The sequence below is a fragment of the Polaromonas sp. P3_B1 genome, assembly GCF_056402935.1.
This window is the reverse complement of record NZ_JBFUGK010000042.1, coordinates 1-52,045: the sequence shown is the minus strand read 5'-3', so window position 1 is coordinate 52,045 and position 52,045 is coordinate 1. Positions and strand designations below refer to the sequence as shown.

The 52,045-nt window shown below is 63.9% G+C and carries 43 protein-coding genes and 1 pseudogene; 22 read left to right on the top strand and 22 right to left on the bottom strand.

The window, feature by feature from the left end; genetic code table 11:
* Positions 1-502, top strand: a pseudogene (locus AC1DXS_RS20865) (tetratricopeptide repeat protein); the annotation flags it as partial.
* Positions 503-525: 23 nt separating this feature from the next.
* Here the strand turns inward: AC1DXS_RS20865 and AC1DXS_RS20860 are convergent.
* The 10 genes from AC1DXS_RS20860 to sucC form a co-directional block, all read right to left on the bottom strand.
* Positions 526-1,206: a class I SAM-dependent methyltransferase gene (locus AC1DXS_RS20860; RefSeq protein ID WP_477739369.1), complete on the bottom strand. Its 681-nt coding sequence runs from the start codon at positions 1,204-1,206 to the stop codon at positions 526-528.
* An 80-nt stretch (positions 1,207-1,286) separates the two neighbouring features.
* Positions 1,287-3,692, bottom strand: coding sequence for a GspE/PulE family protein (locus AC1DXS_RS20855; protein ID WP_477739368.1), 2,406 nt, complete (start codon positions 3,690-3,692; stop codon positions 1,287-1,289).
* Positions 3,689-4,480, bottom strand: coding sequence for a 3',5'-cyclic-nucleotide phosphodiesterase (locus AC1DXS_RS20850; RefSeq protein ID WP_477739367.1), 792 nt, complete (start codon positions 4,478-4,480; stop codon positions 3,689-3,691). The genes AC1DXS_RS20855 and AC1DXS_RS20850 overlap by 4 nt, the downstream gene beginning before the upstream one ends.
* 34 nt (positions 4,481-4,514) lie before the next feature.
* Positions 4,515-6,764: a CHASE2 domain-containing protein gene (locus AC1DXS_RS20845; protein WP_477739366.1), complete on the bottom strand. Its 2,250-nt coding sequence runs from the start codon at positions 6,762-6,764 to the stop codon at positions 4,515-4,517.
* Positions 6,765-6,825: 61 nt separating this feature from the next.
* On the bottom strand, positions 6,826-7,485 hold the full coding sequence (locus tag AC1DXS_RS20840) for an FHA domain-containing protein (protein ID WP_477739365.1): 660 nt from the start codon (positions 7,483-7,485) through the stop codon (positions 6,826-6,828).
* Positions 7,486-7,523: 38 nt separating this feature from the next.
* Entirely contained in the window at positions 7,524-8,309 is a 786-nt protein-coding gene (locus tag AC1DXS_RS20835; RefSeq protein WP_477739364.1) for a Stp1/IreP family PP2C-type Ser/Thr phosphatase, read from the bottom strand.
* A gap of 13 nt (positions 8,310-8,322) precedes the next feature.
* Entirely contained in the window at positions 8,323-11,079 is a 2,757-nt protein-coding gene (locus AC1DXS_RS20830) for a CHASE2 domain-containing serine/threonine-protein kinase (protein WP_477739363.1), read from the bottom strand.
* A 330-nt stretch (positions 11,080-11,409) separates the two neighbouring features.
* Positions 11,410-12,111 carry a TerC family protein gene (locus AC1DXS_RS20825; RefSeq protein ID WP_477739362.1) on the bottom strand — a complete coding sequence of 234 codons (702 nt, stop codon included), beginning with the start codon at positions 12,109-12,111 and terminating at the stop codon, positions 11,410-11,412.
* 107 nt (positions 12,112-12,218) lie between these two features.
* On the bottom strand, positions 12,219-13,112 hold the full coding sequence (sucD, locus tag AC1DXS_RS20820) for a succinate--CoA ligase subunit alpha (protein WP_477739361.1): 894 nt from the start codon (positions 13,110-13,112) through the stop codon (positions 12,219-12,221).
* Positions 13,113-13,130: 18 nt separating this feature from the next.
* Entirely contained in the window at positions 13,131-14,291 is a 1,161-nt protein-coding gene (gene sucC / locus AC1DXS_RS20815) for an ADP-forming succinate--CoA ligase subunit beta (RefSeq protein ID WP_477739360.1), read from the bottom strand.
* 286 nt (positions 14,292-14,577) lie between these two features.
* On the opposite strand from sucC, the gene argC reads away from it, so the two are divergent.
* The gene (argC, locus tag AC1DXS_RS20810) at positions 14,578-15,489 is read left to right on the top strand and encodes an N-acetyl-gamma-glutamyl-phosphate reductase (RefSeq protein WP_477739359.1); all 912 of its coding nucleotides are present in this window, start codon (positions 14,578-14,580) and stop codon (positions 15,487-15,489) included.
* A 2-nt stretch (positions 15,490-15,491) separates the two neighbouring features.
* On the opposite strand, the gene recX is transcribed toward argC, so the two are convergent.
* Complete coding sequence (gene recX, locus AC1DXS_RS20805) at positions 15,492-15,983, bottom strand: recombination regulator RecX (RefSeq protein WP_477739358.1); 492 nt, start codon at positions 15,981-15,983, stop codon at positions 15,492-15,494.
* Positions 15,984-16,072: 89 nt separating this feature from the next.
* Positions 16,073-17,215 (bottom strand): recombinase RecA, encoded by a 1,143-nt coding sequence (gene recA, locus AC1DXS_RS20800; RefSeq protein WP_477739357.1) that lies wholly within the window; start codon positions 17,213-17,215, stop codon positions 16,073-16,075.
* Positions 17,216-17,407: 192 nt separating this feature from the next.
* Between recA and AC1DXS_RS20795 the strand changes: the two genes are divergently transcribed.
* The 3 genes from AC1DXS_RS20795 to AC1DXS_RS20785 all read left to right on the top strand — a co-directional run bounded on the left by AC1DXS_RS20795 (position 17,408) and on the right by AC1DXS_RS20785 (position 20,307).
* Positions 17,408-17,890: a MarR family winged helix-turn-helix transcriptional regulator gene (locus AC1DXS_RS20795; RefSeq protein WP_477739373.1), complete on the top strand. Its 483-nt coding sequence runs from the start codon at positions 17,408-17,410 to the stop codon at positions 17,888-17,890.
* 110 nt (positions 17,891-18,000) lie between these two features.
* Positions 18,001-18,675, top strand: coding sequence for a response regulator (locus AC1DXS_RS20790; RefSeq protein ID WP_007870259.1), 675 nt, complete (start codon positions 18,001-18,003; stop codon positions 18,673-18,675).
* A gap of 171 nt (positions 18,676-18,846) precedes the next feature.
* Positions 18,847-20,307: a sensor histidine kinase gene (locus AC1DXS_RS20785; RefSeq protein ID WP_477739372.1), complete on the top strand. Its 1,461-nt coding sequence runs from the start codon at positions 18,847-18,849 to the stop codon at positions 20,305-20,307.
* A gap of 3 nt (positions 20,308-20,310) precedes the next feature.
* On the opposite strand, the gene AC1DXS_RS20780 is transcribed toward AC1DXS_RS20785, so the two are convergent.
* From AC1DXS_RS20780 to AC1DXS_RS20755, 6 genes are all read right to left on the bottom strand, one after another.
* Positions 20,311-22,734: a GcvT family protein gene (locus tag AC1DXS_RS20780; protein ID WP_477739356.1), complete on the bottom strand. Its 2,424-nt coding sequence runs from the start codon at positions 22,732-22,734 to the stop codon at positions 20,311-20,313.
* Between the two features lie 30 nt (positions 22,735-22,764).
* Positions 22,765-23,622 carry an EamA family transporter gene (locus tag AC1DXS_RS20775; protein ID WP_477739355.1) on the bottom strand — a complete coding sequence of 286 codons (858 nt, stop codon included), beginning with the start codon at positions 23,620-23,622 and terminating at the stop codon, positions 22,765-22,767.
* Complete coding sequence (locus AC1DXS_RS20770; RefSeq protein WP_477739354.1) at positions 23,612-24,181, bottom strand: phosphonate degradation HD-domain oxygenase; 570 nt, start codon at positions 24,179-24,181, stop codon at positions 23,612-23,614. The genes AC1DXS_RS20775 and AC1DXS_RS20770 overlap by 11 nt, the downstream gene beginning before the upstream one ends.
* A 16-nt stretch (positions 24,182-24,197) precedes the next feature.
* Positions 24,198-25,619 carry a phosphonoacetaldehyde dehydrogenase gene (gene phnY, locus AC1DXS_RS20765; protein WP_477739371.1) on the bottom strand — a complete coding sequence of 474 codons (1,422 nt, stop codon included), beginning with the start codon at positions 25,617-25,619 and terminating at the stop codon, positions 24,198-24,200.
* Positions 25,620-25,708: 89 nt separating this feature from the next.
* On the bottom strand, positions 25,709-26,950 hold the full coding sequence (phnA, locus tag AC1DXS_RS20760) for a phosphonoacetate hydrolase (RefSeq protein ID WP_477739353.1): 1,242 nt from the start codon (positions 26,948-26,950) through the stop codon (positions 25,709-25,711).
* Complete coding sequence (locus AC1DXS_RS20755; RefSeq protein ID WP_477739352.1) at positions 26,937-27,752, bottom strand: phosphonate utilization associated transcriptional regulator; 816 nt, start codon at positions 27,750-27,752, stop codon at positions 26,937-26,939. Before AC1DXS_RS20755 ends, phnA begins: the two co-directional genes overlap by 14 nt.
* 188 nt (positions 27,753-27,940) lie before the next feature.
* Between AC1DXS_RS20755 and AC1DXS_RS20750 the strand changes: the two genes are divergently transcribed.
* From AC1DXS_RS20750 to AC1DXS_RS20735, 4 genes are all read left to right on the top strand, one after another.
* The gene (locus AC1DXS_RS20750) at positions 27,941-28,990 is read left to right on the top strand and encodes a putative 2-aminoethylphosphonate ABC transporter substrate-binding protein (protein ID WP_477739351.1); all 1,050 of its coding nucleotides are present in this window, start codon (positions 27,941-27,943) and stop codon (positions 28,988-28,990) included.
* A gap of 143 nt (positions 28,991-29,133) precedes the next feature.
* On the top strand, positions 29,134-30,186 hold the full coding sequence (locus AC1DXS_RS20745; protein WP_477739350.1) for a putative 2-aminoethylphosphonate ABC transporter ATP-binding protein: 1,053 nt from the start codon (positions 29,134-29,136) through the stop codon (positions 30,184-30,186).
* Complete coding sequence (locus AC1DXS_RS20740; protein ID WP_477739349.1) at positions 30,186-31,901, top strand: putative 2-aminoethylphosphonate ABC transporter permease subunit; 1,716 nt, start codon at positions 30,186-30,188, stop codon at positions 31,899-31,901. The genes AC1DXS_RS20745 and AC1DXS_RS20740 overlap by 1 nt, the downstream gene beginning before the upstream one ends.
* Positions 31,902-31,945: 44 nt before the next feature.
* On the top strand, positions 31,946-33,064 hold the full coding sequence (locus AC1DXS_RS20735) for a 2-aminoethylphosphonate--pyruvate transaminase (protein ID WP_477739348.1): 1,119 nt from the start codon (positions 31,946-31,948) through the stop codon (positions 33,062-33,064).
* 337 nt (positions 33,065-33,401) lie between these two features.
* Here the strand turns inward: AC1DXS_RS20735 and AC1DXS_RS20730 are convergent, their stop codons facing one another.
* Entirely contained in the window at positions 33,402-34,367 is a 966-nt protein-coding gene (locus tag AC1DXS_RS20730) for a helix-turn-helix domain-containing protein (RefSeq protein ID WP_477739347.1), read from the bottom strand.
* A gap of 194 nt (positions 34,368-34,561) precedes the next feature.
* Here AC1DXS_RS20730 and AC1DXS_RS20725 point away from each other — a divergent pair, with 194 nt between their 5' ends.
* The 8 genes from AC1DXS_RS20725 (at position 34,562) to AC1DXS_RS20690 (ending at position 43,536) form a co-directional block, all read left to right on the top strand.
* On the top strand, positions 34,562-36,052 hold the full coding sequence (locus tag AC1DXS_RS20725; RefSeq protein WP_477739346.1) for an amino acid permease: 1,491 nt from the start codon (positions 34,562-34,564) through the stop codon (positions 36,050-36,052).
* 18 nt (positions 36,053-36,070) lie between these two features.
* Entirely contained in the window at positions 36,071-37,456 is a 1,386-nt protein-coding gene (locus AC1DXS_RS20720; protein ID WP_477739345.1) for a glutamine synthetase family protein, read from the top strand.
* A gap of 21 nt (positions 37,457-37,477) precedes the next feature.
* Positions 37,478-37,987, top strand: coding sequence for a GNAT family N-acetyltransferase (locus tag AC1DXS_RS20715; protein ID WP_477739344.1), 510 nt, complete (start codon positions 37,478-37,480; stop codon positions 37,985-37,987).
* A gap of 40 nt (positions 37,988-38,027) precedes the next feature.
* Entirely contained in the window at positions 38,028-39,161 is a 1,134-nt protein-coding gene (locus AC1DXS_RS20710) for an iron-containing alcohol dehydrogenase (protein WP_477739343.1), read from the top strand.
* Positions 39,158-39,958, top strand: coding sequence for a gamma-glutamyl-gamma-aminobutyrate hydrolase family protein (locus AC1DXS_RS20705; RefSeq protein WP_477739342.1), 801 nt, complete (start codon positions 39,158-39,160; stop codon positions 39,956-39,958). Before AC1DXS_RS20710 ends, AC1DXS_RS20705 begins: the two co-directional genes overlap by 4 nt.
* The gene (locus tag AC1DXS_RS20700) at positions 39,955-41,328 is read left to right on the top strand and encodes an aldehyde dehydrogenase family protein (protein WP_477739341.1); all 1,374 of its coding nucleotides are present in this window, start codon (positions 39,955-39,957) and stop codon (positions 41,326-41,328) included. Before AC1DXS_RS20705 ends, AC1DXS_RS20700 begins: the two co-directional genes overlap by 4 nt.
* A 119-nt stretch (positions 41,329-41,447) precedes the next feature.
* Positions 41,448-42,107 carry an HAD family hydrolase gene (locus AC1DXS_RS20695; protein WP_477739340.1) on the top strand — a complete coding sequence of 220 codons (660 nt, stop codon included), beginning with the start codon at positions 41,448-41,450 and terminating at the stop codon, positions 42,105-42,107.
* Between the two features lie 202 nt (positions 42,108-42,309).
* Positions 42,310-43,536, top strand: coding sequence for an MFS transporter (locus tag AC1DXS_RS20690; protein WP_477739339.1), 1,227 nt, complete (start codon positions 42,310-42,312; stop codon positions 43,534-43,536).
* 183 nt (positions 43,537-43,719) lie between these two features.
* Here AC1DXS_RS20690 and AC1DXS_RS20685 read toward each other — a convergent pair whose 3' ends face one another.
* Together AC1DXS_RS20685 and AC1DXS_RS20680 are read right to left on the bottom strand one after the other, a co-directional pair.
* Positions 43,720-46,683, bottom strand: a complete 2,964-nt coding sequence (locus AC1DXS_RS20685; protein WP_477739338.1) for a DNA topoisomerase III — start codon at positions 46,681-46,683, stop codon at positions 43,720-43,722.
* Positions 46,680-47,201 carry a TlpA family protein disulfide reductase gene (locus AC1DXS_RS20680; RefSeq protein ID WP_477739337.1) on the bottom strand — a complete coding sequence of 174 codons (522 nt, stop codon included), beginning with the start codon at positions 47,199-47,201 and terminating at the stop codon, positions 46,680-46,682. The genes AC1DXS_RS20685 and AC1DXS_RS20680 overlap by 4 nt, the downstream gene beginning before the upstream one ends.
* 96 nt (positions 47,202-47,297) lie before the next feature.
* Here AC1DXS_RS20680 and AC1DXS_RS20675 point away from each other — a divergent pair, with 96 nt between their 5' ends.
* The 3 genes from AC1DXS_RS20675 (at position 47,298) to AC1DXS_RS20665 (ending at position 49,603) form a co-directional block, all read left to right on the top strand.
* Positions 47,298-48,002 (top strand): SET domain-containing protein, encoded by a 705-nt coding sequence (locus tag AC1DXS_RS20675; RefSeq protein ID WP_477739370.1) that lies wholly within the window; start codon positions 47,298-47,300, stop codon positions 48,000-48,002.
* 63 nt (positions 48,003-48,065) lie between these two features.
* A complete protein-coding gene (locus AC1DXS_RS20670) occupies positions 48,066-48,941 on the top strand; it encodes a biotin--[acetyl-CoA-carboxylase] ligase (protein ID WP_477739336.1) in 876 nt (291 codons plus the stop codon).
* The gene (locus AC1DXS_RS20665; protein ID WP_477739335.1) at positions 48,935-49,603 is read left to right on the top strand and encodes an SPOR domain-containing protein; all 669 of its coding nucleotides are present in this window, start codon (positions 48,935-48,937) and stop codon (positions 49,601-49,603) included. Before AC1DXS_RS20670 ends, AC1DXS_RS20665 begins: the two co-directional genes overlap by 7 nt.
* 171 nt (positions 49,604-49,774) lie before the next feature.
* On the opposite strand, the gene ypfH is transcribed toward AC1DXS_RS20665, so the two are convergent.
* Complete coding sequence (ypfH, locus tag AC1DXS_RS20660) at positions 49,775-50,422, bottom strand: esterase (RefSeq protein WP_477739334.1); 648 nt, start codon at positions 50,420-50,422, stop codon at positions 49,775-49,777.
* A 184-nt stretch (positions 50,423-50,606) separates the two neighbouring features.
* Between ypfH and AC1DXS_RS20655 the strand changes: the two genes are divergently transcribed.
* Entirely contained in the window at positions 50,607-51,083 is a 477-nt protein-coding gene (locus AC1DXS_RS20655) for an FKBP-type peptidyl-prolyl cis-trans isomerase (protein WP_477739333.1), read from the top strand.
* Positions 51,084-51,283: 200 nt separating this feature from the next.
* Complete coding sequence (locus AC1DXS_RS20650) at positions 51,284-51,682, top strand: response regulator (RefSeq protein WP_413326417.1); 399 nt, start codon at positions 51,284-51,286, stop codon at positions 51,680-51,682.
* The last annotated feature ends 363 nt before the right edge of the window (positions 51,683-52,045 follow it).

Genomic DNA, 52,045 nt, shown 5'->3' with positions numbered 1-52,045 from the left:
GATATGGCGCCTGCCCCAAACCCGCCTGTGTTTCACGCCGCCTGACGCGCAGGGCGAGGTCGGCGCCTTGCCCGCGCTGGCCAACGGCCACATCACCTTCGGCTGCTTCAACAACCTGAGCAAGATGAACGATGCGGTGGTCGCGTTGTGGGCACGTGGGCTGCGCGCGGGGCCGGGCAGCCGTCTTGTCCTCAGGTGCCGGCAACGGGGCGACGCCTCCGTACGGCAGCGCACGTGTGAGCGCTTCCTGTCGCGACAGGGGGTAGGACTTTTGATGAACGCCGGCCTGCCCGACTGGATTGCCGCCGACGCCGATGACTATGTGGCCCGCGCCGCCGCGCACGCCCGGAACCTGCACGCCCTCGCCGACCTGCGCGCCGGCTTGCGCGCCCAAGTCCTGGCATCCCCCATCTTTGACGCTCCTCGCTTTGCCGCCCACTTTGAGGCAGCCCTGCGCGCCATGTGGGTCACATGGTGCGAAGGCAGGAAGAACCCGGCATAGGCTGGACACCTTTGCTCAATGGCTTAATTCATTGACAAATTCCAGACCGGCGCCAGAAGCGCACGTTGCTCGGCAGTTGGCACGGCTTTAAAGGCGATGGCGTGAACGCCCAGGTGCTCATCGGAATTTAAAAAAACATGCTTGAAGCCGTTTTCCAGCATGAGCCTGGTGAGAGACTTCGGGGTGAATCCTGTTTTGTGGGCGTAGTAATCTTTTCCGCTCTCAATTATTTCGACCTGGTAACCGTAAAGGACATCGTGCGCTGAAATAGGCCCTGCGGCGCTCTGATACAAAACGTCATCCAGCTCAAGCCCTTTTTCAAGCACGGCCTTGATGACTGCCGCAATGTCCGGTACACGAATTTCCGCGAACCCATTCGCGTTCAACATGTGGCTGAAGCCGCTAACGACTGCAGCGGCGTGATGCCGATAGTAGTGCTCAAGATTGTGGGAGCAATACACCGCGTCATACCCCCCGCCGGGAAGAGTCGTCAGTTCACGGGCGTCACATACGAGATCCGGGGCGCCTTTGGGGTCGATATCAAGCAGGTGATGATCCCAGCTTGAAAAGTATGGGGAGATCGGGGTCGCCTTGCTCCCGCCACCCACGTTCAAGACCTTCTTTGTGCCTGTATCGGCCTCATAAACCGGAACCGAATCCGGCTTGACAAATATGTTTTTAACAAGCTCGGTCAAAATTCTCATAGTGATCTAAATCAGAAAAAGTGAAAGTCACGAGGACAGAAAAAGCAATGCGCCTGCGCTAGCTGCGCGAGCCACCGAGGTTATTTGATGCAAACCGAACGGACCATTTTCAAGTCAGTCAGGCCCATCAGCACTTTCTCCATGCCGTCCATCTTCAGCGTGTGCATGCCGCTGCTGACGGCGCTGGCGAACAGTTCCGCGACACGGGCGCGCTCCTGGATCAGTTTTTTCGCGGCGTCATCGGCGATCATGAGTTCGTGCAGGCCGACGCGGCCTTTGTAGCCGGTCTTGCCGCATTTATCGCAGCCCACGGCGCGGTATACGGTGAGCTTGCCGTCCTTGCCGTAGCGCTCCATCCAGTCTTCAAACAGCTTCTGCGACTCGCCACCCTCATCGGCCTTCCAGGCGTCGGTGTGTCGCAGCTCTTCGGAATATTCCTTGATGAAATCCTTGATTTCCTGCGAACTCAAGACATGAGCCTCTTTGCAGTCGCACAATTTTTTGGCCAGGCGCTGCGCCAGGATGCCCAGCAGCGCATCGGCGAAATTGAAGGGGTCCATGCCCATGTCCAGCAGGCGGGTGATGGACTCGGGGGCCGAGTTGGTGTGCAGGGTCGAGAACACCATGTGGCCGGTCAGGGAGGCCTCAACGCCCATGGCCACCGTTTCCTTGTCGCGCGACTCGCCGACCATGATGATGTCAGGGTCGGCCCGCAAGAATGCGCGCATGACCAGCGCAAAGTCGATGCCCGCCTTGCGGTTGATCTGCACCTGGCGCAGGCCCTTCTGGGTGATTTCGACCGGATCCTCGGCGGTCCAGATCTTGGTGTCCGGGGTGTTGAGGAATTTCAGGATGGAGTGCAGTGTCGTTGTCTTGCCTGAGCCGGTGGGGCCGCACACATAAAAAAGCCCATAGGGCTTGGAGACGGTTTTCTCCAGCCGCTCCTTGTTGTGCGCCGTCAGCCCGAGCTTTTCAAGCGGAATCGGCTCACCCGCGGCCAGGATACGCATGACCACGTCCTCCACGCCACCGGCGGAGGGAATCGTTGCCACGCGCAACTCGATGTCGAGCGGGCCGTACTTCTTGAACTTGATCTTGCCGTCCTGCGGTTTACGCTTCTCGGAAATATCCAGGTCGCACATGATCTTGAGCCGGGTGACCATGGCCTGGCGGAACTGGGCCGGCACTTCGATATAAGGCTGCAGAGTGCCGTCCACGCGAAAGCGAATCCCGGTCTTGGCCTTGCCGGGCATGGGCTCGATGTGAATGTCCGAGACTTTCTGGTTGTAGGCGTCGATGATCACCTTGTTGACGAACTTCACCAGTTCGTTGTCGGCGGCTGCGGATTCCAGCGAGGAGTCGTCGGCGGTTTCGCCTTCCAGGGGCGAATCCATGTCCGCCAGCAACTGGTCTATGGAGCTGCTGTCCGCGCCGGCGCCGAACAGCTGGTTCAGCGTCTCCTCAAACTCGGTCTGGGTGGTGACGCGATAAGCGAATTTGGTGATGCGCGGGAACACCTGCGGCACCACGCGCGCGCCGCGCACGGCCTCCGGATCCATGCACATGATCACCAGGCCTTCGGTGGTTTCCTCCAGCGGTATCCATCCTTGCTGCTCAATGAAATCGCGCTTGAGCGGGCCGTGCAGCATTTCGGAGCGTATGCGGCCGGCGTTGAAGGCCTCGTAGCCCACGCCGAAAAATTTCGACAGCGACTGGCCGATCTGGGCCGGGCGGATGCGGTAGTTGGCCATCAGCATGTGCTCAACCGATTTGCCCTCCTCGCGCGCCTGCTGGACACATTGCTGCAGCTCATCCTGCGACAGCACGCCTTCGCCGACCAAACCGTCGTACTTGGTCGCCTTGCGCCGCTGTCCGTCTTCCGCCCTCTGCATGCGCTGGCGTATCGCGATGCCCAGCGTTTTGCAGAGCTGGCGAGCACCGTCCTCTTCGAGCTTTCCAAAAGGCTGGTCGCTGCGGTTGTTGATGACCTGCAGCACGCCGTACAGTGTGTCGCCGTCCATCACGGGCGCCACCAGCATCTGTTTGGTCCTGTAGCCCGAGCGCTTGTCGACCTCCTGCAGGAAGCTCAAGGCCGGGTGGATTTTCTTGAGTGCGTCTTCATCGTAGACATCGGCGATGTTGACCATCTGGCGCGACATGGCCACATAGCCGGCGATGCTTTGCGCGCTGACCGGAAGCTTCAGGTCGCGGCTGGTGTTGAGGCCGGTCTTGACCTTGGACACGATGGAGCTGCGGTCTTCATTGACGGCGTACAGCGTCAGCCGGTCGGCGTTGAAGAGCTTGCAGATGTCCTGGCTCGCCTCCAGCATGATCTGGTCGATGTTTTCCGTCTCATGGATGCGGTTGGTGACCAGTTGCAGCTGCCGGAAGTACAGCGCCTCGAAGGTGACGCCGCGCTCCTGCGGCGGAAGCATCTGCGAGTCGAAAAACTCGTCCTGCGGGTCTCGTTGCAATACGGCGCTCATAGTTCAAACTCCTGGCCTGCCCGCAACCACCGGATGTCGTGCGTCACGTTGGGGCCAAACGGTCGTGTCTGGTCAAAACGCTGTATCTCGGCCATGATGAGGTCGGTCTCGGCGGGCTTGGTGTGGGTAATGTAGATCGGGTAATTTTTTCCGCGCTCTATACAGTCCAGCTCGTTGGCCAGTGCGTGCGGCGACAGGTGCAGGCTACGCTTGGCAAGGTCGCGCTCGCGGTTGCTGAAGGCGGTTTCGATGACCAGCATGGCCACGTTCATCTGGTTGATGCGGGCCCACAATGCCGGGTTCTGTTCAGTGTCGCCGGTGAACACCCAGCAGCCTTTGCCGGTGGCCACGGCGTAGCCCACGGCCGGCACGGTGTGCACCGCGGGCAGTACTTCCACGTGCTTTCCCCCCAGCAGCAAGGTCTGCCCGACGCTCAAGGGGTGAAAGCTGATAAACGGCGCTTGCGGCGTGGGAATCCTGGAGAAGTCCGGCCAGATGGTGTTGTTGAAGATGTGCGCCTTCAGGGCGTCAATCGTGCCTTGAAGGGCGTGTATCTGTATAGGGGTGGTGCGCCGCGCCGCGATAGCGTCCGCCATCAGCGGCAACGCGGCGACATGGTCCAGGTGTGAATGCGTCAACAGTACGTGGTCGATGCCGGTCATTTCATCGAGCGTGAGGTCACCGACGCCCGTGCCCGCATCGACCAGCAAGTCATGGTCCAGCAGAAAAGACGTGGTCCGGCAGTCTTTGGCGATGGCTCCCGAGCAGCCTAGTACACGTACTTTCATGAGTTTTCCGGTTGGCCCCGCGTTGGTCTTTGTACTATTTGGTCTCAAAATTGGTTGCGCCATCCCACTCCGGATCAAACGGCAACAGTCTCATGGAGGCTACACGCTCCGCATACAGCCGGTAAAGGAACTTTTTGCCATTTGCCCGCTGCAAATTTAGTAACTGCACGTCACACTGGTCCCAGTCCTGGGCCCGGTAGGCCTTCAACGCCAAGCCCCAGGTCTTCAGCTCGGCGGCATTGTCCTTGTCGATCCGGTCGGCCGGCGCGAGCGGCCAAAAAATGGCCACAGCCTGATCTTTGCCCTTCACGCGGACTTTGTCCAGTTCCTGCCACGCAAAGTCCCCTGCGAGCTTGCGGGTGGACTCGCTGACCACGATATCGACACCGTAGGATTTGGACAAACCCTCCAGGCGCGAGCCCAGGTTCACGGCGTCGCCGATCACGGTGTAACTGCGGCGGATGTCCGACCCCATGTCACCCACACACATGGTGCCGGTGTTCAAGCCTATGCCTATGCCAATTTCGGGTAAACCCTTGGCCCTGTGCTCTTCATTGATCCTGCGGACGGCGTTTGACATCTCAAGCGCCGTCTTCACGGCCAGCGCGGCGTGGTCCGGCGTATCGACGGGGGCGCCCCAGAACGCCATGACGCAGTCGCCCATGTATTTGTCAATGGTGCCGCGGTTGCCGCGTATCAGGTCCGTCAGGCGGCTAAAGACGCTGTTGAGCAGCGCCTGGAGCTGGGTCGGCTCCATGGTTTCCGACATCTTGGTGAAGCCGCGCATGTCGCAGAACATGACGGTCAGCTCCTTGGTGGTCGCCGTCATGTTGTAACTATCGGGGTCTTTCACCATCTCATCGACCAGTTCGGGCGGCACATAGGTACCGAAAAGGTTGGCCAGCTCGCGCTTGGAGCGGCTTTCGACGAAGTAGCCGTAACTCATGTTGAGCGCGAAGGCCGTCAGCGCCATGACCAGCGCGCTGGCCAGCGGCAGCACCAGGCCATAACCCGCATACAGCCAAAAATTGAGCCCTGCGATGGCCGCGGTCACAGCCAGGCTGACCAGTACCGCGCGGGAGGCCGACAGCAGGGGCAGCGCGAAGGCCAGCGTCAGGCCCGACAACAGCAGGATGACAATTTCATACCCAACCGCGTAATCGGGCTTCACAAACACCTTGCCGTCCAGGAAACCGGAGATCACGTTGGCATGGGTTTCCACGCCGGGATAGGTCTCCCCGACCGGGGTAACCCGCAAATCGAGCAAGCCGGGTGCGGTGGTGCCTATGAGGACGATCTTGTCCTTGAGCGCAGCAGGCGCCAGGCGCTTGGCCAGTACGTCGGCGGCCGAGATGTAGCGGAACGAGCCGCCATTGGCGCCGCCATGGCCCCGAAACGGCACCAGCGTGGCGACCCGGTCGTCGACCGGAATTGCCAGGGTCTTGCTGCCCTGCTTGAGCAAAATGCTTTCCAGCCCCTGGTAGTTGCGTGTGAGGAATTTTTCCGGAGGGAACCCCGGCTCGACGCGGGGCAGGCCGGCCAGCATGCGAAACATGGCCAGCGCCAGCGATTCGTAATACTGGCCTTTGTACTCGGCAAGCAGCGGGATGGAACGCACTACACCGTCGCCTTCGGTGATGGAATTGAAGAAACCACCCAGCGGCGCGGCCTTGGCCAGCTGCTCGATATTCGCGCCGTAGCCGTTCCAGCTGGTGAATTTGATAGGCCGGCCAGCCAAGGCCTCCCGGCCCATGACGGGTGCCGGAAGGACGCCGTTGACGCGTCCGTCGCGATCGCTGGTGAAGTAATAGCCCATGACGACGGGCCGCTTTTCGATCGCCTTGGCGAACACCGCGTCGTAATCCAGGCTGGCCTGCAGCTGGTTGAGCTTTTCCGAAAAACCGGGCTGGTCCTTCAGCTCCGCCTGCGCCAGCTGCTTGAGGCGTTTCAGGCCCGAGCTTTCGTCGGCCTCGGCGAACACCACGTCAAAGCCCAGCAGGGCCGTTTTCTGGCGGTCCTGCAGTTCTTCGACCAAATCCGCGAGCTTGTTGCGCCCCCAGGGCCAGCGACCGACCTCGGCCAGGCTTTTTTCGTCAATGTCGACAATGACGATGCGCTCATCCAGCGTGCGCGGCATCGTCGCCCGCAGGCGGGCGTCGTAGATGATGTCGTCCAGCCGCTGCAGCACGCCCAGGCGCAAAATCCCGCCGGCGTGCAACATGGCAAACACCAGGGGAATCAGCGTGACGGCGATGCGGGGCCAGTGCCGGGAGAGGAGCCTCATGAGACCTCGGGTGTTGGGTGCTGACGGTCCGCGAATGGCGAAGCCCGGACGGGCACCCGGGTCAGTGTTGGACGAACTGCATCTGCGTTCCGGCCAGCTCGAGCATGTCGCCGTTCTTCAGGAGGACAGGCTCGGCACCGATAGGCGCACCGTTGAGGGTCGGTTTCCCGGCTCCTTCCACGTGTGCCACCACAAAGCCCTGGGGCCGTTTGGTGATCGCCGCCACCGCAACGCCCGGCTTGCCGATGGTGGTTACTACTTTGACCAGTGCGACCTCGCGGCCGGCTGCGGCACCCGACATGACCTTGATGGCCGCGTTCACATTGCCGCCCATGTCGGCGGCGGGGGCCGCCGCCGGCGCACCAGCGGGAGGAGCGACCAGGCCCGCGGAGCCGGCCTTGATAATCATGGTTTTCTCGAAACCGGCAGGCTGGGCCTCGTTGACGTATTTGATCTTGTACTTGCCGATTTCCACCGTGTCGCTGTTTTGCAGCAACAGCTTCTTCACGGCCTTGCCGTTGACGTAGGTGCCGTTGGTGCTGTTGAGGTCTTCAAGATAGACCTCATTGCCGGACATCTGCAGGACGGCGTGCTCCCCGCTGACAGCGAGGTTGTCAATAACGATATCGTTGTAGGGCCTGCGGCCCAGGGACGTCCTGTCCTTGGTCAACTGGACTTCCTTGATCACAACGCCGTCAATAGAGACGATCATTTTCGGCATGGCCGACTCCTGTCTGTTTTTAAATTTTCAGTCACCGCTTATTTTCCCAGCATTCTCGACAAAAGCCCGCGCTTGGCCGAGTCTTCTTTCGCGTAAGCCAGCAAGACGGAAATATTATCGCGTCCGCCGGCCTCATTGGCCGCTGCAATCAGCTGCTTTGACTTTTGCTCCAGCGTCCCAACGCCCGCCAGAATGGCGGCAATACCGGGGTCCGCCACCATGTCCGACAAGCCGTCGGAACACATCATGTAGAGATCACCCGCTTCCACGCGGTGCTCGTTGACCTCGACCAGGACCGTGTCTTCCACGCCCAAAGCGCGCGTCACCAGGTTTTTGTTCAGGGACGTCAAAGCCTGCTCGGGGGTGATCAGGCCGGCGTCGATCTGCTCCTGGAGCAGCGAATGGTCCTTGGTGATCTGCTGAAATTCCTGGCCGCGCAACCGGTAGCAGCGGGAATCGCCAATATGGCCCAGCATCAGGCGCCCGTCCTGGAAAACGCCCACGACCAGCGTGGTGCCCATGCCTGTGTACTGGGGATTGGAGTTGGCCGCATTGAAGATCGAATGGTTGGCGTTTTCCACACAGATTTCCAGCGCCCGGCGCACTTCCTTGGCATTGGCATGACGGCCGGCCTGGGACAGCCAGCGTCCCATTTCCGACTTGATAAAGGCCACGGCCATACCGCTGGCGATCTCGCCGGCGTTGTAGCCACCCATGCCGTCCGCCAGAATGCAAAGGCGCGTCGCCGCGTCAAACGACACCGCATCCTCGTTGTTATCCCGCGTCAACCCTGGGTCGGTATGTGTACAAATCTCGTAGATCATCTTGTTCGTGTTGTCACTGGGTGTCTTTGTCGGCGGCGGGCGGCCGGGAGACAACGGTTTTGTCAAACGTCTGGGTTCCGGCTCCGTTGGCATTCATGGCCTGGGTGGCATCATAGGCCCTGGGCTCGGGCGCCTGGGCGGCGGGGGCGGATTGCACCACCGTGGTGTCGAATGATGCAGCGGGAGCTGCCGGCTGAGCGGCATGGAAAGACGGCGAAGGCTTGGCCAGCGGGGCGCCACCCTCGAGAGCGGCAATGACCTCGCGCAGGTCGGCGGCAAAGCGGTCGCCGTCCTGGTAGCGAAGCTCGGGCTTCTTGGCCAGCGACAGCGCGACAACCTGGGCCAGCCGGTCGGGCAGTTCCTTGCGGATGATGCGGATGTCCGGCGCCTCTTCGTTGGCGATCTTGTACATCAGCTCGGCCATGGAGTCGCCCCGGAAAGGCAGCACGCCGGCCAGCATCTGGAACAGCATGACGCCCAGCGAATACAGGTCAGAGCGCCCGTCGACCTTCTTGCCCGCAATCTGCTCGGGCGACATGAAACTCGGCGTGCCCAGCACCAGGCCGGTTTTGGTCTTGCTGGAGTCCGTGATACGGGCGATACCGAAGTCGGTCACCTTCACCGTATCGCTGTCGATTTCGTACATGATGTTGGCGGGCTTGATGTCCCGGTGCACCACATTCTGCTTGTGCGCGTAGGCCAGGGCTTCGGCCACCCGCGCCACGATGGACAGCACCTTGGGCACCGGCAGCAGGCTTCCGTCCCTGGTGACGTCGGCCAGGTCCTTGCCTTTGAGGAATTCCATGGCGATGTAGGCCAGGTCGTGTTCTTCGCCGGCATCGAAAATCGTCACGATGTTCTGATGCTGCAGGCGGCCGGCGGTCTCGGCCTCACGGAAGAAGCGCTCACGCGCGTCGTCGAGTTCCTCGCCCTCGAACTCCTGGCTCAGCGCCATGGTCTTGATGGCCACGACACGGCCTATCTTGGGGTCCTTGCCAAGGTAGACCACACCCATGGCGCCCTTGCCCAGTTCTTTTTCGACCTGGTAGCGGCCCAGCATGGGTTTTTCGACGGCGCCGCCGTCCAGCAGCATCGTGCCGCCGGGGTGCGAACCGCCACCACCCAGGATGACCGTCTCGGACAGGTTCTTGGCGCGGTTGAGCTTGGACTGCAGGTCCTTGTGGTTCTTGTTGTAGGTCGCCATGTGCTCGTACACGGCCTGAGCCTTGTTGAACTGCCGCTTGCGTTCGAAATCGAGCGCAAGGTTGTACATGTTGTCCATCAACGCATCGGTGAAAGGCACGCGGCGGAAACGGTCAAACGCCATGTCCAGCTGGCCCTGGCCTTGCAGCGCCAGGCCCATCATGCGGTTGGTTTCAGCCGATTCCTCGTCGGACTTGAGCTTGCCGGCTTCCGTCATGAGGAAGCGCTTGGTGGTCAGCGCCAGGTGGCCTATGACCAGGAGCGCGGCGGGGAAAACGAGTTTGAGCCAGGTCGCAGCCGCCGACAGAAGGCCGAACTCAGCCACCAGCAGCACCAGGAACAGCACCAGGGTGACGATGGCTGCCTTGCCCGCCGACAGCCTGGGCAGGCCGGCGATCAGGTAGCCGGCCACCAGCAGCAGCACGCCCAGCGTCGCCCACACGCCCCAGCCCGGCTGCACGATGAAATGCTCGCTCAGGATACTGGAGGTGATGTGCGCGATGGTCTCGGCCGGCGAAAGTCCGGGGCCGGCTGGCGTCGGGAACTGGGTGCCCACGCCTGCGGCGGTGGCGCCGATGATCACGATCTTGTCGGCGTACTTGGCGGCCGGAATCTTGCCCGAGACCACGTCGTAAAACGAATCCACCGCGAAAGCAGGGCGTCCGTCCTTGCCCTTGTAGAACTGCGGCAGCATGAGCGCCGATTCGTCGGTCTTGACCATCAGCTTGCCGATCTGCACCGACTCGCCCACATTGAGCTTGATGTCTGCGGGCCCGAGATTCAGGCTTTTGGCCGCGACCAGCAGGCTCATGGACGGCACGGCCTTGCCGTAGTAATTGATCAGCAGCGGTTCCTGGCGCACGGCGCCGTCCACGTCGGGTAGCTGGTTGAGGTGGGCTATGCCGGCGGCCGCCGCGCCTATCTGTTCGATGGGCTGCTGGCCGCGTATGGCCGGTAGCGAGAAGTTATTGGTTTCATCCACCGCGCTCTTGAGGGCATAGGCCGGCAGCGGGTTGTCGGGGCGGCCCTGCGGCACGCCCAGCTGGAACACCGAGGGCACGAGAACGTTACCGGCCTTGCTCATGCTGGCGGCGAGCTTGGCGTCGGTGTCCAGGGCGACCTCGGCCTCGGCGATCACCTTGCCGAGCTGTTCGGGCAGGCCGCCCTGGCCAGCCGCAGCCGGATCCACGGCGGCCGGGCCGAGCGCTTCCTTCATTTTGCGGATGAACACCAGCCCGCGGTCCGTCTGTGGCTCGAAGAAAAACGCGGTATGCGCGATGGTTTTGGCTTTGGCGGCCGACAGCTGGTCGATCAGTTGCGCGTGCACATCGCGCGGCCAGGGCCAGCGCCCGATGTTGGCGATGCTCTGGTCGTCGATGGCGATGATGGCGATGCGGTCGGAAGGCTGGCGCGAGGTGCTGGTGCTTGCGTAGTCGTAGTAGCGGCGCTCCAGCGTGCCGAAGAAATCCGTCAGCCCGTGCAGAAAAAGGACGGCCAGCACCACCAGGACCCCGACAAACCAGTCGGCCCGCCAGAACTGACTCAGCTTTCTAGATGATTTGGCCACTACCCGTCCCTTGTCCTGTTTCGCTGTGCATAAGCTAGACGATTTTTAATTGCTTTGTATTACCGGCCGCCCGGTGACCGCCGTCGTTTTGGCGCACCAAGCACCGCCCGCCGCCCTTTGTTTCGGCAGGTTACAAGTCTCCTGATAGGGGACATTAACAGACGGGGTGCGGCTGGACAAGGGACTTTTGCACTGCAGCCATGCCGACTGTTGCAAATAAGTGGTATTTCAGCGCATATGCAAAAAGCCCGCATCATGCGGGCTTCAGGCAGGCGAGGGCTTTCTGGCCGGCAGGCGCGGCGCCGCGGCTGCCGGCCAGGCATGCGGATTTCAGGCAGAAGGCTCTTTTTTCTGCTTCTGCTTGGTGAGGTAAGTACCCAGCGCCACGACCAGCACGGCGCCGAGAATGCCACCAAAGGTCACGGTTTGCTCGCTGACCGGGCCGAAATAGCCGGCCACGGCCGGGTCGGTCAGCAGCATTTCACCGGCCAGGAAGCCGAGCAGGGCGGCGCCTATGGTGATGATGATGGGGAAGCGCTCCATGACCTTGGTCAGCAGGGTGGCGCCAAAAATGATCAGCGGGATGCTCACCAGAAGGCCCAGGACCAGCAGCGGCAGGTTGCCCTTGGCGGCGGCGGCGACGGCCAGCACGTTGTCCAGGCTCATGACCAGATCAGCGATCAGGATGGTGCGGATGGCCGCCATCATGCCGTTGATTTCATGGCCTTCGCCGTCCTCATCTTCCTCGCCCTTGAGCAGGTCCACGCCGATGTAGACCAGCAGGATCGCGCCTATGAGCTTCAGATAGGGAAGGGTCAGCAACTGGATGGCCACAATCGTCAGCACGATACGCATGACAATGGCGGCGGCGCTGCCCCAGAAGATGGCCTTGCCGCGCTGCTCGGGCTTGAGCGTGCGCGCCGCCATCGCGATCACCACGGCGTTGTCGCCCGACAGCACGATGTTGGCGAGGATGATGGAACCAAAAGCGCTCCAGAAAAGAGGGGACGCGAGGTCCAGTCCGAAAATCATGGCTATCTCCTGTTATGAATGAAAAAAAGCGCCGATGAGCGCTTTCTTTCAAATGGCTTTCAGTTTACGCCCCGGCTGCTTCCGCCGGAATTCGTATTACTGCTTATTCACAGCAGCCCTTTGAGCAGCTTGCCCATTTCCGAAGGATTGCGCGTCACGGTAAAGCCGCAGGCCTCCATGATGGCCAGCTTGGCGTCGGCCGTGTCGGCGCCACCGGAAATCAGCGCGCCCGCATGGCCCATGCGCTTGCCGGCCGGAGCCGTCACGCCGGCGATGAAGCCGACGATGGGTTTTTTCATGTTGGCTTTGCACCATTGCGCGGCTTCGGCCTCATCGGGGCCGCCGATTTCGCCGATCATGATGACGGCGTCGGTGTCCGGGTCGTCATTGAAGGCCTTCATCACGTCGATGTGCTTGAGGCCGTTGATCGGGTCGCCGCCGATGCCGACGGCGCTGGACTGGCCCAGGCCGATTTCGGTGAGTTGCGCCACGGCTTCATAGGTCAGCGTGCCGGAGCGGCTGACCACACCGATACGGCCCCTGCGGTGGATGTGGCCGGGCATGATGCCGATCTTGATTTCGTCGGGCGTGATCAGGCCGGGGCAGTTGGGGCCCAGCAGCAGGGTTTTCTTGCCGCCGGCGGCTTCCTTGGCCTTCATGCGGTTGCGCACTTCCAGCATGTCCTTGACCGGAATGCCTTCGGTGATGCAGATCGCCAGGTCGAGGTTGGCTTCCACGGCTTCCCAGATGGCTGCGGCCGCGCCTGCGGGCGGCACATAAATGACCGACACCGTCGCGCCGGTGGCCTTGGCGGCCTCGGTCACGTTGGCGAAAATCGGGATGCCTTCGAAGTCTTCGCCGGCTTTCTTGGGGTTCACACCGGCCACAAAGGCCTCTTTGCCGTTCGCGTAGTCGCGGCACATGCGGGTGTGGAACTGGCCGGTTTTGCCGGTGATGCCCTGGGTGATGACTTTGGTGTGTTTGTTGATGTAGATCGACATGCTTGTGTTCTCCTGGGCTTACTTGACGGCGGCCACGATTTTGGTCGCGGCTTCGGCCATGGTGTCTGCGGCAATGATGGGCAGACCGGAGTCGGCCAGCATTTTCTTGCCCAGGTCTTCGTTGGTGCCCTTCATGCGCACGACCAGCGGAACGGAGAGGTTCACGGCCTTGCAGGCGGTGATGACGCCGTCGGCGATGGTGTCGCACTTCATGATGCCGCCGAAGATGTTGACCAGGATGCCTTTGACATCGGGGTTCTTCAGCATGATCTTGAAGGCTTCGGTGACTTTTTCAGCCGTCGCGCCGCCGCCCACGTCCAGGAAGTTGGCCGGCTCGCCGCCGAACAGCTTGATGGTGTCCATGGTCGCCATGGCCAGGCCGGCGCCGTTGACCAGGCAACCGATGTTGCCGTCCAGGCTGATGTAGGCCAGGTCGAACTTGCTGGCTTCGACTTCGGCCGGGTCTTCCTCGTCCAGGTCGCGGTAGGCGACGATTTCGGGGTGGCGGAACAGCGCGTTGGCGTCGAAGTTGAACTTCGCGTCCAGGGCCATGACTTCGCCCTTGCTGTTGCGGTTCAGGGGGTTGATTTCAACCAGCGACGCGTCGGTGTCCATGTAGCACTTGTAGAGCTTTTGCAGGATGTCGACGGTCTGCGGCACGGAGTCGGCGGGCATGCCGATGCCGGCTGCGACTTCCTTGGCTTGCGCGTCGGTCATGCCGACCAGCGGGTCGACAAACACCTTGATGATTTTTTCGGGGTGGGAGTGGGCCACCTCTTCGATGTCCATGCCACCTTCGCTGGAGGCGATGAAGGCCACTTTTTGCGACTCGCGGTCGGTCACGGCCGAGACGTAATATTCTTTCTGGATGTCGGCGCCGTCTTCAATATAGAGGCGGCGGACTTTCTGGCCTTCGGGGCCGGTCTGGTGCGTCTTCAGCTGCATGCCCAGGATTTCGCCGGCGATGCGCTTGACATCCTCAATGGTCTTGGCAACCTTCACGCCGCCACCCTTGCCGCGGCCGCCCGCGTGGATCTGCGCCTTGACCACCCAAACCGGGCCGCCCAGCTTCTGGGCGGCTTCCACCGCCTCTTGCACCGTGAAAGCCGGAATGCCGCGCGGCACAGGCACACCAAAATTGCGCAAGATTTCCTTGCCCTGGTACTCGTGAATTTTCATGAAAAACCTTCAGAATTCAGTAAAAGAGGGGGTGCAACTGGGATTTGGGCAGGGCTGTGGGGTGTCGGAAACAGGCCACATCAGCTCAAAAAACCACGTCGGCGGTCACTGCAGGCAGCAACGCAGAACTGTATCATGGTGCGACGCACAATTCTTGTGCCCGGCTTACACCCCGAAATAGCCCAAATTGGGCGGTTTTGAGGTGTTTTGGCCTGCCAAGGCGGCCCCCTGTATTTGCCTTATTTGCGTATTTCATTTCTATTTGCAGTCCTGGAAGTCCCCATTCATGCCCAAAGTTTTTATTGACGGAGAAGCCGGCACCACGGGCCTGCAGATCCGCGAGCGGCTGCAAGCCATGCCGCAGATCGAGCTGGTCAGCATCGCGCCCGAACTGCGCAAGGATGCGGCCGCCAAGCGCGCACTGATGGCACAGGTGGACATGGTGATCCTGTGCCTGCACGACGACGCAGCACGCGAATCCGTGGCCATGATCGATTCGCTGCCCGGCAAGAAGCCCAAGATCATTGACGCCTCGACCGCCCACCGCACCGTGCCCGGCTGGGTTTACGGCTTTCCCGAACTCACGCAGACCCAGCGCGCCGCTGTGGCGGGCGCCGAGCGCGTCGGCAACCCCGGCTGCTACGCCACCGGCGCAATCGCGCTGATCCGACCGCTGGTCGACGCCGGCGCAATACCGGCCGATTTCCCCCTGAGCCTTCCCGCTGTGAGCGGTTACTCCGGCGGCGGGCGGCAAATGATTGAAGACTACGAAGCCGGCACCGCGCCCGCGTTTGAGCTCTACGGCCTGGGCCTGAAACACAAGCACCTGCCCGAGATCATGAAATACACCGGCCTGTCACGCCGCCCGGTGTTCATTCCCTCGGTCGGCAACTTCAAGCAGGGCATGCTGGTGCAACTGCCGCTGCACCTGGACCTGCTGCCTGGCAAACCGACCGGCGCGCAGTTGCATGACATGCTGGCCAAACATTACGCCGGCAGCGAATGGGTGACCGTTGAAGCCGCGCCCGAATCGAACAAGCTGGACGCGCTGGCGCTCAACGACACCAACAAGATGGAACTGCGCGTGTTCGCCAATGAAGAGCACCGCCAGGCGGTGCTGGTGGCGCGGCTGGACAACCTGGGCAAGGGTGCTTCTGGCGCCGCCGTGCAAAACCTGAAATTGATGTTGAGCTTGTAAGCTCAGTCCTCGTCCGTTTGCGACACCACGCGGCGTATCACGTCGCCGCCAAAGCCCCGGGCCGCCAGAAACCGCATCTGTTTGGCGCGGCCTGCCGCATCGGGCGCCGGCCCTTCAAACTTCTTGCGCCAGATCTCGCGGGCGCGTTCCAGCTCACTGCCCTTGAGGCTGTCCATGGCACCGGCCACGCGCTCCGCGCTGAGGCCCTTGCCCAGCAGCTCATGCTTGATGCGCGCCGCGCCAAAACGGCCGGCGCGCCGGTTGATCACCGACTCGACCACGCGCGCCTCGCTGATGAAATCCTTGGCCTGCAAGTCGTCCAGCACCTGGGCCAACTGGCCCGGCGTTTCTTCATGCGGCGCAAGCTTGCGTTCCAGTTCAGCCCGTGAATGCTCACGCCCTGCCAGATAGCGCAGGGCGCGGCCCTTGAGTGAAAGGCCAAAACCCGCACGGGAGGCGGGTTTGGCTGGTTTGTGATCTACCGGATTTTCCATGGTCAACAGGCCAGGCCCCACGCAGATGCTATCTTTTTAATAGCTATCAGTGCATGCTCCAATTGGGCCAGGCCTTCTCGCATTAAAAATCAGGCGGCAGCCTTGGCGGGCTTTTCGACCTTCTCGGCTTTTTCAGCCTTGGCAGGCTTTTCAGCCGGGGCGTCGACACTGCCGGCAACCTGCACCAGCGGGATGCCCAGCGATTCGCGCACCTTGTTTTCGATCTCGATTGCGAGTTCGGGGTTCTCCTTGAGGAACTCACGCGAGTTGTCGCGGCCCTGGCCGATTTTTTCGCCGTTGAAGGCATACCAGGCGCCGGCCTTTTCGACGATGTGGCCGGCTACGCCCAGGTCCAGCACCTCGCCCAGGCGGCTGATGCCCTCGCCGTAGAGGATGTCGAACTCCGCCGTCTTGAAGGGCGAGGCCACCTTGTTCTTGACCACCTTGACGCGGGTTTCGTTGCCGATCACCTCTTCGCCCTTCTTGATCGAGCCGATGCGGCGGATGTCCAGGCGCACCGAGGCGTAAAACTTCAGCGCATTGCCGCCGGTGGTGGTTTCGGGCGAGCCGAACATCACACCGATCTTCATGCGGATCTGGTTGATGAAAATAACCGTGCAATTGGCCTTTTTGATGGTGGCGGTGAGCTTGCGCAGCGCCTGGCTCATCAAACGGGCCTGCAGGCCGGGCAGCGAGTCGCCCATTTCACCTTCGAGTTCGGCCTTGGGCGTGAGCGCCGCCACCGAGTCGACGATGATCAGGTCCACCGCGCCGGAGCGGGTCAGCGAGTCGACGATTTCAAGGGCCTGCTCGCCGGTGTCGGGCTGGGAGATCAAAAGGTCTTGCAGGTTGACGCCCAGCTTTTGCGCGTACTGGATGTCCAGCGCGTGCTCGGCGTCCACAAAGGCGCAGGTGCCGCCCAGCTTTTGCATCTCGGCGATGACCTGCAGGGTCAGCGTGGTCTTGCCGGACGATTCAGGGCCGTAGATTTCAACCACCCGGCCGCGCGGCAGGCCGCCCACGCCCAGGGCGATGTCCAGGCCCAGGGAGCCGGTGGAAACGACCTGGATATCTTCAATCACTTCGCCGTCGCCCAGCTTCATGATGGTGCCTTTGCCAAACTGCTTTTCGATCTGGGCCAGTGCGGCCTGCAGGGCCTTGGCCTTTTCGGTGTTCAGGGCGGCGCTTTGCACGGGGTTTTGGGCGGGGTTCAGCTTGTTGGTCAGTTCCATGAAAAACTCCTTGAAAATCAATGATGTAAAAACTTGTTGCCTGGATTCCAGCCTCTGCGTTTAATCACAGCCCTGGATGCATGACCAGTACTTTATGGGCGCTATAAAAATAAGTAAACCCTCTTTTTAGTCAGTTTGCCTGACCAATTGGGTTAGCATCTTTCCATGACGCAAACCACACACCCAGCCCCCATGGCCAGCCCCTTTGGCGCGACCGAGGCCGGCTGGCGACAGACCCACCTGGGTCGGCTCATGGGCCATGCGCTACGGCGCTTTGACGAGCGTGTGCTCTCGCTGATGGCCAGCAGTGTGGAAGTGCCACTGGCGCTCTCCAACCTCGCGGCGCGCGACCAGGTCGGCGCCGCCCATATCCACATCACGCGTCACCTGGCCGTAACCGGCTCGCGCCTCACGGATCTCGCGCAAAGCGCCGGCATGAGCAAACAGGCCATGGGCGACCTGGTCGACCAGTGCGAGGCCTGGGGCCTTGTGACGCGCCAGCCCGACCCGCATGACAAGCGCGCCCGCCGCGTGGTGTTCACCGAGTCGGGCCTGCTCTGGCTGGAAGCCTTCCATCAGGCCGTGCGCCAGGCCGAGGACGAATTCCGCCAGGCCGTGGGGCATGATGTGGCCACCGTGGTGGCGCTGGGGCTGGAAGCGTATGCCGGCGCTTGATCACGTCGGCGTGTCAGCAAAGCTGAAGCCGCAAAAGCCTAGAATTTGCTGAAGAACACAAACCCGCCCGCAGGCCGCAACAGGCCGGCAAATGGAGACTGGAGACAACCATGCGTATTCTGATTGCCGAAGACGACCAGGTCCTGGCCGATGGCCTGTTGCGCACTTTGCGCGCCTCCGGTGCGGCGGCCGACCACGTGGCCAGCGGCACCGAGGCCGACGCCGCGCTGCTGACCAACACCGAATTCGATTTGCTGATCCTCGACCTGGGCCTGCCGCGCATGCACGGCCTGGAGGTGCTCAAGCGCCTGCGCGCTCGCGGCTCGGCCATGCCGGTGCTGATCCTGACGGCCGCCGACAGCGTCGAGGAGCGCGTCAAGGGCCTGGACTACGGCGCCGACGACTACATGGCCAAACCGTTTTCGCTGCAGGAGCTCGAAGCCCGCGTGCGCGCATTGATACGCCGCGGCATGGGCGGCGCCAGCAGCACCATCAAGCACGGCCCGCTGGTCTACGACCAGGCCGGCCGCGTCGCCACCATAGACGGCCAGATGCTGGAGCTGTCGGCGCGCGAGCTCGGTTTGCTCGAAGTGCTGCTGCAGCGCGCCGGCCGGCTGGTCAGCAAGGACCAGCTCGTGGAACGCCTTTGCGAATGGGGCGAGGAGGTCAGCAACAACGCGATCGAGGTTTACATCCACCGCCTGCGCAAGAAGATTGAAAAGGGCCCGGTGCGGATTGCAACGGTGCGCGGGCTGGGCTACTGCCTTGAGAAAATCCCTGGTTAACACCTCTTGCCCCTTCCCCCGCTGGGGGAAGGCTGGGATGGGGGCCCGCGGCCTCCCAAGCCTGAACTGCGGGGGCTATCCACCATCGTCAGCCCCCATCCCCACCTTCCCCCAAAGGGGGAAGGAGCCAAAACACCAGGCCCTTGATGTGGAGCAACCCAGCCTGTGGCTCTGAGACTTTTTCAGCGCGAACGCCGCAGCCTCTTCGGCGAGATCCTCGACTGGATGCTCACGCCGCTGCTGCTGCTGTGGCCCATCAGCCTGGCGCTGACCTGGCTGGTCGCGCAGAACATCGCGGGCAAGCCTTTTGACCGCGCGCTCGAGTACAACGTGCAGGCGCTGGCCAAGCTGGTGGTGGTCAAGAACAACCAGGTGCAGTTCACCCTCACCGCGCCCGCGCGCGAGATCCTGCGCGCCGACGACACCGACCTCGTTTACTACCAGGTGGTGGGCACGCAGGGCGAGCACCTGGGCGGCGAGCACGACCTGCCCGCGCCGCCCGACGAAGACAAGCCCACCAACGGCGAGGTAAGGCTGCGTGAGGACGTGATCCAGGGCGAGGACGTGCGCGTGGCCTACACCTGGCTCAAGGTGGAGGTGAAGGGCGCACCGGCCAGCTCGCAACCGGCGCTGGTACTGGTGCAGGTCGCCGAAACGCTGGAAAAGCGCAAGACGCTGGCCACTGAAATCGTCAAGGGCACCATGGTGCCGCAGTTCGTCACGCTGCCGCTGGCCGTGTTGCTGGTATGGCTTGCGCTGGTGCGCGGCATCAAGCCGCTGGCCCAACTGGAAAAACGCATACGCGCGCGCAAGTCCGACGACATGAGCCCGCTCGACGAGACCGCGGTGCCTGAGGAAGTCGCGCCGCTGGTATCTTCCATCAACGACCTGCTGAGCCGGCTCAAGGTCTCTCTGACCACACAAAAGCGCTTCCTCGCCGACGCGGCCCACCAGCTCAAGACGCCGCTGGCGGGCCTGCGCATGCAGGCCGACCTGGCGCAGCGCGAGACCGACGCCGACGAGCTCAAGAAGTCGCTCAAGCACATAGGCCGCGCCAGTATTCGCGCCACCCACACCGTCAACCAGCTGCTGGCCCTGGCGCGCGCGGAAACCACGGGCCGCAGCCTGGCCAAGCAGCACATCGACCTGGTTCACATCGTCTCGGAAGTCATGGCCGACTCGGTCCCGCGCGCGCTCGAAAAACAGATAGACCTGGGCTACGACGGGCCCGACGCCGGCGACCAGGCTACACAGCTCGAAGGCAATGCGACTCTGCTCAAGGAGCTGGTGCGCAACCTGCTGGACAACGCCATCAACTACACGCCCGAGAAAGGCCAGGTCACGCTGCGGCTGATGACGGACCGCTTCAGCGGCGTGCTGGTGCTGCTGGTGGAGGACTCGGGGCCCGGCATTCTGGAGTCGGAGCGCGAACTGGTGTTCCAGCCTTTCTATCGCACGCTGGGCACCAATGTCGACGGTTCAGGCCTGGGTCTCGCGATTGTTCTGGAAATCGCCAAGCAGCACGGTGCGACGATCTCGATCGAGGATGCCGCACTGCCTGGCCATCCGCAAACGCCGGGCACGCGCGTCACCGTGCGTTTTGTCGGCATGGATGTGCCCGAGGGCGTGTAGCTCTCAGGGTACTGCAGGCGGCCAGCGGTCGTAGAGTTTGACGCCCACACGTTCACCCCAAAGCTCGATTTGCGCCGGTGTACCGGCATGCGGGTGGTTCGCACTGTTGCCGCGCACATAGCCCAGCGCCACGCAGGCGCCCGCCAGCGGGCTCCAGCCGACCGACGAAATCTCGCCCACCGATTTCCCGTCCAGCACGATGGCTTCGCCGCCCCAGGCGAAAGCATCGCCGGTGTCGAACACCAGCGTGACGAGTTTTTTGCGCAGCGCCAACCCCTGTGAATTGAGCAGCGCGGCCTTGCCGATGAAGTCGGTCGGTTTGTCCAGTTTGACGCTGAAGGCCAGCCCAGCCTCCCACGGCGTTTCGTCCGGCCCCAATTCGGCGCCCCAGGCGCGCCGGCCCTGTTCTATGCGCAAGGCGTCCAGCGCGTAGTAACCCGCGTCGCGAAGGCCCAGCGCCTGGCCGGCTTCCATCAGCGCAAGGTAGACATGACGCGTCATTTCAACCGGCACATACAGCTCAAAACCCGGCCCACCCACATAACTCATGCGCGCCGCGCGCACGCGCGCAAAGCCCAGGTCTATTTCTTTTGTCCATGAGAACTTCAGGGCCTCGGGCGACAGGTCGTCCGGGCTGACCAGCGCCAGCAGCTCGCGCGCCTTCGGGCCCATGAGCGAGAGCACCGAATACAGGGCCGACACGTCGGTCAGCACCGCGTGTTCGGTATCGGCTATGTGCCGCGTGATCCAGTCGAAGTCGCGCACGGTCTGCGCCGAGCCGGTGACGATCATGAAGCGGTCCACGGCTTGCCGCATCACGGTCAGGTCGCTTTCAAAACCGCCGCGCTCGTTGAGCATGGCGGTGTACACCATCTTGCCGACGGGCACGTCCATTTCGTTGGCGCACAGGCGCTGCAGCACGACCAGCGCGTCACGGCCCTGCAGCAGGTATTTGGAGAACGAGGTCTGGTCGTAGAGGGCCACGGCTTCGCGTGTGGCTTTCTGCTCTTCGATCATCCAGGGGAGCCAGCCGGGCTTGCCCAAGGTGTGCTCCGGCCTGGGCACGCCTTCCGGCCTGAAATAACTCACCCGCTCCCACCCATTCTTGCCACCAAACTCCGCCCCCTTGCCCGCCAGGATGTCATACAGCGGCGAAGTGCGCAGCGGCCTTGCCGTTTCCAGCTCCTGGCGCGGCCAGCGCATGGCGTAATGCAGGCCCAGGGTTTCGCCGGTGCGCTCGGCCAGCGCCTTGCGGTTGCCGGTGAAGCTGCCGAAGCGGCGTATATCCACATCCCACAAGTCGGTGCCGGGCTCGCCGCCGACTATCCATTCGGCCATGAGCCGGCCCGCGCCGCCGCTGTTGGCAATGCCGGCCGAATTGAAACCCGCGCAGACAAAATAATTGCGCAGTTCGGGCGCTTCGCCCAAGATGAAGTTGCCGTCGGGCGTGAAGCTTTCCGGGCCGTTGAGCAGCATCTTGACCTCGGCCGTCTCCAGGCAGGGCGTGCGGTGCAACGCGGCGGTCATCAAGGGCTCGAACTGGTCCCAGTCCTCGTCCAGCAACTCAAACTGGAAGGTAGCGGGAATCGGGTCCATCTTCCAGGGTTTGGCTTTGGGTTCGAAGCCGCCCATCACCAGGCCGCCGACTTCTTCCTTGTAGTAGATGTAGCCGTCCGGGTCGCGCATCACCGGCAGCATGGGATGTACCCCGGGAATCTTGCCGGTGACGATGTAAAAATGCTCGGCGGAATAGAGCGGCACGTTCACGCCCGCCAGCTTGCCGAACTGCCGCGCCCACTGGCCGGCACAGTTGACGAGGACCTCGCAGCGCACCTCGCCCTGCGCAGTCTTTACACCCACGGCCCTGCCGTTCTCGGTGATGACGCCCGTCACTTCGATGCCTTCCAACATCTTCACGCCGCGGTTGCGCGCGCCCTTGGCCAGCGAGATGCACAGGTCGGCCGGGTTGGCCTTGCCGTCGCCCGGCAGCCAGATCGCGCCCTGCAAGTCGTCGGTGCGCATGATGGGGTATCTGTCGCCGGCCTCTTGCGGTGAGATCTCATGGCATTCGACGCCAAAGCTGTTGGCCATGGCGACCTGCTTCCTGAGCACCTTCATGCGCTCGGGCGTGCGCGCCACGTTCACGCTGCCGCATTGTTTCCAGCCCGTGGCCAGGCCCGTCTCGGCCTCCAGCGAGGCATACAGCTCTATGCCGTACTTGCTCATCTGCGTCATGTTGCGGTTGGGCCGCATCTGGCCGACCAGGCCGGCTGCGTGCCAGGTGGTGCCGCTGGTGAGCTTGCCTTGCTCCAGCAACAGCACGTCGGTCTTGCCCATTCTGGCCAGGTGGTAGGCCACCGAGCAACCGGCAATGCCGCCGCCTACGATGATGATCTCTGCATGGCCGGGAAGTGTCGGGATGGTCATGGTGCGAGCCTCATGTCAAAAGGTGCAGGGCTAGGCCAGCCGTATGGCCATCACACCGCCCACAATCGCGCAGGTACCTGCGAAGCGGCGCACGGTAAAGGCTTCCTTCAGCAGCCAGCAACCGAGCAGCACCGCGAACAGCACGGAGGTTTCGCGCAGCGCCGCCACCGTGGCCACGGGCGCGCGCGTCATGGCCCACAGCGCAATGCCGTAAGAGCCCAGCGAGGCCAGCGCACCGCCGGTGGCCACCGGCCAGCGGTGGCGCGCGTAGTCGGCCATGGCGCGCCCGCGACGCGCCATCATCAAGAGGCCGAAGGGCCAGCCGTCGAGCAGGAACAAGGTCGCGACATATTGCAGCGCATTGCCCGAGGCCCGCACACCCAAGCCATCGACCACGGTGTAGATCGCGATGATGACCGCATTGGCCAGCGCAAACCCGACGGCCTTGCGCGCATGCAGCGCGTGGCGGCTCAGGCCCAGCACCAGCACGCCACCGCAGATGCCCACAATGCCGGCCCAGGCCATGGGGCTCAGGGTCTCGCCCAGTGTGACGCTGGCCGACAGCGCCACCAGCAGCGGCGCCACGCCGCGCATCAACGGGTAAGTGAGCCCGAGGTCGCCGTGCTTGTAGGCCTGCGTGGTCGCGATGTAATAGCCGATGTGAATCAGCACCGAAGCGCCGATAAAAGGCCAGGCTTCCACGCGCGGCAGCCCCACCAGCAGCACCAGCGGCAAGGCCAACACCGAGCCAATCAAATGAATGACCGCCATGTCCATGGACTTGTCGGCGCTGGACTTGACCAGCGCATTCCAGCCCGCGTGCAGCAGCGCGCCGAACAGCACGGCGCACAGCACCGGCCAGGTCAGGGCCAGGGTTTCAGGCGGCAAGCGAAGGCTCTGCGGCGGGAAGCGCGCAGCGCCGGGCCCGCGCCAGGTAATGCGCCAGCGACGGCGTGGCCTTGTCCGCGTCCTTCGCGAGGTCGTCCCAGAGGCGCAGTTTTACCGCGTCTTCGGCGCCGGGCTGCGCCATGAAACGCGCGGCTTCCTCCGCCGTAAAAATGCCGCCCTGCAGCAGCAAGCTGCGCTTGGAATCTGCCGAAAGGCTGGAGTGGTAGCCACGCCGGGCCGCGCACAGGTAGCGCTTGGCGTCCACATGCAGCTTGATCGCGTCCAGCACCGCATCCGGGAAAAGCCCGCGCAAAAACGGCAGGGCTCGGTACTGATGCACGTCGTCCACACCGCGCAGCGAAGGCGTCTCGCCCAGGTCGTGCAGCAAATGGCCCAGGTCGTGCAGCAGGGCTGCGGTGACGAGCGTGTCGCCCGCACCTTCGGCCTCAGCCAATGCGGCGGTCTGCAGCGCGTGCTGCAGCTGCGTCACGGGCTCGCCGCTGTATTGTTCGCCGCCGCGCTCTTCGAAGAGTCGTTCGATGTCGTCAAAGCTCAGCATGTGAATTCCTCAGAGGTCATGCATTCCAGGGGAGGGAATAGGTCTTGAGGTTGGTAAAGCTCTTGATCGCTTCCTGCACACCTTCCTTATACCCCAGGCCCGAATCCTTGATGCCGCCGAAAGGCGTGAGTTCCAGCCGGTAGCCCGGCACCTCACGTACATTGACCGTGCCGACATGCAGCTCGCTGACGAAGCGGTTGATGTAGTCCAGGCGGTTGGTGCACACCGCGCTCGACAGCCCGTAAGCCGTGCCGTTGGATATCTCGATGGCTTCGTCGATGTTTTTGAAACGAATCACCGGAGAGACCGGGCCAAAGGTTTCCTCGCGCGCCACCGTCATCTGCGGCTGCACATGGTCCAGCAGGGTCGGCGAATACAGCGCGCCACGGCGCTTGTTGCCCGCCAGCAGCTTGGCACCCTGCGCCACGGCCTCGCTGACGCGCGACTCGAACAGCATGGCGGCCTGTTCGTCGATCACCGTGCCCATGTCGTTGGCCTTGTCGGTGGGATCGCCGTATTTCCAGGCCAGGGTCTTGGCCCGCACCTGCTCCACGAACTCACCCGCCACCGCTTCGTGCACCAGCAGCCGCTTGATGGCGGTGCAGCGCTGGCCCGAGTTTTTGTAGGAGCCTTGCACGGCCAGGGTGGATGCTTCATCAATGTCGGCATCCTCCATCACGATGATGGGGTCGTTGCCGCCCAGCTCCAGCACCACGCGCCGGTAGCCGGCTTTCGACGCGATGTACTTGCCGATGGCAACGCCGCCGGTAAAGGTCACCAGGTCCACCAGCGGGTTGGTGATCAGTTCATCGGCGATCTCGCGCGGGTCGCCCGTCACCACGCTGAGCATCTCGGGCGGCAGGCCTGCCTCGTAGAGGATGTCGGCGAACAGGATGGCCGAGAACGGCACCTTCTCGGAAGGCTTGAGCACCATGCGGTTGTTGGTCGCGATGCTGGGCACCACCTTGTGCGCCACCTGGTTCATCGGGTGGTTGAAGGGCGTGATGGCGGCGATCACCCCCAATAGCGGCGAGCGGTGCGTGTAGACGCGGCGCTTCTTGCCGTGAGGCGTGAGGTCGCAGCTGAAGATCTGGCCGTCGTCCTTGAGCACCTCCGTCGCGCCGAACAGCAGCACGTCGCTGACGCGGCCGGCCTCATAAAGGGCGTCCTTCAGGCACAGGCCGGCTTCGGCGGTGATCAGGTTGGCGACCTCGGAAAGGCGCGACTGGATGATGGCGGCCGCGCGGTTCAGGATGGCCGCCCGCTCGTAACGCGTGAGCTGGGGCTTGTAAGCATGGGCCCTGGCGAAAGTTTGCCGCACTTCCTCCAGCGTGGCCTTGGGCACGGTGCCCAATAGTTTTTCGGTGTAGGGATTGAACACCTCTATGGCACGGTCGCCGCCTCGGCCCGAGCCGACCTTGCAGCCCGACAGGCGCATGGCATTGAGCTGCCGATCGCGGATGTATTGGTCAATCACACCATGCTCCCTTGTATGTCTCCCTTTCCCCGAGGGAGAGGGAACAAGAATCAGCCTTGCGCATAGTTCAGCGCCAGGTCAAAGGCATCAAAATTGCGGAAGCGCCGGCTGCGGTCCAGTCCGGGCAGCGCGCGGTTCACGATCAGCGGCACACGCTGCTCGCTCATGCCCCCGTGCGAGCGCAGCGGCACTTCGAGCGCCGAAAGGTCGTGGCGCGAAACCGAGGTGCCTATCACGGTGAAGCGCGCGGACACCGCCACGATGTCGCCTATGCGGTCGGCCGGCAGTTCGAAACGCTCGGCCGCCTGTTCACGCGAGAGCACCAGCTCCATGCCCTTGAGCGCCGCCAGCCGCTTGCGCGCGACCTCGATGTTGGTGCCCTCCGGCAGGTAGACCGTGGCGAAGGAGCCCAGGGCGCCGTGGTGCACCACATAGGGATCGGTGATGGGCAGGATCACGCGCGCGATGGTGGCGCCCAGCCAGTTGTCGAACCAGTCCTGCAGGTAGATCACGTCGGGCGTGCCGTCCATGGCCACCTTGGCGTTCATGCCGTGGTCGGCCGTGAGCACGATCACGCAGCCCAGCTCCTCGAGCTGCTGCATGTAGCCGTCCATCATGCGGTAGAAAGCGTTCGCGCCTTCGGTGCCGGGCGCGTGCTTGTGCTGCACGTAGTCGGTAGTCGAAAGGTACATCACGTCGGGCTTGTGCTTTTGCATGATCTTCACGCCGGCCGCGAAGACGAATTCCGACAGGTCGGCGCTGTAAACACCGGGCAGCGGCAGCCCCACCAGGCCCAGCACGTCTTCAATGCCGTTTTCTTCCAGCGACACCTGGTCGGCCTTCTCGGACGAAAAGCAGATGCCCTTCATCTGGTGGCCCAACAGCTTGCGCAGCTTGTCTTTGGCCGTCACCACCGCCAGGGACTTCCCCGCATCGGACAGCGCGGCCAGCAAGGTGGGCGCGCGCAGCCATTTGGGGTCGTTCATCATGACCTCGGTGCCGCTGACCGTGTCAAACAGGTAGTTCCCGCAGATGCCGTGCACGCTGGGCGGCGCGCCGGTCACGATGGAAAGGTTGTTGGGGTTGGTGAAGCTCGGCACCACGCAATCGCCCGTGAGGCCCGAGCCCAGCGCCAGCGTGCGCTTGAGCCACGGCATATGGCCCGTGGCTACGGCCTGCGCCAGGTAGTCAGGCTCGCAGCCGTCCACGCAGACCACCACCGTGGGCTTTGCCGGCAGCTTGTACGTCCTGCCGTTTACCTTCAGTTCGCCAGTCGCTTCAGCGTTTGCCACGTGAGGGCCCTTCCTTGTTTTTGTCCTTGCTCTTGTCCTTACGCGCGACGGCACTGCCGGCAACGAGCTTGACGGGAGCGGGCTTGTCGGTTGCGCTTTCTCCGGCCGCATCGGCCTGCGCCGCCTGTCGGCGCAAATCGTTTTCTATCGTGCGCGCCTTGCTTTCGATCACATGCTGGAACATCGCGCGGCCGGCCGCGTCGGCGTCGCGCGAAGCAATCGCCTTGACGATCAGCCTGTGTTCGTTGGCCGACATCGGCATCAGCCAGCCGTCGGCCAGGTTCAGGCGCCTGAACAGCGACAGCTCCTTGATGAGCTTGCGGTAGATCTCCGTCAGCTTGCGGTTACCCGCCATTTCGACAAGGCGGTCGTGAAAGCTCAGGTTCAGCAGGTGGTAGGCGTGCGGGTCTTCGGCCTTGACCGCTTTTTCCATGGAATCGACAAGGGCCTTGAGTTCCTTGACCTGGGCCATCGTGATGCTCTCCGCCAGGCGACGGCCCACGAGTTCGTCCATGGCCGCGCGCAGGTCAAAAATCTCGACGGCTTCGTCGATGGGGATGTCGCGCACAAAGACACCGCGGTTCTTCTCGGTGCGCACCAGGCCTGCCTCCTCGAGCATGCGGAAGGCCTCGCGCACCGGGCCGCGCGAGACGCCCATCTTTTCGGCGAGGGTGGCCTCTATCAGCTTGCTGCCGGGCTCGTATTCGCCGGCAAGAATCGCGCGCTCGATTTCCTGTTGCACCACGGTGGTGAGAGAGCTGTTCTGGAGTTGCGCGATGGTGGGATGCAAAGCAGCGTTCATGCCCTGAATTGAAGCACAGAAATGTAGATTGTCAACAATCTGCAATAAACAATTGACAAGATAGAAGGGTCGGCGTTAAATAAAAAACGAGCTGGGTTGACGGGCCTGCACTCAGGTTGGTCATCGCAGTGTCACCGCCGACACGAACGAGTCAACAACATTGCAGGCTTTGCCACAAAGGACTTTTTATGCAACTGGCTTCCCACCTCAAATCCCTGTCAAAGGCGATCTGTCTTCTTGGCCTGCTGGCCGCCTCCACCGGCGCCTTCGCCCAAAAAACCCAGTTGCTGGTTTACACCGCGCTGGAAACCGACCAGATCAAGGCCTACCAGGAAGGCTTCAACAAGGTCTATCCCGACATCGAAATCAAATGGGTGCGCGACTCGACCGGCGTGATCACCGCCAAGCTGCTGGCTGAAAAGTCCAACCCACAGGCCGACACCATCATGGGTGTGGCCGCCTCCAGCCTGGCGCTGCTCGACAAGCAGGGCATGCTCGAGCCCTATGCACCGATCAATCTTGACGGGATCATGAGTCAGTACCGTGACAAGAAAAAAGTCCCCGCCTGGTTCGGCATGGACGTGTGGGGCGCCACCGTGTGCTTCAACACCGTCGAGGCCAAGAAGAAAAACATCCCCACGCCCGAGACCTGGCAGGACCTGACCAAGCCCATCTACAAAGGCCAGATCGTCATGCCCAACCCCGCCTCCAGCGGCACCGGCTACTTCGACGTGACCGCCTGGCTCACGCTGTTCGGCGACAAGGACGGCAAGGGCGGCGGCTGGAAGTACATGGACGCGCTGCATGAAAACATCGCGCAGTACACCCACTCGGGCTCCAAGCCCTGCAACATGGCGGCTGCCGGCGAGTTCCTGGCCGGCATCTCGTTCGAATACCGCGGCAACACCAACAAGGCCAAGGGCGCGCCGATTGACCTCGTGTTCCCCAAGGAAGGCCTGGGCTGGGACCTGGAAGCCTTTGCCATCCACAAGGGCACGAAAAAACTGGACGCCGCCAAGAAGCTGGCCGACTGGGCCTCGAGCAAGGACGCGATGATGCTCTACGGCAAGAACTTCGCGATCACCGCGCAACCTGGTCTTGCACCGCCGCTGGCCAATGTGCCCAAGGACTATGAGGCACGCCTCGTCAAGATGGACTTCAACTGGGCCGCCGACAACCGCGAGCGCATCCTCAACGAGTGGACCAAGCGCTATAACTCCAAAACAGAAAAAAAATAGCACCTCCTTCTCGGCTCACTTCGTGTAGCCGGATCCCCCCTCAAGGGGGCAACAGCTGTGGCCCGGCAAAGCCGGTTCCACGCTGTCGCTTGGTTTTTGCATAGTCGCGCCGCCCGTTCAGGTAATCCACGTATGGCCCACGAATGAACAACGACATCTTTCTGAACCTGCGCCATATCCGCAAGGAGTTCGGCGGCTTTACTGCCCTGCAAGACATCAACCTGGACATCCGCAAGGGCGAGTTCGTGTGTTTTCTGGGGCCTTCGGGTTGCGGCAAGACGACGCTGCTGCGCATCATCGCGGGGCTGGAGGTGCAGACTTCGGGAGAGGTGCACCAGGGCGGGCGCGACATTTCGCGGCTGCCGCCGGCCTTGCGGGACTACGGCATCGTGTTCCAGAGCTATGCGCTGTTTCCCAATCTCAGCGTGGCCGACAACGTGGCCTACGGCCTGGTCAACCGCAAGACGCCCAAGGCCGAAGCCGCCAAACGTGTGAGCGAACTCGTCAAGCTCGTCGGCCTGCCCGGCAGCGAAGCCAAGTACCCCAGCCAGCTCTCGGGCGGCCAGCAGCAGCGCATTGCGCTGGCGCGGGCGCTGGCCACGTCGCCAGGCTTGCTGCTGCTCGACGAGCCGCTGTCGGCGCTGGACGCGCTGGAGCGTGTGCGCTTGCGCCAGGAAATCCGCGCGCTGCAGCAAAAGCTGGGCGTGACCACCATCATGGTGACGCATGACCAGGAAGAAGCGCTGAGCGTGGCCGACCGCATTGTGGTGATGAACCACGGACTGATCGAGCAGGTCGGCACGCCGATGGAGGTTTACCGCGAGCCGGCTTCGCCCTTTGTGGCCGACTTTGTCGGCAAGGTCAACGCGATACCGGTCCGCGTCAGCGGCGGCGAGATGAAATTCGGTGCGCTGTGCCTGCCCTGTGACGGCGCCGATCGCGAAGCCAAGATCTACCTGCGGCCCGAGGACGTATTGGCCCGGCCGATTACCGCGGGCGACGCCCATGTGTTTGACGCCACCATCGAGAAGATCGAGTTCCTGGGCTCCTTTTGCCATGTGCATGTGGCCTCGCCCGCGCTGGGCGGCCACAAGCTCACGGTGTACCTTTCGCTCAATTTCCTGTCGGAGCAATCGCTGCAGGTCGGCTCTTCACTGCCGCTCAAGCTGCTGCCCGAGCGCATCAAGGTGTTCTGATGCCGGTCTTCACCGCACCCCTGCCCGCGACGGTGCGCCAGCGCGCGCACTGGATAGACCACATTGCCTATGCAGCCCTGGCGCTGGCCGCGCTGATCCTGGTCGTGTTTCTCGCGGCGCCGCTGCTGGCCATCCTGCAGCAGGCGCTGCTCGATAAAACCGGTGGCTTCATCTGGTTCGACAACTTCATCGAATACGCCAAGACCCCGGCGCTGCTCGAAAGCCTGTGGAACAGCCTGTGGGTGTCCAGCGTGGTCACGCTGGTCGCCGTGCCGCTGGCCTTCGGTTTTGCCTATGCGCTGGCGCGCTCCTGCATGCAGTACAAGGCGCTGTTTCGCGGCATCACCCTGATCCCGCTGCTGGCGCCTTCGCTGCTCTCGGCGATTTCGCTGATCTACTGGTTCGGCAACCAGGGCGTGCTCAAGGGCTGGATGCAGGGCATAGGCATAGAACAAATTTACGGCGCGCCCGGCATCGTGGTGGCCGAATGCTTTGCGGTGTTTCCGCATGCGCTGATGATCCTGGTCACGGCGCTCACGCTGTCGGATGCGCGCCTGTATGAAGCCGCCGACGCCATGGGCACCAGCGCCAGGCGCAAGTTTTTCACCATCACCCTGCCCGGCGCCAAGTACGGCCTGATCTCAGCCGCACTGGTCACCTTCACGCTGGTCATGACCGACTTCGGCATCCCGAAAGTCATAGGCGGCAACTTCAACGTGCTGGCCACCGACGTCTTCAAGCTGGTCATAGGCCAGCAGGATTTCGCCAAGGGCGCCGTCGTCGCCATTCTGCTGCTGGCACCGGCCGTGCTCACCTTCGCGGTCGACAAATACGTCAGCAAGCGCCAGACCGCGATGCTGACGGCGCGCGCCGTTCCGTATCGGCCCACGCCCTCGCGCACCTACGACTGGGTCATGACGCTGTACTGCTGCGCCATTGCCTTCCTGGTGCTGGCCATGCTGGGCATGGCGGTGTTCGCCTCCTTCGCGAGCTTCTGGCCCTATAACCTCACGCCCAGTCTGCGCCACTACACCATGGGCCTGGTCGACGCCGAAGTCGGCGTCGGCTTCGTCAACAGTCTCAAGATGGCAGCGGGCACGGCCTTCTTCGGAACGGCACTGGTGTTTTGCAGCGCCTACCTGCTCGAAAAAACCAAGGGCATGGACGGCCTGCGCGGTTTTGTGCGCATGCTGGCCATGCTGCCCATGGCCGTGCCCGGCCTGGTGCTGGGCCTGGGCTACATCTTTTTCTTCAACGCGCCCGACAATCCGCTGAACGGCCTGTACCACACACTGACATTGCTCACGCTGTGCACCATCGTGCACTTCTACACCACCGGCCACCTGACGGCGGTAACGGCCCTCAAGGCACTCGATGGCGAATTTGAGGCCGTCAGTGCTTCGCTCAAGGTGCCTTTCTTCAAGACCTTCTGGCGCGTGACGTTGCCGATCTGCACGCCGGCCCTGGTCGATATCGCGCGCTACTTCTTCATCAACGCGATGACGACCATCTCCGCTGTCGTCTTTCTCTACTCGCCCGAAACCAAGGTCGCCTCCATCGCCATCCTCAACCTCGACGAGGCTGGCGAGATCGGCGCCGCAGCGGCCATGGCGGTGCTGATAGGCGTGGCCTCGACGATCGCCACCTTGCTGTTCATGGCGCTGGCGTGGTGGGTCAACCGGCGCACGCAGGCTTGGCGCACCAGCTCGCGCTGACTCCCACCTTTTTCGCGACTACATAAAAGAGAAGAGACAAATCCATGGACAGAGACAAGATACTGCTGACGCCGGGCCCGCTCACCACCACGCTACGCACCAAGCTCGCGATGCTCAAAGACTGGGGTTCCTGGGACAGCGATTTCAACGCCGTCACCGCCAGCGTGCGCAAAAGCCTGCTGACCGTCATCCATGGGCAGGATTCGCATGTCGTGGTGCCGCTGCAGGGCAGCGGCACTTTCAGCGTGGAGGCGGCAGTGGCCACCGTGGTGCCGCGTGACGGCCATGTGCTGGTGCTGGACAACGGCGCGTACTGCAAGCGTGCGGCCAAACTGACCACGCTGATGGGGCGGCGCTGCACCGTCATGCCTTTTGACGAAGCCGCCCAGGTTTCGCCGGCCGCGCTGGACGCCATGCTGGAAGCCGACACCAGCATCACCCACGTGATGCTGATCCACTGCGAGACCGGCGCCGGTGTGCTGAACCCGCTGCAGGAAGTCGCCGACGTCTGCAAGACCCACGGCAAGGGCCTGCTGGTCGACGCCATGAGCTCTTTCGCCGCGATAGACATCGACGCGCGCAAGGTGCACTTCGACGCGCTGGTGGCCGCCAGCGGCAAATGCCTGGAGGGTGTGCCCGGCATGGGGTTTGTGTTTATCCGCAAGGCGGTGCTCGACGGCTGCGCCGGCCGCAGCCAGTCGCTGGCCATGGACCTGCACGACCAGCACGCCTACATGGAAAAAACCACGCAGTGGCGCTTCACCCCGCCCACCCATGTGGTGGTGGCGCTGGCCGAGGCCATCGCGCAATTCGAGGAAGAGGGCGGGCAACCCGCGCGCCTGGCGCGCTATGAGAGCAACTACCGCACGCTGATCGGGGGCATGGCCAAACTCGGTTTCAAGCCCTTCCTGGATCCAGCCATCCAGGCACCCATCATCGTGACTTTTCATGCGCCCGCCGACAACCGCTACGACTTCAAGGCCTTTTATGCCGCCGCACGAAATCGCGGCTTTGTCCTATACCCCGGCAAGCTGACCCAGGTGGAAACTTTTCGCGTCGGCTGCATAGGCGCCATAGGCCCCAACGAAATGGCGCAAGCGGTGCAGGCCGTGGCCGCCGCCCTGCAGGACATGGGCATACGCTCCGCGGCGCCGGCCGCCTGAACAAAGAGCCCAAGCGCGGAGGTAGGCCTTCGTGAACTTTCTCTTCACCAGCAGGGGCCGCGGGACTGGCTTTGCCAGACCGCAGGCGCAGCGCCCCCGAGGGGCTGGAGCCCGCGGCTCCAAGCCTGCCTGCGCAGGCTTGGACGGGCGACAGAGGCGAAGCGTCTCGCAAGCCGCGGCCTGCAAGGCCTCGCGAACCGCACGAAGTGGGGAGCGTGGGGGCTGAATCTTCACCAGCAGGGGCCGCGGAACCGGCTTTGCCGGGCCGCAGGCGCAGCGCCCCCTCGGGGGGCAGCGCATTACACGGAGCCGAAGGCGAAGTGAAAAGCGTGGGGGCTCAATGGTTTCGGCGAAATGCTTCCGAAGGAAGTTCACCAAACATTTGCTGGTAGTCGTGCGCGAAATGACCAAAATGCCAAAACCCCAGGTCGGTCGCAGCCGCCGTCACGGACGTAGCGGTTTTCAGTGCCTGCCTGGCGGCGTTCAGACGCACGGCACGCAGATAAGCCAATGGGCTGATGCCCAGTGCCGTCTGAAAGCCGTTCTGCAGGGTTCTCCTGCTGACGCCGAGCTGCTCGCACAGCGCCAAGACAGTGGGCGGCTGGTCGAGCTGCGCATGTACCAGTTCACGCGCGCGCCGCGTCAACGCCCAATGCCCGTGGATGCCCACAGAATCGACGCCACCCGTCGGTGCCAGAACGCGGCCGAGCTGCTCCATCACGGTGTCGAGCATGGCGGCTTGCACGGCGGGCGACTGCAGCAGCGCCGGGGCCGCCTCCACCGTATCCAGTACGCCGGTCAGGCACTGCCTGAGCCCTGCCTGTGCCGCGCCATCGAGCCGGCGCAAGCCTGCCTGCGCACCAAGCCGGGCCTGCAGCGCCGGGTCATGCTCGCCGCAGCGGCGCCAGGCTGCTTCGTCGAGTTCCAGTCCCAGCATCACATGGCGGCGGGACGAGCGGAACTCAAAACCCGACGCACCCGAAAACACATGCAGCACATCAGCATCACTGGGCGCACCGCAAAACACGCTGGGCCCTTCGACCTTCAGCGGCAAGCCCAAGGCCAGTGCACCGTCACGGATCTGGCCTGTCTGGTAGACCGACTCCCGCAGGCTTTCCACAAAAAGGCGCAAGCCTGCGAACTCCAGCTGACGCACTTCCCCACCGAACGCGCCGCGCGAGAGCTGCAGGTAGCTCTGGTTCCAACCGCGCAGCGCTGCCGCCTGCTCGTCCGCATCGGCAAACGAAGCGCGGGACAGCAGGGCCGGAGGGGCCGGCTCGGCGGTATCGGAAGGATGTGCCATCGCCGCATTCTTGCAGGATTCGTGCCGCATGCAAGCTACGCTTTGAAACAGTTCGACTTACTTGCGCTCACTTCTTCGGCAACCCTGACGCCCGGGTTGCCGAAATGGGATTTCAGCGCGTCCGCCCGCGCCCTAGGATGCAAGTCGGCTCCACCGAGCCGTCCATCCAACAATCTTTAGCCTAGGGAGCCACCATGTCAGAACGTTCCGGCGTCCAGTACGCGAAAGTCGACGGCAGCTACTTTGAAAAGAGGGGACTGCGCCGCTATGCCGGCGTCTGGTCGCTCTGGGCTCTGGGGGTGGGCGCCGTGATCTCCGGCCACTTCGCGGGCTGGAACCTGGGCCTGGCCACCGGCTGGGGCAGCATGCTGCTGGCCACCATCATCATTTCCGTGATGTACCTGGGTCTCACCTTTTCGCTGGCCGAAATGTCGCCCGCGCTGCCGCACACCGGCGGGGCCTATTCCTTTGCCCGCACCGCCATGGGGCCCTGGGGCGGCTTTTTGACCGGGCTGGCCGAGAACGTGGAGTACGTGCTGACGCCGGCCGTCATCGTGTTTTTCATCGGCAGCTACATGGGCAGCATCTTCGGCACGCCGCCGGCCTGGCAGCCGCTGTGGTGGATAGGTTTTTACGTCGTCTTCATAGGCCTGAACATCATCGGCGTCGAGCTGTCCTTCAGGATCACGCTGGCCGTCACGCTGCTGGCGCTGGCCTGCCTGGTGGTCTTCTGGGCCAGCGCCCTTCCTCGCATCGACTTCGCGCGCTGGGCCATGAACGTAGGCGCCGGCGGCGCCGTGCTACCCCAGGGCAACGGCCCCTTCCTGCCGCTGGGATTCGGCGGCGTGCTCGCCGCGCTGCCCTTTGCCGTATGGCTGTTCCTGGCGATCGAGCAGCTGCCGCTGGCGGCCGAGGAATCGGTGGACCCGCGCCGCGACATGCCGCGCGGCATCATCGCCGGCATCTTCACGCTGATTGTTTCGGCCTTCATGATCCTGTGGCTCAACCCCTCGGTCGCGGGCATAGGCTCGCACGCGCTCAGCACCTCGGCCGAGCCGCTGCTCGACGGCTTCAAGGCCATCTACGGCGGCGGCATCGCCAAGGTACTGGCGCTGGTCGCGGTGCTGGGCCTGGTGGCGAGTTTTCACACCATCATCTTCGCCAAGGGCCGGCAGATTTATTCGCTGAGCCGCGCGGGCTACTTCCCCTCGGCGCTGTCGGTCACGCACGGCACCCGCAAGACACCGCACATCGCGATGATCGTCGGCTCGGTGGTGGCGCTGGTGGTGATGTTCGTGCTGTGGTTTTCGCTGGGCGTCGACAAAGGCTCGGCCGTGATCGGCGGCACGCTGCTGAACATGGCGGTCTTCGGCGCCATGTTTTCCTACGTGATGCAGGCGCTGTCCTTCATACGGCTGCGCAGCAAGCTGCCGCACATGGAGCGCCCCTACCGCAGCCCGCTGGGCGTGYCGGGCGCCGTGCTGACCCTGCTGATCGCGCTGGTCACGATTTACTTCCAGCTCAGCGACCCGGTCTACCGCGTCGGCGTGATCTGGGTTGCGCTGTGGTTCGCCATCGGCGTGAGCTACTTCGCCGTGGCCGGCCGCCATCGCCTGATCCTCTCGCCCGAAGAAGAATTCGCGATCAGCCTGGCCGAAAAAGGCCGGGCCGCAGCCCACACCTGAACCACAAGGCGCACGACCATGGCAAAAAAAACACCTGATTCCTCCGCATCCCGTAACGTGCTCGACGCGCTGCGCAAATCGGGCGCCAGCAAGATGAAGGTCGCCGTCAGCGACATCGACGGCGTGCTGCGCGGCAAATACCTGCACAAGGACAAATTCTTCGGCGCGGCCGAGCCCTACCCGGCCGGCGGTTTCGGCTTTTGCGACGTGGTGCTGGGCTGGGACATGATGGACAACTGCTACGACAACACCACGGTCACCGGCTGGCAGCACGGCTTTCCCGATGCGCTGGCCCGGCTGGACCTGGCCACGCTGCGCCATGTGCCCTGGGACAACAAGGTCCCCTTTGTGCTGGGCGAGTTCGTCAACGCCGATGGCACGCCGCATGCCGTGTGCCCGCGCCAGACGCTCAAGCGGGTCCTGAAACGCGCCGAGAAAATGGGCCTTATGCCCATGACGGGCATGGAATTCGAGTGGTTCAACTTCCTGGAAACCCCGCACAGCTGGGCCGCCAAAAACGGCGTGGGCGCCGAAAAACTCACGCCCGGCATGTTCGGTTATTCGCTGCTGCGCATGAACCAGAACCAGGGCTTTTTCAACGCCATCATGGACGAGATGCTGGCCTTCGGCATCCCCATCGAGGGCCTGCACACCGAAACCGGCCCGGGCGTGTATGAAGTCGCCATCGCCTTCAGCGAGGCGCTGGAGCAGGCCGACCGCGCCATCCTGTTCAAGACCGGCGCCAAGGAAATCGGCTCGCGCTTCGGCATCATGCCCAGCTTCATGGCCAAGCCGCACCAGCAGTTGCCCGGTTGCAGCGGCCACATCCACCAGAGCCTGTCCGACGGCAAGAACAACCTGTTCTATGACGCGAAAAACCCGCGCAAGATGAGCAAGCTGTTCGAGAGCTACATCGCCGGCCAGGTCGCCTGCATGATGGAGTTCGGCCCCATGATCTGGCCCACCATCAACAGCTACAAGCGCCTGGTCGACGGCTTCTGGGCGCCGGTGAAGCCGACCTGGGGCATGGACAACCGCACCGCGAGCTTTCGCGTGATTGCCGGCAGCCCCAAGGCCACGCGGCTGGAGACCCGCTGCCCGGGCGCCGACGTCAATCCCTACCTGGCCATGGCGGCGGTCATCGCGGCCGGCCTGCACGGCGTCGAAAAAGGCCTGAAGCTGGGCGCGCCCATCACCGGCACCAACGCCGGGGCCGAGCACATCCCGCGCGCGCCGCGCACCCTGATAGAAACCACGCGGATTTTCCAGAAATCGGCCATTGCACGCGACTGGCTGGGCGATACTTTCGTGGATCACTTCGCGGCCACGCGCGAGTGGGAGTGGCGGCAATGGCTGGACGCCGTGACCGACTGGGAAATGAAACGCTATTTCGAGATCATCTAATTGACTTATTCCAAGCCCTCGATGCAGATTCGCCGCCTTGAAGTTTCCGACGCGCCGGTCTACCGCGCGCTGCGACTGCGCGGCCTGCGCGAACACCCCGACGCCTTTACCTCGAGCTTCGAAGAGGAAGACCAGCGCCCGCCGGCCGACACCGAAAAGCGGCTGTCGCCCGCGTCGGACACCGTCATGTGGGGCGCCTTCGTCGACGGCACGCTGGCCGGTGTGGTCGGCATGACGCGCGAGACGCGCCTGAAAAACCGCCACAAGGCCACGCTGGTCGCGATGTATGTCGCACCCGAATACGGCGGCCAGGGGCTGGGGCTGGCCCTGGTCAACACCGTCGTGCAGGCCGCCAGAACCGCAGGCCTGGAACTGCTGGTGCTGACCGTCACCGAGGGCAACAAGCAGGCCGCGGCCCTGTATGCCCGCGCCGGCTTCGCGTCCTTCGGCATCGAGCCCGACGCCATACGCGTGAACGGCGTACCGTTCGGCAAACAGCATATGGTCCTGCAACTGCCTTCCGCCACCTGACTCCATCTGACCCTTACAGCCCTTCCAAAGAAGACACCCCATGAGCACCACCAACTTCTCCTTCCCCACTGCCATCCGTTTCGGCGCCGGCGCGCGCAAGCAGGTCGCCGAAACCCTGCTGGCCGCCGGCTGCAAGCGCCCGCTGATCGTGACCGACAAGGCGCTGGCCGCGCTGCCGGTGCTGGCCGAGTTCAAGACCCATTTGGGCGGCCTGGACGTGGCCGTGTTTTCGGGCGTGTTCGGCAACCCGACCTGCAGCCAGGTCATGGACGGCGCGGCGGCCTACAAGGCCCACAAGGCCGACTGCGTGATCGGCTTCGGCGGCGGCGCGGCGCTGGACGTGGCCAAGGTGGTGGGCATTGCCGCCACGCACGAGGGCGACATCCTCGAATACGTCTGGGACCACCCCCAGGTGCGGCCCATCGTCAACGAGTTGCCCTACTTTGTGGCCCTGCCCACCACCTCGGGCACAGGCTCCGAGGTCGGCCGCTCCTCGGTGGTCAGCGAAAACGACACGCATTTGAAGCGCGTGGTCTTCAGCCCCAAGATCCTGGCCAAGGTGGTGTTCGCCGACCCGGAACTCACGCTGGGCCTGCCGCCGCATGTGACGGCCGCCACCGGCATGGACGCGCTGACCCACAACATCGAAAGCTACCTCTCGCCGGCCTACCACCCGCTGTGCGACGGCATCGCGCTCGAAGGCACGCGCATCGCGGCCCATGCGCTGCTCAAGGCTGTCAAGGAGCCTTCCAACCTGCAGGCGCGCAGCGACATGATGATGGCCTCCATGATGGGCGCCATCGCCTTCCAGAAAGACCTGGGCGCGGTGCACTCTTGCGCGCACGCGCTGGGCGCCGTCTGCGACCTGCACCACGGCCTGGCCAATGCGCTGATGATTGACACCGTGCTGGCCTGGAACTACGAGTCAGCCCCCGCCAAGTTCGACGAACTCGCCCATGTCTGCGGCGTGGCCGGCGGCGGCAAGGCTTTGGTGCCCTGGCTTAAACAGCTCAAGGAAAGCGTGGGCATCACCGGCTCGCTGTCGGCCCATGGCGTCAAGCGCGAACAGCTGCCGCGCCTGGTCGAAATCGCCACGGCCGATATCTGCCACCAGACGAATCCACGGCCTTGCAAGGCCGAGGACTTCCAACGACTGTTCGAGGCCGCCCTGTGATCGCCGCCAGCCGTTTAAAGATTGGGCTCTCGGCCTGCTTCTCGCATGCCGACCCGACGCGCTCCTTCTTCACCGGCAAGACGCTGCAATACGTCGAGCAGTCCATCGCGCACTGGGTCATGTCCTCGGGCGCCATGGTGGTCATGGTGCCCTGCCCCACGGGCAGCACGCAGCGCGGCGACGTAACCTATGAGCACTATGCGCAGTGGCTGGACGGCCTGGTGCTGCACGGCGGCGCCGACGTCTGGCCCGGCAGCTACGGCGAGGAGCCGCTGGATGAAAAATGGTCGGGCGACCGCATCCGCGACGAATATGACAAGGCCCTGGTGGCCGCGTTCGAAAAAGCCGGCAAGCCGGTCTTCGGCGTCTGCCGCGGCCTGCAGCTGCTCAACGTCGCCTTCGGCGGCACGCTTTACCAGGACATCAACACCCAGGTGCCCGATGCTTTCGTGCACCGCGACGCCGCGACCTACGACCTGAACTTCCACAGCGTCAACATCGTCCAGGGCTCCAGGCTGTCGGCGCTGTACCCCGGCGTGGAACGCGTGCGCGTCAACAGCATCCACCACCAGGGCATCAAGGACCTGTCGCCCGAGTTCGAGGCCGAGGCCTTCAGCGTGGACGACGGCATTGTCGAAGCCATACGCCGCAAGGACAAGAGCAAGAGCTACATCGCCGCCACCCAGTGGCACCCTGAATTCCACAAACCCGGCTCCGACACGATTGACGACGCCGCCGTGCTCGACGACTTCCTCACGGCCGTGGCCGCCGCCAAACACAAGGCAAAACAAGCATGAACACACTCGCTGTCCACAACCCCGCCACCGGCGCAATGATCGCCGAACTGCCCGCCGACGACGCGGCCTCCGTCGCCGCGAAGGCGCTGCGCGCCCGCGCCGCGCAGCCCGCCTGGGCGGCCGTGCCTGTGGCCGAACGCAAGGCCTGCATCACGCGCTTTCGCGCCGGCATCGTCGCCGAACTCGACGCGCTGGCCGCCGTGATGACGCGCGAGACCGGCAAGCCGCTCAAGATGTCGCGCAACGAACTCAACGGCCTGCTGGGGCGCATCGACTTTTTCCTGGCGGAACTCAGCGGCGCCACCGACACGCAGACCGTGTTCAACGAAGGCGGCATGACCGAGCAGATCGAACACACGCCGCTGGGCGTGGTCGCCAATATCTCGGCCTGGAACTACCCGTGGTTTGTCGGCGGAAATGTGTTCATTCCCGCGCTGCTCACGGGCAACACCGTGCTCTACAAACCGTCCGAATACGCCGCGATGTCGGGCCTGGCCATGGCGCGGCTGCTGCATGCCGCCGGCGTGCCGCAGGACGTGTTCATCCCGCTGATAGGCGGTGGCGCGGTGGGCGCCGCGCTGATGGAGCAAAAGATCGACGGCCTCTTCTTCACCGGCTCGCACGCCACCGGCGCCAAAATCGCGCAGGCGCTGGGCCCGCGCCTGGTGAAGCTGCAACTCGAGCTGGGCGGCAAGGACCCGACCTATGTCAGCGAAGACGCCAACGTCAAGAACGCGGCCGAGTCACTGGCCGACGGCGCGATGTACAACACCGGCCAGAGCTGCTGCTCGGTCGAGCGCATCTATGTGCACGAGAAAATTTACGACGCCTTTGTCACCGCCTTCCTGGAAACCGTCAAGACATTCAAGACAGGCGACCCGATGAGCGAAGACACCTACATAGGCGCGATCACGCGTGCGCCGCAGCTTGACGTGCTGGATGCCCAGGTCGCCGACGCCAAGGCCAAGGGCGCGATGCTGCTGGCCGGCGGCAAGCGCGGCGGCGGCCCCGGCAACTGGTATGAACCCACGGTCTTCAGCAACGTGAACCACAGCATGGAGCTGATGCGTGAGGAAAGCTTCGGTCCCCTCATCGGCATCCAGAAGGTTTCGGGCGACGCCGAGGCCGTGAAGCTGATGAACGACACGCGCTACGGCCTCACAGCCGGCGTTTTCACGCCCGACGAGGCGCGCGCCCGCGCTTTGCTGGCCCAGGTCAATGCCGGCAGCGTTTACTGGAACTGCTGCGACCGCGTGAGCCCTCGTTTGCCCTGGAGCGGATACGGCGACTCGGGCGTGGGCCTGACGCTTTCCACCTACGGCATCCAGACCTTCACCCGCCCCAAAGCCTGGCATCTGCGGCAAGCTTAGCCCTCGCCTCCGCCGTTCGCGTTGAGCTTGTCGAAACGCTCCCAGAACACGCAGAGCCTTCGACAAGCTCAGGACAGGCCAAGCTCAGGCCGAACGGACGGGCACCTGGAGTTCTCACCATGAAACTGACCCTCTTTGACCTGGACCACACCGTGCTCAACGGTGACAGCGATGTGCTCTGGTGCGATTTCCTGATCGATAAGGGCCTTCTGGGCAAAACCGAATTCACCGCGCGCAACGCCGACATGGCGGCGCGCTACAAGGCCGGCACCGTCGGGCTGAAGGAGTTCGCCGATTTTTACGTAGGCACGCTGGCCGGCCGTACGGTGCAGGAGTGGGAGCCGCTGCGCCAGGAGTTTTTGGCCAAGTGGATCGTGCCGCGCATCACACCGGCCGCCGTCGCGCTCGTCGACAAACACCTGGAGGCGGGCGACCTGGTCGTCATGACCACGGCCACCAACCGCTTCATCACCGAACTCACGGCGATTTACTTCGACATCGAGCACCTGATCGCCACCGAGCCCGAGATGCGCGGCGACCTGTTCACCGGCAGCACCACCGGCGTGCTCAATATGCGCGAGGGCAAGGTCGAGCGCCTGCACGCCTGGCTCACGGCGCGCGGCCTGCATTTCAAGGACTGCAAGAGCACGGCCTACAGCGACTCCATCAACGACCTGCCGCTGCTCGAAGCGGTGCAGCACCCGGTCACGGTAAATGCCGRCGCCACGCTGGCGGCCATAGGCGGCGAGCGCGGCTGGCCGGCGCTGCAGCTGCATTAAGAACTGCTCTTACTGATTTTCGTCACTCAGGACACCCTACCGTTCGGGCCGAGCCCGTCGAAGCCCTTCGACAGGCTCAGGGCGAACGGTGGTGATGATTGAGCGTGTTTATGTAAGACCCAACAGGTCATCGCGGGTCCGTTAACGGCCAGCAGGGCAAGGCCGTCACGGGCAGAATGGCAGCCTTATCCGGCTTGCCCCTATGCACCCTCCACTCCCCATCCCCTTCCAGCGCCTGGCCTGGTCCAACCTCGCCGCCCAGTCGGCCGAACAGCTGAGCCTGGCGGCCGTGCCGCTGGTGGCGGTGCTGATGCTGGGCGCGGGGCCCGGCGAGATCGGCCTGCTGGCGGCGCTGCAGACCCTGCCCTTTTTGCTGTTGGCGATTCCGCTGGGTCTGCTGGCCGACCGGGTCTCGCGTTGCCGGCTGATGGTGGCTGCCGAAAGCCTGCGCGCGCTGTCCTTGCTGGCGCTGCTGGCCATGGTGCTCACGGGCCGGCTATCGATCGGCGGGCTGGCGCTGCTGGGTTTTATCGGTGCGGTGGGCACGGTCTGCTTCAGCGTGGCGGCCCCCGCGCTGGTGCCGGCCATCGTGCCGCGCCAGGCGCTGGCGCGCGCCAACGGCCGCCTTGAGCTGGCGCGCAGCATGGCTTTCGCGGCCGGGCCGGCACTGGCCGGCGCGCTGGTCGCCTGGGCCGGCGCATCTTCGGCCTTTGTGCTGGCGACCTTGCTGTCGGGCGCGGCCGTGGCGCTGCTGTTGGGCCTGGCCGAGCCGGCGCGCGCGCCCGCCGCGAGGCGCCATGCGCTGCTGGAAATCCGCGATGGCGCGCAGTTTGTCTGGCAGCAAACCTATTTGCGGCCCATGGTGATTGCCGGTACGGTCTGGAACATCAGCTGGTTTGTGCTGCAGGCCGCGTATGTGCCTTATGCGGTGCGCGTGCTGGGCCTGACGGCGCAAGGCGTCGGCATCACGCTGGGCGCGTATGGAGCCGGCATGGTGGTGGGCGCACTGCTGTCGCCGCGTGTGGTGGCGGCCATGCCCTTCGGCCGCGCCATCCAGCTGGGCCCGGCCGTATCGGTGCTGGCCGCCGCGACCATGGCGGCCACGCTGTTCATTCCCAGCGGCGTGCTGGCAGGCATGGCGTTTTTCCTGTTCGGCGTCGGGCCCATCGTCTGGACCATCACCTCCACCACCTTGCGCCAGAGCGTGACGCCCCATGCCATGCTGGGCCGCGTCTCGGCCGTGTTCCTGGCCGTCAATGCCGGCTCGCGCCCCATCGGCGCGGCACTGGGCGGCGTGGTGGGCGCATCCATGGGCGAAGCGGCCTGCCTGTGGCTGGCGCTGGCCGGCTTCGTGCTGCAGGCGGCGGTGATTTTTGCGTCGCAGCTGCATGCGCTGCGGCAGCTGCCGGAGCCGGAGCCGGTGGCTTAAGCGCGCGCAGCGGAGGGTTAGCTCCGAGGCGATTTATCTTGCTCCTTCCTCCGCTGGGGGAAGGCGGGGATGGGGGCCTGCGGCCGTGGCAAAAGCGCTTGCTCATCCGCCGCTGGCCCCCACCCCAACCCTCCCCCAGCGGGGGAGGGAGTAAGGATCAAGCGAGCGTGCTTAGGGAGTTGCTTATTCTGCGCTGAGGTGCTTGCCGACAATCCCGGCCAGCTCAAACATCGTGACCTGCGGCTTGCCGAACACCGGCAGCAGCTTGGCATCGGCATTGATGGCGCGCTTGTTGGCCGCGTCCTGCAGGCCTTCGGCCTTGATGTAGTCCCAGAGCTTTTTGATGACCTGGGTGCGCGCCACCGGTTCAGCGCCTATCACCGCGGCCAGCGCGTCGCTGGGCTTGAGGCCGGCGCCCGGCTTGGCGACGCGCGGCGTCTTGGGCTTGGCGGTTTTGGCGGCCGGTGTTTTCTTGGCGGCGGCCTTCTTCGCCGCCGGTGCTTTCGCGGTCTTGGCCGCAACGGTCTTGCCGAAAGGCGTTTTCACCGTGCCGGTCTTGGCGGCCGCCGGCTTGCGCGGCGGGAACTTGGACGGCGCGAATTCAAAGTTCACCTTGTCGGCTTCCTTGTCCCAGGCCAGCATGGCCTTGAAGGGCCGGCGCGTGCGCATGGAGACAAACTTGTCGAGCAGGTCGGTCTTGCCGGTTTCCAGCAGCTTGTGCATCTGCTCGCGCTCAATCGGCTGCTGCAGGATGACCTGGCCGGTCTTGAAGGTGCAGCTGGGCGTGGGTTGCTCAAGCGTGGGTACCGATTTTTCGCAGACGTAGTTTTTACCGAGCTCGAACACGCGCGAAGCGCAGCGCGGGCAGGGGCCCAGCGACTGCTGGCCGGCGAAGTCGACGATCTCGCCGGTTTCGGCATTCTTGTCGTCGCCGAAATCAAACTCGAGCTTGTAGTTCTTCGTCTCTTCGTCGAACTTGATCACCATCTCGGCGGTGAAAGGCCAGCCGGCCTTGGAGCGGAAGCCGTCCAGCGGGCCGATTTTTTTGTCGCGCAGGAACTGCTCGACCTCGGCCACCTCGAAGGTGCGGCCGGCCGGCGTCTTACCGAAGCTGAAGCCGCAGCCGTCGTCACCGTTCTTGCCGGTGCAGGTGTAGCGCCGGTAGTTTTCCTTCATGATGCCGCCGCAATTGGGGCAGGGCGCGGACAGCGTGGCGTAGTCGCCGGGAATCGTGTCCTTGTCGTAACCCTTGGCCTTGTTGACCAGGTTCTCCGTCATGGCGGCGATCTCGGCCATAAAGGTTTCGCGGCTGAGCTTGCCGTGCTCCATCTGCGCGAGCTTGTGCTCCCACTCGCCGGTCAGCTCGGCCTTGGAGAGTTCTTCCACGCCCAGGCCGCGCAGCAGGGTCATGAGCTGGAAGGCCTTGGCCGTGGGGATCAGCTCGCGGCCTTCGCGCAGCATGTATTTCTCGGCGATCAGGCCTTCAATCGTGGCGGCACGCGTGGCCGGCGTGCCCAGGCCTTTTTCCTGCATGGCTTCGCGCAGCTCGTCGTCGTCAATCGTCTTGCCGGCGCCTTCCATGGCGCCCAGCAAGGTGGCTTCCGAATAACGCGCGGGCGGCCGGGTCTTCAGGCCCTTGGCCTCGACCACTTCGGCGCGCACCATCTCGCCGGGCTTGACCGGCACCAGGCTCTGGCCCTTGTCGCCGTCCTTGGCGTCGGCCACCTCGTCGGCGGCTTCCTTGCCGTAGATTGCGAGCCAGCCCGGCTTGACCAGCACCTTGCCCTCGGTCTTGAAGCTGTGGCCCACGGCCTGCGAAATGCGGGTGGTCACCAGGTATTCGGCGCTCGGGAAGAACACCGCCATAAAGCGGCGCACCACCAGGTCGTACAGTTTCTGCTCGGCTTCGCTGAGGCCGCTGGGCGCCTGCAGCGTGGGGATGATGGCGAAGTGATCGCTGACCTTGGCATTGTCGAAGATGCGCTTGCTGGGCTTGATGTAGCCGCCCTTGATCGCCGTCGCCGCATGCGGCGCCAGGTGTTTCATGCCGCTGTCCGCCAGCATCTCAAAGGTCTGCTTGACCACCGGCAGGTAGTCTTCGGGCAGCGCGCGCGAATCGGTACGCGGGTAGGTCAGGGCCTTGTGGCGCTCATACAGGCTTTGCGCAATCGCCAGCGTGGTTTTGGCCGAGAAGCCGAACTTGCCGTTGGCCTCACGCTGCAAAGACGTCAAATCGAACAGCAGGCCGGCCGCCTGCGTGGTGGGCTTGCTTTCTTCCGTCACCGTGGCGGCCTTGCCGCGCACGGCCTCGGCGATGGCCATCGCCTCGCGCTCGGACCAGACGCGGTCGGCCTTCAGTTCGGGGTCGGGTTCCGCGCCTTCGCCGTTGGCGGCATTGGCCGCGGCTTTTTTCCATTTCGGGTCAAACCACTTGGCGGGGTACTCGCCGGCCTCGGCCAGGAAGGTCGCGTGGATTTCCCAGTAGTCGCGGCTCACGAACTTGCGGATTTTTTCCTCGCGCTCGACCACCACCGACAGCGTCGGCGTCTGCACGCGGCCCACGGTGGTCAAAAAGAAACCGCCGTCGCGCGAGTTGAAGGCCGTCATGGCCCGGGTGCCGTTGATGCCGACCATCCAGTCGGCTTCGGAGCGCGAACGCGCGGCGTCGGCCAGGCCCTGCATCTGCTTTTCGCTGCGCAGGCTGTCAAAGCCCTCGCGAATGGCGGCCGGCGTCATGGACTGCAGCCACAGGCGCTTGACCGGCAGCTTGCTGCTGGCGTATTGCTGGATCAGCCGGAAGATCAGCTCGCCCTCGCGGCCCGCGTCGCAGGCGTTGACCAGGGCGCCCACGTCCTTGCGCTTGGCCAGCTTGACGATGGCGTTGAGCCGCGTCTTGGTCTTGTCGATGGGCTTCAGGTCAAAGTAGGGCGGGATCACCGGCAGGTTGGCGAAACTCCATTTGCCGCGCTTGACGTCGAACTCCTCGGGGGCCTGGATCTCCACCAGGTGGCCGACGGCCGAGGTCACCAGCCATTCGTCGCTCTCGAAATATTCATCGTGTTTTTCGAACTTGCCGGCCGTCGGCGTGATGGCGCGGACGATGTCCTGCGCCACCGAGGGCTTTTCTGCAATCACAAGGGTTTTCATAAGTACTTCTTCAAACCTTCTACATCTTCGGGGAACATTTCCCCGCTTTCAGCGAATACGACTTTGCCGTCACGGCCGTCCGCCGCCACCTTGAGCACCACCACCACGGGCAGTCCGGCCGGCTTGGGCAGGCGTTTGGCAACTTCGGGCGTCAGCATCCCCGCAGGGAAGCTGTAGCCCTTGGCTTTCATATACGAAGCGGCGGCGGCCGGCTGCTTGTCGATGGACAGCGCCAGCACCTCCAGCCCCTTGGCCTTTTGCGCCCGCCACAGCGCTTCTATATGGGGCGATTGCACCGCGCAAAAAGGGCACCAGCTGGCCCACCAGTACACCACAAGCGTCTTACCGCCCATGTCGGCGGGCTTCCAGGCACTGCCGTCCAGCAGCGCCACGGCCGGCAAAACCAGGGTATCGCCGACCTTGGGCAGGGGGCTTTCCCCGCCCTTGGCCCACGCCGGCAGGCCCAGCCCGGCCACAAGGGCGGCGGTCGTCTGCAGCAGGTTTCGGCGCTTGAACATGAGGGGCTCCAGGGGTGCGTCACGATGCATCACTACAATAGCGGCTTCTCGCGCATGTACGCGCGCGGGTGCGCACGCATACGCGCGCACGCGCACATGCATGAATTAACCATACCAAAAAAATATCCCGTGTCAAAAAACCAGGCCAACGCGCCCATCGCGCCGCTCTCTTCCACGCCCGCCGCACCCGCGCCCGCCGCCGACGGCCGCCGTATCCAGACACGGCGCTCCGGCGTGCACGGCAAGGGCGTTTTCGCCGTGCAGGACCTGGCCGAAGGCGAGACCCTGATCGAATACGTGGGCGAGATCATCAACTGGAAGGAAGCGCTGCGCCGCCACCCGCACGACCCCAAGGACCCCAACCACACCTTCTACTTCCACATCGACGAAGACCATGTGATCGACGCCAAGCACGGCGGCAATTCCTCGCGCTGGATCAACCACAGCTGCAAGCCCAACTGCGAGGCCGACGAAGTGGAAGGCCGCGTCTTCATCAAGGCGCTGCGCAACATCAAGGCCGGCGAAGAGCTGTTCTATGACTACGGCCTGATCATCGACGCGCCCTATACCAAGAAGCTGCTGGCCGAATACCCCTGCTGGTGCGGCGCCAAGAACTGCCGCGGCACCTTGCTCGCGCCCAAGGACGACGACAAGAAAAAAGCCAAGGGCAAGAAGAAGTCCGGCAAGAAGTCCGGGAAAAAAGCCGAAGCCAAGGCTGAAAAGAAAAAGGCTGATAAAAAAGCGGAAAAGAAAGCTGACAAGAAAGCCGACAAAAAGCCCAAGAAGAAAAAGAAGGACTGAGCCGGTACCCGCCGGTTCCCGGCCCGCCGCGCCGCCGGCCGGAGCCCGGGCCCCTGAGCTTTCATGAGCACACCCCCACCCAACCCCTTACGCTGGCCCGCCGAGGCCCTCTGGGAGGCCCTGGCGCCCTCGCTGCCGGGCTTCACGGTGGAGGTCCTGCCCGAGATCGATTCCAGCAACACCGAACTCATGCGCCGCTTTCGCGGCAGCCCCACGGCCGAGCCCAGGCCCGAACCCCTGCTGCTCGTCGCCGAGCAGCAAACCGCCGGGCGCGGCCGCCTGGGCCGCCAGTGGCAAAGCCGGCGCGGCGACAGCCTGACCTTTTCCCTGGGCCTGCCGCTGGCGCCCACCGACTGGTCGGGCCTGTCACTGGTGGCGGGTGTCAGCGTGGCCGACAGCCTGGAGCCGCTCGCCACCCAGGGCGGTAAACCCCGCATAGGCCTCAAATGGCCCAACGACCTCTGGCTGTCCACGCCCCAGGGCGAGCGCAAGCTGGCCGGCATCCTGGTCGAGACCGCCAGCTGGGAAGGCATTCGTTATGTGGTCATCGGCATAGGCATCAACATCCGCGCCGTGGCGCTGGACCCCGCGGCCCCGGCGGCGGCGCTGCCCGCCATCCCGCCCGGCGGCCTGCAGGAGCTGCTGCCCGAACTCGACGCGCCGGCCGTGCTGCTGCGCATCATCCCGCCGCTGGTCCACGCAGTACAGGCCTTTGAGCGCTTCGGTTTTGCGCCCTTCCAGGCGCGTTTCGCCGCGCGCGACGTGCTCGCCGGCCGGGCCGTGCAGCTGTCCGACGGCACCACCGGCACGGCCCACGGCGCCGGCGAAAACGGCGCGCTGCTGGTGCATACTGCGGCTGGCATGAAAGAAATCACCAGTTCCGAAGTCAGCGTGCGGCCCGTGGCGGCCCACAACCCGCAAGGCGCGCGCCCATGCTGAGGCTGCTGGTACTGGCACTGCTGCTGGCCAATGCCGGCTACTTCGCCTGGACGCAAGGCCTGCTGGCCGACTACGGTTTTGCCCCGGCCGCCCAGGCCGAGCCGCAGCGCCTGGCCCAGCAGATCCGGCCCGACGCCATGAAGCTGCTCACGACGGCCGAGGCGCGCCAGCTTGAAAACGACCCCACACCCGCCGCCGCACCGCAGCCTGCCCCCGAGTGCCTGCAGGCCGGCCTCTTCACACCCGAGCAAAGCACCGCCCTGCGAGCCGGCCTGGAAAGCAGCTTCCCCATAGGCAGCTGGACGCTGGAAAGCGGCGTCGAACCGCCCCGATGGATCGTCTACATGGGCAAGTACAGCAGCGAAGACGCCCTCGCCAAAAAACGCAGCGAGCTGCGCGGCATGGGCGTGTCCTTTGAAGCCTTGGCCAACCCCGCGCTGGGACCCGGCCTGTCACTGGGCCACTACACATCCCAGGCCGAAGCCGAACGCGAACTGGCCAAGGTCGCCACACGCGGCGTGCGCACCGCCAAGGTGGTGCAGGAGCGGCCCGAAACGCGCGGCCAGCTGCTCAAAGTGCCGGCTGCCGATACGGCGCTCAAGGCCAAGCTTGAGGCTCTCAAGCCGCAGCTGGCGGGCAAAGCCCTTCAGGCTTGTAACTAGAGCCCCCACGGTTGCAGCGCGCCGGTCTTTCTTACTCCCTCTCCCTCTGGGAGAGGGCAGGGGTGAGGGCTAGCGGCCTTAAACACACCTACAACGTCAAGCACCGCAGGCCCCCATCCCAACCTTCCCCCAGCGGGGGAAGGAGCAAAACCAAGGGGCGGAGGTGAGCTTCTAGACAGCCTTCCAGGCCCTTAGCGGCACACAGGTCTGCAAGCGCGTGACCGCCTGGTCCATCAGCGCCGGATGCAGCTCATGGCCCAGCGAGCGGGCCACGTCCAGGGTCGCGTCGGCGCCGAGCTCCATCAGGTGGTCAAAATCGCTGCGCGTGCGCGCCAGCGGCACGATCTCGTCGTTCTGGCCGTGCAGCAGGTGCAGGGTGGTCAACGCGGGCGCGCGGGCCGGCCAGACCTGGTAGCCGCCGCCAAAAGACAGCAGGCGGCCCGCCAGGCCGTCATGGGCATCGCTGAGCGCCAGCGCCAGGCTGGCGCCCGCGCCAAAGCCGGCCAGCGCGGTGTCCGACTGCAGGATCTCAAACCGTTGCTGCTGCGCGCGCAAATAGGCGGCCAGCGCTTCCACGCGCGCGGCCAGGGCCGCCGCATCGTCCAGCCCGGCCGCGGCGGCGCCGGCCGCATCGGCATGCGGGCCCGACAGGCCTTGCGGAATCAGCACGGCGGCTTCGGGAAAAGCGCCGCCCAGCAGGTTGCCCAGCTCCAGCATGTCGGCGGCCGAGCCGCCTGCGTCGTGCAGCAGCACAAACAGCTGGCGCGGCGTGGCGCTGGCAGGCAGCAGTTCAATGGTGACGGTGTCCAGGGGATTCATGGCGGGGCAGGGCGGTTGAAGGGGGCTGAAAAAAGGCAATTGGGGCTTTTGCGGCGGCTTTCAACCACTTTAACCAGCCCGCGCCAGGCCCAATGCCGGCCCCCGCGCCGCCGCCCGCATTCCTGGGCGAAAATCGGCGCTTTTACACACGGGACACGCATCCCCCGACACCCGGACGAACATCATGAAAATCGCAAAAGACACCGCCGTCACACTCAGCTACAAAGTGGCGGACGCCCAGGGCAAGCTGGTTGAGCAGAGCAACGAGCCCATGGTTTACCTGCACGGCGGCTACGGCAACACCCTGCCCAAAATTGAAGAAGCGCTGGACGGCAAGGAGCCGGGCTTTCAGACCGTGCTGGCGCTGGAGCCCCAAGACGCTTTCGGCCTGCGCGACGAAAGCCTGGTGCAGACCATCCCTCGCACGCAGTTCCCGCCCGGGGTCAAGGTCGGCGGCCAGCTCGAAGGCCGTGGCGAGGACGGCCGCCAGCACGTCTTCAACGTTGTGAAGATCAAGGGCCAGGTCGTCATGCTGGACGGCAACCACCCGCTGGCCGGCAAGGCCCTGCGTTTTACCCTCAAGGTGACCGACGTGCGCGCCGCCTCCGAAGAGGAAATCGCCCACCGCCACGTCCACGGCGAGCACGGCCACCACCATTGAAATTTACAAATCGCCACTGGTCGCCGCCGGGCGACCGGTCGGCGGCTGCTTGCCGGTAATATTCCCCGCGTTACCCGTCGTTACGGCTAAAAGACGGCCGTTGTCCTAAAGTGGGTCCTCGCCTACACACCCCGATGGCAGCCGATGACAGGCCCCACCGGGGGCGGCGCCTAACTTCATGGATTAACTTCGGGGGCTCCATGCTGATCAACGCGTTTCTTGTCGAGGACAAGCCGGACATACGCAACACCTTGGTGGAAGCCATGGAAGAAATCGCACCGCTGCGATTTGTCGGCCATGCCGATTCCGAGACCGGCGCACGACAGTGGTTAGGCTCTCACCAGGATTGGGACCTGGCCATCGTGGACCTGTTCCTCACCGAGGGTTCGGGCTTCGGCGTGCTCAAGGACTGCCAGCACCGCAAACCCAGCCAGAAGGTCGTGGTGCTGACCAGCCACAACCAGGAGAACCTCATGATTCGTTGCCGCGAGCTCGGGGCGGATGAGATTTTTGACAAGTCGCATGATGTGGAGAAGCTGGTGAGGTTTTGTCAGCGGCATGCGGATAGTCTTGATGGGGTTTTGCCCCCTACCCAATAGCCGGGTCTTGCTCCGGCTGGGCGCGCTCTTCCTCCTCATCCTCCTCTTTCCTCTTCTTGGTTCTGCTGGCCGGGGGTGGCCCGGCGGCCAGTAACTTTCTTTTGCTTCGCCAAAAGAAAGTCACCAAAGAAAAGGCGACCCGCAGTCTGGGTCCCTGCGCTTCGCTACGGGCAACCTGCGGTGCTCGAGCCAAGCGGGGTCAAAAACAACTCGCTTCGCTCAGACACGTTTTTGCCCTGATCCGCTTGTCTCTGCGCTCCTCGGCCCAGCCAGGACGGGGAAGTCCGAAATACCAAAACCAATACCGAAGACAAATACTGAACTCCAATACAAACAAGGACACGCCGCGGCGTGTCCTTGTGG

Bases quoted from the DNA above. Each gene is read 5' to 3' on its own strand.
- AC1DXS_RS20860 (WP_477739369.1), bottom strand. From the start codon at position 1,206: ATGAGAATTTTGACCGAGCTTGTTAAAAACATATTTGTCAAGCCGGAT.
- AC1DXS_RS20855 (WP_477739368.1), bottom strand. From the start codon at position 3,692: ATGAGCGCCGTATTGCAACGAGACCCGCAGGACGAGTTTTTCGACTCG.
- AC1DXS_RS20850 (WP_477739367.1), bottom strand. From the start codon at position 4,480: ATGAAAGTACGTGTACTAGGCTGCTCGGGAGCCATCGCCAAAGACTGC.
- AC1DXS_RS20845 (WP_477739366.1), bottom strand. From the start codon at position 6,764: ATGAGGCTCCTCTCCCGGCACTGGCCCCGCATCGCCGTCACGCTGATT.
- AC1DXS_RS20840 (WP_477739365.1), bottom strand. From the start codon at position 7,485: ATGCCGAAAATGATCGTCTCTATTGACGGCGTTGTGATCAAGGAAGTC.
- AC1DXS_RS20835 (WP_477739364.1), bottom strand. From the start codon at position 8,309: ATGATCTACGAGATTTGTACACATACCGACCCAGGGTTGACGCGGGAT.
- AC1DXS_RS20825 (WP_477739362.1), bottom strand. From the start codon at position 12,111: ATGATTTTCGGACTGGACCTCGCGTCCCCTCTTTTCTGGAGCGCTTTT.
- sucD (WP_477739361.1), bottom strand. From the start codon at position 13,112: ATGTCGATCTACATCAACAAACACACCAAAGTCATCACCCAGGGCATC.
- sucC (WP_477739360.1), bottom strand. From the start codon at position 14,291: ATGAAAATTCACGAGTACCAGGGCAAGGAAATCTTGCGCAATTTTGGT.
- argC (WP_477739359.1), top strand. From the start codon at position 14,578: ATGCCCAAAGTTTTTATTGACGGAGAAGCCGGCACCACGGGCCTGCAG.
- recX (WP_477739358.1), bottom strand. From the start codon at position 15,983: ATGGAAAATCCGGTAGATCACAAACCAGCCAAACCCGCCTCCCGTGCG.
- recA (WP_477739357.1), bottom strand. From the start codon at position 17,215: ATGGAACTGACCAACAAGCTGAACCCCGCCCAAAACCCCGTGCAAAGC.
- AC1DXS_RS20795 (WP_477739373.1), top strand. From the start codon at position 17,408: ATGGCCAGCCCCTTTGGCGCGACCGAGGCCGGCTGGCGACAGACCCAC.
- AC1DXS_RS20790 (WP_007870259.1), top strand. From the start codon at position 18,001: ATGCGTATTCTGATTGCCGAAGACGACCAGGTCCTGGCCGATGGCCTG.
- AC1DXS_RS20780 (WP_477739356.1), bottom strand. From the start codon at position 22,734: ATGACCATCCCGACACTTCCCGGCCATGCAGAGATCATCATCGTAGGC.
- AC1DXS_RS20770 (WP_477739354.1), bottom strand. From the start codon at position 24,181: ATGCTGAGCTTTGACGACATCGAACGACTCTTCGAAGAGCGCGGCGGC.
- phnY (WP_477739371.1), bottom strand. From the start codon at position 25,619: ATGCGCCTGTCGGGCTGCAAGGTCGGCTCGGGCCGAGGCGGCGACCGT.
- AC1DXS_RS20755 (WP_477739352.1), bottom strand. From the start codon at position 27,752: ATGAACGCTGCTTTGCATCCCACCATCGCGCAACTCCAGAACAGCTCT.
- AC1DXS_RS20750 (WP_477739351.1), top strand. From the start codon at position 27,941: ATGCAACTGGCTTCCCACCTCAAATCCCTGTCAAAGGCGATCTGTCTT.
- AC1DXS_RS20745 (WP_477739350.1), top strand. From the start codon at position 29,134: ATGAACAACGACATCTTTCTGAACCTGCGCCATATCCGCAAGGAGTTC.
- AC1DXS_RS20740 (WP_477739349.1), top strand. From the start codon at position 30,186: ATGCCGGTCTTCACCGCACCCCTGCCCGCGACGGTGCGCCAGCGCGCG.
- AC1DXS_RS20735 (WP_477739348.1), top strand. From the start codon at position 31,946: ATGGACAGAGACAAGATACTGCTGACGCCGGGCCCGCTCACCACCACG.
- AC1DXS_RS20730 (WP_477739347.1), bottom strand. From the start codon at position 34,367: ATGGCACATCCTTCCGATACCGCCGAGCCGGCCCCTCCGGCCCTGCTG.
- AC1DXS_RS20720 (WP_477739345.1), top strand. From the start codon at position 36,071: ATGGCAAAAAAAACACCTGATTCCTCCGCATCCCGTAACGTGCTCGAC.
- AC1DXS_RS20715 (WP_477739344.1), top strand. From the start codon at position 37,478: ATGCAGATTCGCCGCCTTGAAGTTTCCGACGCGCCGGTCTACCGCGCG.
- AC1DXS_RS20710 (WP_477739343.1), top strand. From the start codon at position 38,028: ATGAGCACCACCAACTTCTCCTTCCCCACTGCCATCCGTTTCGGCGCC.
- AC1DXS_RS20700 (WP_477739341.1), top strand. From the start codon at position 39,955: ATGAACACACTCGCTGTCCACAACCCCGCCACCGGCGCAATGATCGCC.
- AC1DXS_RS20690 (WP_477739339.1), top strand. From the start codon at position 42,310: ATGCACCCTCCACTCCCCATCCCCTTCCAGCGCCTGGCCTGGTCCAAC.
- AC1DXS_RS20685 (WP_477739338.1), bottom strand. From the start codon at position 46,683: ATGAAAACCCTTGTGATTGCAGAAAAGCCCTCGGTGGCGCAGGACATC.
- AC1DXS_RS20680 (WP_477739337.1), bottom strand. From the start codon at position 47,201: ATGTTCAAGCGCCGAAACCTGCTGCAGACGACCGCCGCCCTTGTGGCC.
- AC1DXS_RS20675 (WP_477739370.1), top strand. From the start codon at position 47,298: ATGCATGAATTAACCATACCAAAAAAATATCCCGTGTCAAAAAACCAG.
- AC1DXS_RS20670 (WP_477739336.1), top strand. From the start codon at position 48,066: ATGAGCACACCCCCACCCAACCCCTTACGCTGGCCCGCCGAGGCCCTC.
- AC1DXS_RS20665 (WP_477739335.1), top strand. From the start codon at position 48,935: ATGCTGAGGCTGCTGGTACTGGCACTGCTGCTGGCCAATGCCGGCTAC.
- ypfH (WP_477739334.1), bottom strand. From the start codon at position 50,422: ATGAATCCCCTGGACACCGTCACCATTGAACTGCTGCCTGCCAGCGCC.
- AC1DXS_RS20655 (WP_477739333.1), top strand. From the start codon at position 50,607: ATGAAAATCGCAAAAGACACCGCCGTCACACTCAGCTACAAAGTGGCG.
- AC1DXS_RS20650 (WP_413326417.1), top strand. From the start codon at position 51,284: ATGCTGATCAACGCGTTTCTTGTCGAGGACAAGCCGGACATACGCAAC.